Here is a 55,979-nt window from a genome sequence, read left to right on the forward strand (position 1 = left end):
CCCCCGCCGGTCCGCCCGACCGCGGGGGGCGTTTCTGCGTTGTAGGCCTTCCTCGTCCACTTATCCCGCCAGCCGGTAATGCTTGGCAGTTAGAAGTGCAGCGCTCCTTTTTAAGGATGCAAGGTATAGCGACGTAAGTTGCTCAACCGAAAGGCCGCTGGTGCACAACCAGCGGCCTTTCGGTTATTTAGCTGGTGGATACCTACTTGGCTTTGCGGAACATGTATCGAGTCATGAAGATGCCCTGACCGGTAGTGCCGCCGCTGGTCAGGGTTTGCGTCAGCGGGATTACCTGAAACATCTCCCAGCCCTCGGCCGTGATTTCGCCCAAGTAGCGCAAAATGGTTTCTTCGTTGGCCTGTACATTCTTGATGTTGATGCCCGTGAGACTGAACAGGTTTTCCATCTGAGCTTCCTTAGTGCCCTTGAACTCGGGGGTAAAGATTACCCGGGAGCGGCCCAAGCCGCCGGCGACAATGGACTCAATAGTGGTCATTTGCAGGTACTGATAACTCTTGCCATTCTGCGCTACCGCAGAGTGTGGCAGGAGCGGTAAAGACAATAGCAGGCACAGCAGAAGCAAACGGAGACAACGTGGAAGCAGCATAGGGGAATGAAGTGAAGTGAGCAGGCAAAATAGGTGAAACCACCATTCTCTGCTAATTCAGTCCCAAGCCCATAGAAAAGCCCGCCCGTACTACATGCACGGACGGGCTTCAATTCTTTATACAGGATGGGTTTTACTCCCGCTTCGACTTAAGCAGCTGGCGCAGCGAGGCCAGCTCGTCACGGAACTTGGCGGCTTGCAGGAAGTCCAGCTCCTTGGCGGCGGCTTCCATCTGTTTCTCGGTTTGCTTGATGAGCTTTTCCAGGTCGGCGCGGTTCATCATGGCTACCACCGGTTCGGCGGCAATGGCCAGGCCGATGCCGTTCTCATCGGGGCCCGCGTAGGCCTGCGGCTCCGGAATGCGGTAGTCGGAGAGGGAAGTCTGGTCCATGATTTCGGCGTGGCTCTTGCGCACCGTGCGGGGCGTGATACCGTGCTCGTCGTTGTAGGCCTTCTGGGTGGCGCGGCGGCGGTTGGTTTCATCCATGGCGCGCTGCATCGAGCCGGTGATGCGGTCGGCGTACATGATGACTTTGCCGCGGTCGTTACGGGCAGCGCGGCCCATGGTCTGAATCAGGCTGCGCTGGTCGCGCAGGAAGCCTTCTTTGTCGGCGTCGAGGATAGCCACCAAACTCACTTCCGGCAAATCCAGGCCCTCGCGCAGCAAGTTTACGCCGATGAGCACGTCGATTTCGCCCAGGCGTAGCTGGCGCAGAATTTCCACCCGATCCAGGGTCTTTACGTCGCTGTGCACGTAGCTTACCTTGATGTTGAGGCGCTCCATGTACTTGGTCAGCTCTTCGGCCATGCGCTTGGTGAGCGTGGTCACCAGCACCCGGTCGCCCATCTTCACGCGGTTGTCCACCTCGTCGAGCAAATCGTCGATCTGGTTGGCGCTGGGGCGAATTTCGATTTCCGGGTCGAGCAGGCCGGTGGGGCGAATGATCTGCTCCACCACTACCCCGCCCGAGCGCTCCAACTCGTAGTCGGCCGGGGTGGCCGACACGAAGATGGCCTGCTGGTACATGCTCTCGAACTCGTTGAAGGTGAGCGGGCGGTTGTCCATGGCCGAGGGCAGGCGGAAGCCGTACTCCACCAGCGCAGTCTTGCGGCTCCGGTCACCACCCCACATGGCCCTGATCTGGGGCATGGTGGCGTGGCTTTCGTCGACCACCAGCAGGTAGTCCTTGGGAAAGTAGTCGAGCAGGCAGAAGGGCCGGGCGCCGGGCGTGCGGCGGTCGAAGTAGCGCGAGTAGTTCTCGATGCCCGAGCAGTAGCCCAGCTCCCGGATCATTTCCAGGTCGAACTCGGTACGCTCCACGATGCGCTTGGCTTCGGAGTCGCGGCCTTCCTTCTCGAAGTAGGCGTGCTGCTGCACCATGTCGTACTGAATTTCCTTGATGGCCTGGTGCAGCGTGTCCTTGCCGGTTACGAACAGGTTGGCCGGAAACAGTGACACTTCCTTTTCCTCCATGATCTTCTTGCCGGTGTCGGGCTCGATGCGGTGGATGGCCTCGATTTCGTCGCCGAAAAAGAAGAGCCGGTAGGCGTAGTCCAGGTAGGCCGGGAAGATGTCCACCGTGTCGCCCTTCACGCGGAAGGTGCCGCGGGTGAATTCCTGCTCGGTGCGGGCGTACAGGATCTGCACAAACTGGTAGAGCAGGGCATTGCGCGAGAAGCGCAGGCCGGGCTTCAGGAAGATCAGGTTCTTGCCGAACTCCTCGGGGTTGCCGATGCCGTAGATGCACGACACCGAAGCCACCACAATCACGTCGCGGCGCCCGCTCAGCAGGGAAGATGTAGCGTGCAGGCGCAGCTTCTCGATTTCCTGGTTGATGGCCAGGTCCTTCTCGATGAAGACGTCGGTGCTGGCAATGTAGGCCTCGGGCTGGTAGTAGTCGTAGTAGCTGATGTAGTACTCGACGGCGTTGTTGGGGAAGAAGGCCTTGAACTCGCCGTAAAGCTGGGCCGCCAGCGTTTTGTTGTGGGCCAGCACCAGGGCGGGTCGCCCGGTCTGGGCAATGACGTTGGCAATGGTGAAGGTTTTGCCGGTGCCCGTGGCGCCCAGCAGTACCTGCGCCGGCTCGCCCGATTCGACGCCCGCTGCGAGCTGGGCAATGGCCCGGGGCTGGTCGCCGGTGGGCTTGAATTCGGAGGTCAGTTGAAACTCCATGCAGGCTAGGAAAGTGAGCGGGAAAGATAACCCTTCTTAACCCCGGCCGGCGGCCTGGGGTTTCCCCGTAAACGAGAAAAACCCGCGGCTGGCGGGCAGACGCGGGTTTTGCAGAAGATGCTCGGCTGGGCTTCCCAAAGGAAACCGCCGCCGAGCGGAAAGTAGTCCGTAGGGGAATCGAACCCCTGTTGGCAGAATGAAAATCTGCAGTCCTAACCCCTAGACGAACGGACCAGATACTGGTGAACGGGGCCTGCGCCGGCTGCGACAGGTGAGAAAGTGATTCCGCTGGGATTCGAACCCAGGACCCGTACATTAAAAGTGTACTGCTCTACCAGCTGAGCTACAGAATCAGGCTCCAAATCAGCCGCCGAGGTGAGGCTGAACCGGGCGGCAAAAGTAGCAAGGGAATGGGTACAGTGCAACTATTCGAGCCGCATTCCCGCAGAAAAAAAGCTCATTCTGTCGGATTTGTTTGTATTGCCCTGATTGTCAGGGTCTGCGGCCAAGGTAGTTTTGGGCAGCCTGCGAACCGGTGAGCAAGCGTCAGGCCGTTGCCGGACCCAAAGTTCGGCTTTGGCATTCCCGGCGGGTTGAGGGCGGGCCGGCGACGCGTGGCGGAAGCCGGGCCGCGGGGAAATGCTACTCCAGGCGGGTGAGGCGCAGGCAGTCGAGCAGGGCGTGGTTTACGGGGCCGTTCATGTTGGCGTTGGTGGGTTCCAGCGCCAGAGTGAGCGAATGGCGCCCTCGCGGCAGTCGCACCAGGACCGGGTTGGAGTAGCCCCAGTTCGACCACTCGTTTACCCCGCGTTGCGGCAGCACTATCGTCCCGAGCACTTGCCGACCCAGCCGCAGCGTTCGGATAGCGCACTTGTTGTCGGTATTTACCGGCCCGTTGCCGTTGGCGTAGCGGAAGTCCACGGCGTAGAGGCCGGCCGCGGGCACCGTTACCGGCACCGTCAAGCGGGCGTTTTTAGTCTGAGAGGTTTCCACGAAACCTGCGCCGGTGAAGCCCGGGTAGGGCAGGCGGGCCTTGGGTGCGGCTGCTTCCAGCTGGTACACCTGGCTGGCGGACTCGCGGCCCACTTCCAGCGGCTCACTGGCAAACGACTCCCAGCCCTGCCGGTCGTTGGCTACCACCTGCCAGCTGGCGTAATCTGCCGGTACGGGAAACGACGGCTCGGTGGTGCGGCCGGCAAACCGGCCGTTGCGCAGCACCTGGTAAGCCGTAGCGCCCGCCACCGCCGGCCAGCTTACCCGCCCCGCGGCGTAGCTGACGGCCGGCGTCTCGGGCGAGAACAGGTTTTCCACCCGGTTTACTGCCATTGCTGCCGGCGCTTGGTTGCTAAGCTCAATGCGCAGGGCGTGGCGCCCGGTAAGCGTGGCGGGAATAACCGCCTCGGCCAGCGGCTGCCCATCGAGCGTCACCCGATCGATCTGGTTACCGAAGCCGCTCAGCTCCACGTCGAGCACGGCGCCGCGGTAGCGCAGACCGGTAAGGCTACGCGCGCCCTGGAAGGCCCGGGGTACGAAGGGGCGCAGCACCAGCCGGTCGGGCTCGAACTGCAGCCCGAACAGCACCTTGTACACCAGGGCCAGGCTGCCCGAGAGGCTCCAGAGCATGTTGCTGGAATTGACCTGCGTGCCGGCAAAGTCGCCGTTCTGGGCCACGAAGTTTTCCTTGTTGGTCAGAAACAGCGCCGCCGGACGGTAAATAGCCGCCATACTTTCGGTGAGCGAGGCCTCGTTGCCGGCCTGAGCGGCAGCCAGGGCCCAGAAGCCCTGCACGAAGGGCCACACGGCGTTGTTGTGGTAGGGCGGCAGGCCGGGAATCTGCGGGTAGATGCAGCTGATGCCGTAGGCCGTGGTAGGCGTGCGGCTGACTACCTGTTGGGCCCGCTCGCCCGCGGCCACGCCGTAGAGCACGCTCAGGGCTTCGCCCAGGGCCTCGGCGCGGGGCGAAAGCAGCAGGTGCGGGCGTCCGTAAAGGTATTGCCCGTAGTAGCCTCGCTCGGGCTGCCACAAATGCTGGTTGATGCCCTGCCCGATGCGGGCCGCCAATTGCGCGTGGTGCTCGGCCACGGCCGCGTCGCCCAGCAGCCGGGCCATTTCAGCCAGCACCCGGTTGGCCTGGTAGTGCACGGCGTTGGTGCCCAGGTTCTGGCTTTGGTAGATGTCGGCCGGCTGCATCCAGCGGGGGTAGGTTTGCTCGCGCCAGTCCAGAAACGACGATTCGCCCCGCACCAGCCCGGTCCCGGTGTCGTAGGCGTTGTGTTCGTCGTCCTTGATGGACTGCTTGATGATGGGGTACACCCGGCGCAGCCAGGCTTGGTCGCCGGTAACCAGGTAGATTTCCCAGGCGGCCACGGCCCAGATCAGGCGGTCGGTGGAAACGGGGTAGGCGCCACCGGTACCCGTGTCCTGCACGATGCGGCCCTCGGGCGTGACCTTGCGCAGCAAGCTGTTCATGGCTACGCGGGGCTGCAGCAGGGCCTGGCTCAGAATGATGGAGTAGCTGATGTCGCGCGTCCACACCCCGGCCCACTCCTGGCCGGTACGGAAGGTGCTGTCGGGCTCCACGGCGCGGCGGGCTTCCTCCAGGGCCAGGTTGTAGAGCGCATCGGTAAGCGGGTACTCCGAGCGATACTGCGGCAGGTCGGCGGTGTTGAGGCTTTGCTGCCAGCGGCTGGCCGTAGTCTTGGCCGTCTGCGGCGCGTTGAGCAGCAGCTCTACCTCGTAGATTCCGTCGCCGTCGTCATCCTTCAGCTCCAGCCCGGGCTTGTTCACCAGGTTGTCGAAGTCCCAGCTCAGCGGCGCCGTGCCGCCGGCCACGAACACCTGCCGGAAATCCTGCTGGTAGAGCTTGTCGCCCTTGGAGGTGGTGAAGTAGCCCTGCCGCTGGAAGGCCGCCAGCACCGGCCGCAGATCTAGGCGGATGCGCACGCGGGTGTTGGGCTGCAGAAAAGCGTTGGCCGGCACCGCGCGCGGGTCGACGTAGCGCTGCCCGAACACAATGGGCGGCGTTTCCACCACCCCGCCTGCCGTTGCGGGCAGGGCCAGCAGAAGGTGGTCCTGGCCCGGGGCCATTTCGTTGTCCTTGCCGTTGAGGCTGAACTTAAAGCTCACCTGCGGGCTCAGAAAGGTGTTGGCCGGACTCTGGTAGTTCGAGCTCAGCTCGGTGCGCGAAAGGGCGCGGGCCACATGGCGGCCCTGCACCAGCGAGTCGCGGTAGAGCGAGTAGGCGGCCGACTCCCAAACCGGTGCCGCGGCCGGCTGCGCAGTTACCGGGGCTGGGTGCGAAGAGGAAGGCTTGGGCATACGGCAGAAACTCAGCAGGGCGCCCGTCAGCAGCAGGCCCACCCGGGCATAAACGCTTTTCATGGGACCAAAAGAAGGCAATTGAGGGCGCTTGTGCGCAACACCGTTGGGGCGGGGGCACCTTGCTGCGCGTTTGAGCAATGATTTCACCTCCCGGCAGGCCGTTTTGCTTTCTGCCGCACGGACTGATTCTGCTGGTGCCGCTAGCCCGAATACCCCATAAGGGCCTTTGCGAAGCAAGGGCAAAGCAATTGGGCCGCCGGTGTTTGCAGGCAGCGGCTGATTGGCCATGAGCGAGCCGCTGGTACGCTTGCACACCCAACTTGATATGGGCATTTTGCCGCGGACGAATCACAAACAGCACCTTCCGTTGCAACATCCTGCCGGCTGGCCGGTCACATGCCTCGATGAGCAACCTGCCCACCTCCCCCGTAACCGACCAGCAGCTTGTAGCGCAGGTGCTCGGGGGAAACACCGCGGCTTTTGGGCAAATCGTGCAACGCACGGAAGGGCTGGTTGCGCAACTAGTGTTCAAGATGGTTCGGCACCCCGCCGACCGCCCCGATATCGCGCAGGACGTGTACCTGAAGGTGTTCAAGAACCTGGGCGGGTTTAAGTTTCAGGCCAAGCTTTCCACGTGGGTCGGCCAAATTGCCTACAACACCTGTCTGCACTACCTGGAAAAGAAGCAGTTGGTGCTGGTGGACCCCTCGGAGTCCGCGCCGGATAAGGAAGCGGAGGAAGGCCGCCGGGCCCCGCCGCCCCTGGTCGCCGGTACCGACTACGACCCCGAAACGGCCCTGTTCGGCCACGACTTGGCCGGCATTCTAAGCACGGCCATCGAGCAACTGCCCCCGCTTTACCGCACCCTAATTTCTTTGTACCACCAGCAGGAAGTGAGTTACGAGGAAATTTCCCAGATCACCTCCTTGCCGGAAGGGACTGTGAAAAACTACCTCTTCCGGGCTCGGAAAAAGTTAAAGCAACATCTACTGGCCACTTACCAACGGGACGACCTATGAACGCGCCACACCTTTCCGAACGTGAATTGCAGGCAGCTGCGGAACCCTCCGCTCGGCTGTCGGCTGCTGAGGCCGCCCACCTGCGCGCCTGCCCGCTGTGCCAAAGCCAGGTTGCGGCCTACCAGCAACTGTTTACCGCCCTGGCCCAGCAACCCCAGCCGGCTTTTGCTTGGAACTTCTCAGCGCAGGTAGTGGCGCAGTTGCCCGCTGCCCGGCCGGCTTTTCCCTGGGTGCTCAGCGGCGTGGTCGTTCTGGTGCTCGGTATGGTTGGCGCGTTTCTGGCGCTCATGGGCCCCGCGCTGGTACCGGTATTCCAGAGCCTGGCCACCGGGCTGGGGCCCGGCTTGGTGGTCCTTGCGGCGTTCTTTGTGGCCGGGCAAGGCCTGGAACTGCTGGCCCGACACCGTCGGCAAATGCGCCTGCTAGCCTTTTCATAAATTTTTGCAACCCGAATGGTTTTGGCCGGTCTCATCCGGTATTACCCCCTGCCCGACTTATGAAAGGTTTTCTGCTGCTTCTGTTTTGCTGCCTGGCCACCGCGGGCGCTTCGGCCCAAAGTGCCCTGGCACCGGTTCTGGATGACAGCGCCCTGGAACTCGCGCGGCGGGTGCTGATGCCGGTAGTCGGACTTTACCTGCTGTGCCAGTTCGTGTTGGCCGCGGTCAAGCTGGTTTTGAACTTCCTGCTGAAAAAGCAGATCGTGACGGCCGCTACGTCGGAAAGTGTGGTGGCGCGCCTGTTGCCTGGCCCGCAGGACGAACAAAACAAGGTGATGAAGTGGGTCGCGCTACTACTCAGCAGCGGCGCCGGGCTCACCGTGTGCCTGTGGTTTCCGCCTTTGGGACTGCACTCGCTCATCATCTTGCTGTTCAGCACGGCCCTGGGCTTCCTGGCCTATTACCTGTTCCTGCGTCGGCAAGCTAAGTAGAGCCGCGCGACACCTTCTGCTTGATCTTTTAGGGTGCTCCCAGCTGCCAGTGTAGCGGCTAGGCCGAAAGCACCTACCCTTCAGTTGCGTCTCAACCCTTCCTCCTTTTAATCCCGATTCCCATGAACCAGCGGGCCTCCTGCGCTTCGTATACCGTGTATTACCCGGTAGCTTGCATTAAAAAACAAATTGGCGAACAAACAGTTAGCCAAAATGATAAGAAAGCCCCGTATCGGTGGTGGCCCCGAACTTCGGCCGTCGCCCGCTGTTGGGGCTGGCTCGCGCTGCTGGCTGCGGGGCTGCTGCCTGGCTCGCTTTCCGCCCAAACTTTGGGGCAAGTAGCGGGTACGCTACTGGAGCAAGGCACGCGCCAACCGCTGCCTTTCGCCAACGTGGTGCTGCTGCGGCTGCCCGATTCGACCTTGGTGGGCCACGCCCAAAGTGCTGACAACGGTACCTTCGCGCTGTCCAACGTGGCGCCCGGCCGTTACCTGCTGCGGGCCGAGGCCCTGGGCTACCGCACCGCCCGCCGACCGGTTAGCCTGGAGGCTGCTGCCCCGCTCGTTCGCCTTGGCGAGTGGCTGATAGCGCCCGCGCCCGTTCAACTGCGCAATGTGGTGGTGGAGGGCGAAAAAGCGGCGGTCGTTCATGAGTTGGGCAAAACCGTTCTGAACGTCGAAAAAGACCTCAACAGCGCCGGCGGCACGGCAGCGGATGTACTGCAGAAAGTACCCGCCATTGCAGTGGACGACAACGGGCGCGTAAGCCTGCGCGGCAATGCAAGCGTCACGCTCTACCTCGACGGCAAACCCGCACCCAGCAGCCTGCGCCTGGACCAGCTGCCCGCCAGCCGGCTCGAAACCATTGAAGTCATCACCAATCCCGGCGCCCAGTATTCGGCCCAGGGCACGGGCGGCATCATCAACCTGGTACAGAAAAAACAAACCCGGCCGGGCTGGAACGGCGTTGCGATGGTCAGCACCGGCACCCGCGACAAGTACAGCGCTTATCTGAACCTGAACCGGCGGGTGGGGGCCTTCAACTTTTTTGGCAACGCTGGCGGGTTGAACAACCGGTTCCGCGGCAGCTCGGCCCTGCAGCAGCTCGCCACGGTGGAGGGCCGCACCGCCGGCACCCAGCAAACCGGCTACAACGCGCGTCGCCAAGCCAACGAGGACTTGCGCTTGGGTGTGGAATATGCCCCCAGCGAGCAGCAGCGCGTCAGCTTGACTGCGGAGTTCTACAAGAACGACCTACATCATACCAGTAACTTCGCCACCCGACTTACTCGCGGCGCCGAGCCAGCCGTGGCCCTGCAAAACCAGAACCGGGAAGTGGACGACCTGTACAACGCCCGGATTTCAAGCCAGTACCGGCGCACCTGGGCCACTCACCCCGGCCGCGAACTGTCGGCCAGTGCCGGCTACATCTTGGACGGGGGGACGGTGACCACCGAGCAGCGCGTGCTGGATGGACCGTCCCGCGAAACGGGCCCGGCCCGGCAGCAGCGGCTCGACGTGACCATTCACCTGCCTTCTGCGCAGGTAGATTACGTGCACCCGTTGGATGAGCGCCGCCGTTGGTCTGCTGGTTTGAAAGCCGACCTCATGGTGACGCCCGGCACAGCCGATTACGCAGTCAAACCGGCGGGCGAGGCCGCCTTCGTCCGGCAAGCCGCCGGCTCCTACCGCTACCACTACCAACAGTTCATTCCGCAAGCCTACGGCTCCTACCGGCACCAAGCCGGGGCGTGGGAGTACCAGGCCGGGCTGCGGGCCGAGTTCACGGGGCTGCAGGCCCGAGTGCTGCCGGCTGGCTCGGCTACCCAACGCATCTTCAGCCTGTTTCCCTCGGCCACCGTGGGGCGCACGCTGCCCGGCGACCAGCGCCTGCAGCTTAGCTACGCGCGTCGGTTGAACCGGCCCAACTTTCTGCAGATCGTGGCCCTGCCGATCTATTCCGATGCCCGCAACTACGTGGTAGGCCGCCCCGACCTGCGCCCTGAGTACGTGCAGGTAGCGGAGCTGGGCCACCAGGTAGCGTGGCAGGGTACAACGCTGAGCACAACTTTATTCGGCCGTTTCGCCAACGATGCCATCCAGAGCTTGCGCAGCATCGACACGCTGGCAACCCGCCTCAGTGGCCAGCCCGATTTTATTGCCCGCACCAGTTACGCAAACCTGGGCCGCACGGCCAGCTACGGGCTGGAAGTGTCGCTGACGCAGCCCGTGACGACGTGGTGGAAACTCACGGCCAACGGGTCTTTCTACCGCAACCAAGTAACTCACTACACCGGCCGCGGCACACGGGCCAACGTTACCGGCTCGGCGTACCTGTTGAGCACCTTCAAGCCCACCGAAACGCTGGCGGCGCAGTTGAGTGGGAACTACCGCGCGCCGCTGCTGGTGCCCCAGGGACGTTTGCGGGCCGTTTACGGCGTCGATATAGCCCTGCGTCAGCGCCTGCTTCACGACCGGGCTGCGCTTACGCTGCGGGTGAGCGACGTGTTCAACACGCGGCGGCAACACTCTCAGTTGCGGGCCGACGGGCTGAACTCGGACATCCGAACTAAATACGAAACGCTGGTAGGCTACCTGGGATTTACTTGGTTTTTGGGCGCCAACAAGCCCGCCAGCACTATCGAAAGCCAGCCGAAAGGGGATACGGGTGGATTTGGGGGCTAGCTTGGGGAGTCTGCGCGCAGTATGGAAATTACAGGGGTATGTCAAGCTGAGTCACTAGGTAAGCACCATAAGTCAACACCATAAGATAGATTATGCCGCCAGTACAGCCGTTGAGTTAAGTAGGCCGCATACCGGCACCGTCATTCAGGTTAGCCCAACGGCGCGGCAGAGCTTCTCTGCCGCGCCGTTGGGCTAACCTGTGGTTTGTTCAAGTGCAGAACGAAGCCAAAAGCAAATCAGCCACCCAGACGCTCGTCTAAGTGGCTGATTCTAAGTGAGCGGGAAACGAGGCTCGAACTCGCGACCCTCAGCTTGGGAAGCTGATGCTCTACCAACTGAGCTACTCCCGCGGGGTTGGATTGGGCAAAAATACGTGGTAAATCGGGATTCACAACTTCCCGAAACCGCGTATAAGCGCTAAACCAACCTGCCCGTCACCATGCCCACTACCCAACTCAAACCCGGAGCCCGCCGCCTGGTGGGCTTGCTGCTGATTGTTTCCGGTGGCTTGCTGGTAGCCGCGCAGCTGCTGCGGTTTGGGGTGCTGGGCGCGGGCTGGCAGCAGGCCGGCTGGGCCGGGGTCGACTCCACGTACCTGACGCTGACGGTGCTCATGCTGCTGGTGGGCGTGTTGCTGGTGCGCTACGGCTGGCGCATGCGCCGCGACGGCCACGTATCCGACGAGCCGGGTGACCACTCGATAACCTGAGGGCCGCACGCACGAGCCGCCGGGCTTGCGTAAGTTTGCCGACCATGTCGTCTCCGCTCCGCATCGTTTTGGCCAAGCGCACTGCCGCCGTAGCCGCCCAGTTGGCCGAATTTGGCCGTCAGACCTTCGCCGATACCTACGCGGCCCAGAACAAGGCCGCGGATATGGCGCTGTACCTGGCCGAGCACTTCGGGCCCGAGCAGCAGCTGGCCGAGCTGCAGGATCCCAATACCTTTTTCTTGCTGGCGTTGCTCAACCAGGAAATGGTGGGCTACGTCAAGCTGCACTTGGGCTCGGCGCTTGGGGCCGAGCCGGGCGCCGACCTGAGCCAGCGCGCCGAGCTGCAGCGCCTGTACGTGCGGGAAGACTGGCAGGGCACCGGCCTGGGCGCCTCGCTGCTGCGCCGCTGCCTTGACGAAGCCCGCCAGCGCGGCTGCCGCGCCCTGGTGCTGAGCGTGTGGGAGAAAAACGAAAAGGCCCGGGAGTTCTACCGCCGCAAGGGCTTCAAGCAAATCGGCGAGACGGAATACCGCGTGGGCCACGACGTGCAGAACGACTTCATCCTGCGCAAGGGCCTATGAGCGGCCACTGGCAGGCCTGGGGGAAGTGGGGGCTGCTGGCGCTGAGCAGCTGGCTGGCGGCCTGCGCGCCTACCGCCGAAACCGATGCCTCGCGGCCCGCGCCCACCGGGCGCTACGAGGGCAAGCTCACCTACCGCGGCAGCGCCCTGCCGGTGGTTATCAACCTCTACCAGGACTCGGCCAGCCAGGCAGTGCAGCTGCAGTTGCGCGTGCCGCAGCTGCCGGTGTTTGCGCGCTGGTTCGACAGCGTGAGCTACCAGGCGCCGGCGCTGAACGCCCGCCTGGTGGGCGGCCGCCTGGCTTTGCGCGAGGAAACCAACTTTCTGACCGGTAGCATCTGGCTGCACGACACGCTGCGGGCCGAACTGGTGGCCGTGCGCCGCGGCACCGCCGAGCTGCCCACGTATCGGGTGCTGCACCGACCCGCGGCGGCGGGCCTGCCCCCGCACCGCTACTACCTGCCGGTGCCCGACTCGGGCCGGCAACGGCCGGTGGTGTTGCTGTTGCCCGCCGCAACGGCCGCACCCGCGGCCCAGGGCTGGGCCGACTGGCTGGCCGCGCAGGGCGTGGCCGTGGCCGTGCTGCCCCTGGGTGCAACCGCCCCCGACTCCGTGGCAGCCCGGCAGCTGAGGGGGGCACTTCGGCAGCTGAAAACCGACGCCGTGGTGCGGGCCGACTCCAGCCGAATCGGAGTCTGGAGCCTGGGACCAAGTGGCCGGGCCGTGGTGCAGGTGGCCGCCGACGCCGGCGCCGTGCCCGCTTTTCTGCTGCTACAGGGGGGGGGATTTACGACTGCCGACCGCGCGCTGCTGCGGCAACTGGCCCGGCGGCGCCGGCCGGTGCTGGCCCTCTACGGCGGGGCCGATACCACCGTGAATGGGCGCGAAAGCTCCCGGCAGCTGCGGCAGGCGCTGGGCGGGCGGCGCGGCGCGCCGGTGCGCGTGTATGCTGATGCCAACGCCCAACTGCTGCGCCCAACGCCAGCAACCGATTCGGTGCGCAGTGCCTGGCCCCAGCTGCCGCCGGAGTTGTTGCCCGGGCTGCAGCAGTGGCTGCAGGGCGTGCTAGCGCCACGGCGCTAAGCCTGTAATCAGCCGCTAGACCAGCAGCAGGCCTTTTTCGCGCAGCAGCAGCCACGGGGGCGAAATCAGCAGGGCCTCGAACGAAAGGCCGGTTTCGGCGGCGGGGAACGTGCGGGCGGCGTCCTTCAGCAGCAGCTTGGTGTCGTAGTCGGCCGCGAGGGTGGTGAGCAGCGCGTGCAGCCACTGGCCCAGGGCGGGCGGGGCTTTCAGCTCGAAGTCTTCGGCCTGCTCGTAGAAGGTAAGCACGGCCTGCTCGGTGGCGCGGCCTTTCCGCTGCTTGATTTCCAGGCGCAGCTCGGGGGCGTTGCCCAGCCAGAACAAACGCAGGTTTTGCCGGGCCGCGTCGGGTTTGCCGGGCTCCTGCAGGGCCGAGGCGATGAGCTGGCGCGGCACCGTGGGGCGGGGCACTTTGAAGTCAAACCAGAACTGCAGCGGCTCGTCAAGGGCCACGGCGTGCATGTAGTTGTAGAGGGCCTTGGCCAGGCCGGGGCCGAACTGCTCGTGGTCGGCTCCGGTGGGGTCGTCGTGCCAGAGGTCGTTCCAGGCAAAGTTGCCGGGGTCGGGGCCGATTTGGCGGACCTGGTATTTGGCCGGGTTCTGGCCCACGGGCGAGTGGGCCGTCATGGCGAAGCGGTGCCAGTAGCCGCTCTGCACAATGCCGGCCTGAAACAGCTGGCGCACCACTTCCAGCGAATCGATGGTTTCCTGGGCGGTTTCGGTGGGGAAGCCGTACATCAAATAGGCGTGCACCATGATGCCGGCCTGGGTAAAGCCCTCGGTTACGCGGGCCACCTGGGCAATGGTGACGCCCTTTTCCATGAGGGTGAGCAGGCGGTCGGAGGCCACCTCCAGCCCGCCCGACACGGCAATGCAGCCCGCGGCGGCCAGCAGGCGGCAGAGGTCGGGCGTGAAGGTTTTCTCGAAGCGGATGTTGCCCCACCAGGTAATGCTCACGCGCCGCTTGAGCAGCTCGATGGCCAAATCGCGCAACGCCAGGGGCGGGGCGGCCTCGTCCACGAAGTGAAAGCCGGTTTGGCCGGTCTGGCGCACAATCTGCTCGATGCGGTCGACCAGCAGGGTGCTGGGGGCGGTTTCGTAGCGGCGGATGTAGTCCAGGGTCACGTCGCAGAACGAGCAGCGCTTCCAGTAGCAGCCGTGGGCCACGGTGAGCTTGTTCCAGCGCCCGTCGCTCCAGAGCCGGTGCATGGGGTTGAGCACCTCAATCACCGAGAGGTACTCGCTCAGCGGCAGCCCGTCGTAGTCGGGCGTGCCCACCTCGGCGTGCGGAATGTCGGCCGCGGTGGCTTCGTTGCGGTACTCGACCTGGCCGGTAGCCGGGTTGCGCAGAAAGGTGCGCTGAAAAGTAGTTATCAGGGGTGAGTTGTCAGTTGCCAGTTGTCGGTTGGTAGTTGCCGGGGCAGACGGGGCGAAAGCCGTGTCCTGATTGTCTGGGGCCGGGTGGCCATCAGCCGAAAACAGAGAACTGGCAACTGGCAACTCACCCCTGGCAACTGACTCCTGACAACTATCAACGGGCAACTCACAACTGAACATCTCCAGCAGCTTCAGCCAGGGACCTTCGCCGTCGTCGAGAGTGAGGTAGTCGATGTAGTCGAAAAAGCGGGGCTCCCGAATCTGGCGCAGCTCGGTGTTGGGGTAGCCGCCCCCCATCAGCGTGCGGATGGTGGGATTCTGCTGCTTGGCGTACTGGGCCAGGCGCAGGGCGCCGTAGAGGTTGCCGGGGAAGGGCACCGTAAAGCCGATGACTTCGGGCTGCTCGCGCCCGAGCACCTCGGCAAAGGCTTCCAGCATGATTTCGTCGACCAGGTTGGGAGCGGCTTGCAGGGCCTGGTGCAGCTCGTCGAAGGAGGTGGCGGTGAGGCCCAGGTGCTCGGCGTAGCGCGAAAAGCCGAACTGCGGCCCCACGGTTTCCTTGATCAAATCGGCCAGGTCTTCGAGGTAGAGCGTGGCCAGGTGGCGGGCCTGGTCGGTGAGGCCCATGGTGCCGAAGGCAGCTTCCAGGTCGGCCACCTGGTCGAAGCGCGAAGCCTCGGGCAGAAAACGGCTGTGGCAGATGCGCGCAGCCAGGGTGAGGTCCTTGTTCTGCAGAAAGCGCATCACCGGCCCGATGGTAGCCAGGTAGCTGCGCTGCAGCCGCCGCATGCGCCGGGCGTTGTCGCTGAGCGCGAAGTTGCCGGCCTCAATGGCCGCGAATACCCGGCGCAGCCCCGCCTCGGAAAACAGCCGGCCCACCAGCTCGATGCCCAGATCGGCCTGCGCTACCGCGTAGCCGCGCCCCCGCAGAAAGCCGGTGAGGTAGGCCGTGGCCGGGTAGGGGGTATTGAGCTGCGTGAGCGGCGGAGTAACGAGCAGGATGCGGGGCGAAGTCGACAACACGGGGCAGCAACAGCAGGAAAGACGCTTAGGTGCCCGCAAAGGTAGACCACGGATTCGGGGCGGGTGCTTGGCCGATTCCTCGGACTAGGTAGAAGGCGCCCGGGCGCCCTTGGTAGTAAGCGGAAACCGCCTGGTAGAAGCCGCCGCGCTGTTGAATGAACTACTGGGCGCGCGAAACGGACTACTAGGCTTGCAGAGCCGACTACTAGCCGTGCGAAATGGACTACTAGTCAGGTTAGGCGAACTACTAAGCGTGCAGAACCTTCTACTAGGCAGACGGAATGGACAACTAGTCAGCTAAAACAAACTACTAGGCGACCAAGACTGACTACTATGTAGCAAAACCGACTACTAGGCATGTAGAATGGACTACTAGACATGCCGGGCGGGCTGCTATGCACTAAATGCGCGCGACCGGGCCAGCGCTGCCCTCTGCTGCATTGCCCGGCTGCTTTTCGTTTGCCTACTTCCTGCAAGGGCTGCAGCTCACCTACCGCGTGTTCGAGAGCCAGCTAGACTTTGATTGTGGGGGCCACGGCCAGCCCGGCTTTCCGGTGCAGCTGCGCCGCAACGTTTTCCACGGCTTCGTCAACTTCTTTGACTGTTGGTTTGAATCAGCCGTGCAGGTAGAGGGCAACGACTTTCGGCAGGGAACCAACCTGCTCGGGACCATCGATCCGCCCGCGTGCGGGGTGCGGTTCGACGTGGCGCCGGTGGTCCTCGACAACAAAGGGAATTTGCACCGAACCGACGAAGGGGAGTAATACCCGTACCCTGTTAAAAGGCCGGGTTTATACCAGCCCGTCAAGCGGGGTGCGGTCGGGGTGGGTTTTGTACTCAGTCACGGTCTGGCCCGTTACCTGGCGAAACTGGTTGGAGAGGTGCTGCGAGCTGCTGTAGCGCAGCTCCTCAGCAATGTCGGTCAGGCTGAGCTGCCCGTAGCTGAGCAGCTCCTTCACCCGCTCGATCTTGAGGCGAATGAGGTATTTCTCGAGCGTGAGGCCCACGGTGCGCGAAAACAGCTTGCTCAGGTGGGCGTAGCTGGTACCGAAGCGCTCGGCCAGATAGGCCGAGGTAGTGAGCGGCACCCGGGCCGTGCGCAGGTGCTCGAGGTAGTCGGCCAGGGCGGTTTTGAGCTGGGCCACCAGCTGCTCGTCGCGGCTTTGCAGCAGCTCAAAGCCCTCGGCTTCCAGCAGCGGGGCAATCTGCGCGGGGTCGAGGGGCGTGGGCACTACGGCGTGGCCCAGCGTTACCTCGGTGGGCGGGAAGCCGGCCTCGCTCAGCACCCGCTGCACGGTGCTGATGCAGCGCGGGCAAACCATGTTTTTGATGTGCAGCTCGGTGGTCATGGCGCTTACTTGTTTTCGGTCGGACGCACCGCGTACCGCGTGGGCTTGGGCGTGTTGGTAGCCCGGGGCCGGCGGGCTGGCTGGGGCGTGGGGGCCTCGGCCCAGCTGCGCCCAAACCAGTGCTCGGCGGCCCAGTTTACAAACGGTACCACCAGCAAAAACGTCACCGCCAGCAAGGTAAACCACACGAAGGTGCAGCCCGCCAGGCGCCCAAAAAACCCGTCGCTGAAGCCAAACAGGTAGGCCATCAGCACAAACGACAAGGCGAAGCTGACGGCCAGCAATACGCCGGCCCGGCGCAGCAGGGGGCGGTAGTTGAAGGCCGCGGGGGCCGGGCGACGACGGGAAGCAGCAGGCATGTGGGCAAAGATACCAGCCCCGCCAGTAGCGCGGGCGCCGCACATAACCAAAACGGCGGGCTGGCGTTTGTGCAGGGCAGGGGTAGCATCGTTGGCCGCGGCTGCGTATGTTGCCCCCGTTCCATCTTCCACAACCTCCTCTCTCCGCATGAACACCTCTTCCTCCCTGCTGCGCCCGTTTCGGCTCTGGGGCGCGGCCCTGCTGCTCGCTGCCGCTCTGCCCGCCTGCAACACCGGTACCGAAAGCGGCGCCACCAACGTCGAGCGCGGCCCCGATAAAAACACCGACCCGGGCGCCCGCACGGCCGCCGGCGGCGTCGACAGCGCCCGCGTGCGCCGCGACACCGCTACCAGCCAGCAGGTGCGCCAGTACGAGCAGGCCAGCGAAAGCAAGGACCGCAACAACGACGGCATTGCCGACTAACGCAGTCGGACGGATAAACGCCAACGGCCCCGCCAGCACAGTGCTGGCGGGGCCGTTGGCGTTCCGGCGCGGGTTGCGGGCCTAGTAGAACACGAAGCTGTTGGGGGCAATGGCCACGTTGAACGAGTCGAGGGCGGTGCCGGTGAGCGAGTAGCGCACCACGCGGCCGTCGGAGGTGAAGTTGCCCGCGTCGCCGCCGTAGATGACGTCCTCTTTCGGGTCGATGCCCAGGCCGTAGAAGTCGCGGGCGATGAGCGGCCGCGCCGGCAGGGTGGTGGCGTTCAGGTCGAGGGCGTACACCTGGCTGCCCAGCGAGGCGTACATCTTGTTGCCCTTGCCAATGAGGTTGCCGTTGCCGTAGGTGAAGGGCAGCGGAATGATGGTTTCGGTGAGGCTGGGCTGGGCCGGGTTGAAGCGGAACAGCGTGTGCGTGGCGCCGCCAAACATGCTGCAAAGCGCCCACATGTTGCCGTTGGCATCCAAGGCTAGGTGCTTAGGACCCATCGGGGCGTTGATGATGCCGGTAACCGCTCCGGCAGCGGGGTCAATCACGGAGATGGTGGTGCCGTAGCTGTTGGCTACGTACACCTTGCCGTTGGCTGCCAGAATGTGCTCGGGGTTGATGCCGATGCCGGTGTTGATGGTGCGCTCTACCGAGTTGGTGGCCAGGTTGATGACCGATACCCGGCCGGTGGTGTAGTTGGGCCAGGTGCCCTGCCACTCGGTTACGTAGCCCTTGCCGTTGAGCACGGCCATAAAGCGCGGCTGCGAGAGGTTCTTGATTTCGGCCACCTGCTTGAAGTCGGGCACGTTCACCACCTGAATGGTGCCGTCGCCGTTGACCACCACGTAGGCCTGCTCGCCCACCACCGTCATCGACTGCACGAACTTGCCCAGCTCCCGCGCATTCACCGACTTGAAGATGTCGCGCTGCACCGAGCGCGAGGCTTTGTCGAACAAGCTCACGGCACCTTTGGTGGTGCCCTCGTTCACCACCAGCACCGATTGGCCGGCTACTACCAGGGGCTGAGGTTTGGGTTTTTCGTCGTCGTTGCCGCAGCCGGTCAGCACGGCCAGCAGCGACAAGCCCAGCGCGGCGCGGCGCAGCAACGGGGAGGTACGGGTAAAAAGCATGGGTTGGAAAAGAAGTGAAAAGTGAGAAATCAGCTTATAGCCAGGCCACGCGCAAACTCAGCACGCCCGAGCGGGGCGGCATGGCGCGGTAGGCGTAGTTCTGGTAGGTAGTGTTGGTGAGGTTAAAGCCCTGCGCCAGCACCGTGAGTTGGAAGCGGCCCAGCGCAAAGCGGTGCCCCAGGCTGCCCTGCGCCAGGAAGTAGGCCGGTAGCTCGTCGTTGGCCGAGGCTGTGAGGTAGCGCGCCCCCGTGTAGCTGCCCCCGACCGACAGCAGCCAGCGCCGCCAGCTGTGGTCGGTGTTAAGCGAGACTGTGTGCCGGGGCACGTAGGGCAGCTGCAAGCCCACCGGGTCGGGGTCGGCGGCGTGGCCCCGGGTTTTCTGGGCGTGGGTGAAAGCGTAGCCCGCCGCGGCTTTCAGCTGGTAGCGGCCCTGCTGCCAGCCCAGCTGCCCGGTGGCTTCGAGGCCTTGGGTGCGCACCTGGCGCAGGTTGCGCGGCACCCAGCCGCCGCCGTTGGGCGAAGGCGCCCACTGCACCCAGTTGTCGACCAGCAGGCGGTAGCCGGTCAGCTCGGTTTGCAGCTGCCAAGGGCCGCGCCGGTACTCGTAGCGCAGGCCGCCGTCGTAGCCCAGGCCGTTTTCGGGTTGCAGGTCGAGGTTGGGCCGGCCGCCGCGGCTCCAGTACCGCTCGTTCAGGGTGGGGGCGCGGTAGCTGCGGGCGGCGCTGGCCTTCAGCCACAGCTGCTGCTGGGCGCTGGCCCACAGCTGCCACTCGGCGCCGGCGGTAGGGCACAGCGGCGCGGCGCGGCCAGGCAGCACGGGCTGGCGGGCGTTGAGCGTCAGGCGCAGGCGGGGGCTGGGGTCGTAGCGCAGCAGGGCAAAGCCGGCGTAGCGGGCTTCGCGCACCGGCCGGGGCGTGAGCAGGGTGTCGTAGCCATCGACGCGGGCTACGAACTGCTGGGCCTCGACGCCCAGACGAAGGCTCAGGTTGGCCTGCCACTGCAGGGTGTGCTCGGCCTGGGCCTGGCGCACCGAGCTGCGCGAGTGGCTGGTGCTGAGCTGGTCGTTGCGGTAGTCAATCAGGTCGCCGAACCAGGCGGCGCGCACCAGGGTTTCGCCGCGGTGGCCGCGGTGGCGGTAACCCAGCACCACCCGTCCGCTTTGGTCGCGCTCCTGGGCGTGGTCGTTGGTCGAGCCCATCAGCGGCTGAATCTGGCGGTTGGCATCGGTAAACCACGCCGCCGCCGTTACCTCGCCGCGTTGGCCCACCTGCACGCTCACGTCCTGCTGAAACGAGCTTTGCTGCTGGGCCGCGTTTTCCTGGCGCTGGCGCACCCAGCCGCTGAACTCGCGCACCGAGTAGGGAAAGTCGTTGCGGGCGCGGCGGGTCAGAAAGCTGGTGCGCACGCTCACCCGCCCGTCGCGCTGGCTGCCGCTCAGGCTGAAGGCCTGGCTGCCGAAGCTGCCGGCCTCGGCCAGAGCGCGGAGCTGGGTGCCCGCCGGCACCGCCGACTGGCCCAACACCACCGCCCCGCCCACCGCGCCGCTGCCGTAGAGCGCCGCGGCCGGGCCATGCTGTACGTCGACCCGCGCCAGGCCGGCGGCGGGCAGCAAAGCCAGATCGGCCTCGCCCAGGGTGGCAAAGTTCAGCGAGAAGCCGTGCCAGAGCACGGTGCTGTGCCGGGCCGAGGTACCGCGGATGGAAAGCGAAGCCAGCTGCCCCGGGCCGTAGGTTTTCAGGTACAGCGGGGTGCGGGCCGAAAGGGCCTCGGCCACCGTGCCGCCCTGGTAGGCGGCCAGCACCGTCGAGTCGAGGGAAGTGAAGTGGCTGCCGGCGGCGTAGCGGGCCGGGCGGGCGGCCTGCACCTGCACCGTGGGCAGCACGTGGCGCGCCGTATCGCGCACTGACTGCGCCTGGGCTGCAGCCGCGGACAGCAGGCCCGGGGCCGCGAAAATGAGCAGATACAACCGCCGCAGCGGGAAAAAGGGTAACGCGTAATGCATCCGAACCAGATTTTTCGGGGGCCGAAAAATTCGGTTCAGAACCTTGCGGCCGCCGGGCAGGCTGGCCTCAAAGCCGAGTCAGAATCAGGTAAAGCAAGCCGGCCCGCCAAGCGAATCGGCTCAATGATTCATTCTCCGCCCGTCCTCCGCAGGCGCCGAACACTGATGTCGGCATAGGCAGGTCTCCTGGCTTGCTTCGCGGCGGGCGGCCTTCCCATCCCTCGCGCGGCGCAGCGGCAGCGGTCGGCAGGACAGTGGCGGGGCGGGCCCGACGGGGGTAGAGTGAAGCTTACAGTTGCGGGGACAGCGGCCGATTCGCACGGCCTTCCCTTTTCAGCCGCGCCCCCCAATCGGGGTCTGGCCACCTATACTGGGGGCAAAGATAGCCACGGATTTTTCGGATGCGCGCAATTCCCAGGTTTCAACCCTACTGAGAAAGCCCCCGCTGAGTGGCCCGGACGCCACACGGAAATCGACGTACACGGCAGCCATGAAGCTGGATCAAGCCTTTTACCGCCGCCCCGACGTGGTAGCCCTGGCCCGCGAACTGCTGGGCAAGTACCTGTTCACTTGCATCGACGGCGTGCTCACCGGCGGGCGCATCGTCGAAACCGAAGCCTACGCACATGTCAACGACCAAGCCTGCCACTCGCACCTGGGCCGGTTTACCAAGCGTACCCGGGTGATGTACGAGGCCGGCGGCGTGGCCTACGTGTATTTGATTTACGGCCGCTACGCCCTGTTCAACGTCATCACCAACGAAGCCGGCAAAGCCGACGCGGTGCTTATCCGCGGGCTGGAGCCCACCGAAGGCCTGGTCGAAATGCAACTGCGTCGCGGGCTGAGCCAGGTGTCGCCCAAGCTGACGGCCGGCCCCGGCCTGCTCACCCAGGCCCTGGGCATCGGCACCGCACACTACGGCACCGACCTCACCGGCAAGCTGATCTGGCTGGAAGACCGCGGCGAAACCGTGCCCGACGAGCAGGTGCGCGTCAGTCCCCGCGTGGGAATTGATTATGCCGGCACCGATGCGGCCCTGCCCTGGCGCTTCCGCATCAAGGACAGCCCCTGGACCAGCCCGGCGAAGTAGGGAGCGAATGAGGCTGCAACGACAATCACCCATCCGCTCATTCACTGCTCCGTCACGGAGCCAGCCGTTCGCAGACCAGCACCATGAGGCGGCCGCGCAGGTCGGTAGTGGCCAGTAGGTAGAGAGTGCCGCCCTCGCGGATGCCGGTTTTGTAGCGGAAGTCGGCCACCGAGTCGGGAAAGTTGCGGGTGATGACGTGGGCGCGCTGTTCGGGGCCCAGGTGCGCCAGCAGTTCCTTCTTGTCGTAGCGGCAGGCGGCTAGGCAGCGGAACACGCGGCCGGGAAAGTCGGCGCGCAGCGTGTCGGAGGTGTAGAGGTGGCTGTGCTGGTGCAGCTTCAGCAGGTTGTAGCTGATGCCGATGCTCTTGAAGCCGCCGGCCTTGAGCACAGCCACGTTGGGTTCGTAGAGGTACTGCTGCGGCTCGGCGTAGCGCGACACAGCCCGGGTTTCGCGGGTTTTGTTGAGGCGGAAGGCCTGCTCGCGCCCGTCGCGCAGCAGGTTCACCGTCAGCCGCTCGGGGTCGACGGCCGGCTCGGGCCCCAGCTTATAAAGGACTTCCTTGCACTCGTTGTCGACGGCTACCACCCACAGCCGGCGCACGTGGCCCAGCTCCTGCACGGCCTGCTCGATGTCGAGCATGGGCGAGGTTTTGAGCAGCACCCGGCGGGCTTTGCGCAGTAGCAGCGGCAGCAAACCCAGAATGTCGGGTTCACAGTCGCTGAGGCGGAAGATTTTCTTGTCGGCCTTGTCGCGGCGGGCGGGGTCGAGGTAAATGTAGTCGAAGTGCCCGTCGGGCTGGCTGCGCAGCCACTGGGCCGCGTCGGCGGCGTGGCAGTGCACGTTGCGCAAGCCCAGCACGCCCAGGTTGTGCTCGACCACGGCCGCCAGCTGGGCACTGCGCTCCACGTAGTGCACTTCCTCAAAAGAGCCGGCGAAGTGGGCCGCGTCCACGCCGAAGCCGCCGGTAAGGTCGGCCAGGCGGGTGCCGCCGATGAGGGCGGCCTTAAAGGCGGCGGTGCGGGCCGACGAGGCCTGCTCGACCGACAGCGCGGGCGGAAACACCAGCTCGGCGTTGTCGGCCCAGGCGGGCAGCTTGGCCTTGGCCTTCTGGCGGGCCTGAATCTGGCGTACCAACTCGGGCACGGGCAGATTGGGATAACGGCGGGCCTGCAGGGCCAGCGTAGCAGGGTCGTCGTGCAGGTGCTCGGCTACGTATTGCCGGGCCGCCGCCGACAGCGAAACGTCCATCACAAGCAAAAAAACGCGAAACGTCGCGAAGGTAAGAAGCCCGGGTTAGCGCAGCGTCCAGCCCACCAGCAGCTGCGGCCGGCCCGTGGGGGCCGTTACGCCCAGCAGGTTGGGCATGGCGCGTTCCAGTCCCATACGGCGGGCGGCCGGTAAGGTGGCGTTGTGGGCTTCCACCGAGCGAATCAGGTGCTGGTTGGTGCGGCGCGTAATGAGGGCGTTGGCCAGCAGGCTGCCCACGGCCACGCCGATGGCCACTTTCTGCGTGGGGTTGAAGTACTGCTGCCGGTCGCCCGACAACACCTGCTGGGCGTAAACGCCGCCGGCCGTCAGAAACACCAGCCGCTCGCCCAGGTACAACCACTTCTGCCGGCGGTAGCGGTTCAGGCTGGCCACGGCTTCGGCATCGTCGGCCACGTGCGGGCGCAGCTTCTGGCCAAAGAAGCCGGCGCTGCGGTACTCGGGTTCGTTGCCGAGGGCAAACCAGAAGTTCTTCTGGACGCCGTTGTCGCCGCGCTCGGTGTCTTCGGGGCTGAGCCGGACCACCGGGTGGGGATTAAGCGCCGGCTGCTGGGCCAGCGCCGGCGCGCCCAAACCCAAACTCAGCAGAAACGACAAGGCAAGACGACGCCCGCGCGGCGCGGCGGACAGGGTGGAAACGGTCATTCGACAAAGATAACGGACAAGAACTCAGGTGAAACAGGGCGCTGCGGCTTCGGGGCAACCAACAAAAGCCAAGCGCGTTACGTTCTCTGCCCGTTGCAAATGCGGCATTCACCTTACTTCCCTTCGCTCATGAACCACTTCCTGAACCGCTTTGGCCGCCTGTTCTTGTTGGCCGCCCTGCCCGCGGCGGTACTCACGGCCTGCGGCGACGACGACCCCGAACCCACCACGCCGGCGCCCGACCAGGGCCGGGTGCTGGCCGTGCACGCCGCGGCCAACGCCAACGTGCCGGTGAAATTCCTCATCGACGACGCCGACAAGGGCCAGATCAGCTACGGCCAGAATACCAGCTACCAGGCCCTGAACACTGGCAGCCGCACCCTGAAAGTGAACGTGGCCAGCGACAACCGCAACGCCATTACCCAGGCCCTAGCGGTGGAGAAAGACAAGAGCTACTCGCTGTTTGCCTACCCCGGCAGTACCGCCCAGCAGGTACTGCCGCTGCTGGTGAGCGACGACCTGACGGCCCCGGCTGCGGGCAAGGCCAAAGTGCGCCTGGTACACCTGGGGCAGGGTGTAGCCAGTCCGGTAAGCCTGACTCAGCGCCAGGCCGTGGGCTCCACCGACCTGATCGGCAACGTGGCGTTTGCGTCGGCCTCGAACTTCCTGGAAATCAACACCGGCACCTACAACCTCGACATTGCCGCCGGTACCCCCAGCCTCACCATCCTGTCGGTGGGTGACGGAACCGGTACGGGCAACGGCAGCAAGAACTACGAGGCGGGCAAGATCTACACCATTCTGGTGCGGGGCATCGTGGGCAGCTTCGACACGGCCCTGCAGCCCAAGGCCGTTATCATCCAGCACAACTAGCCCGCTTGGGGTAGCCACGGCAAGCGGCTCGACGCCGTTTCAGCCCGGGCCGGTAGGTCCGGGCTTTTTTTGGCCGTGTTTGCGCTCAACAAATTGGTTACCTTTGCAGTTGAATTGTGAAAATTCCGACTACAATGGTGGAAACGACCTACGTACCCTACAAGGTAAAAGACATTTCGCTGGCCGAGTGGGGCCGCAAGGAAATCCAACTGGCTGAAGCTGAGATGCCGGGCCTGATGGCCCTGCGCGCCCAGTACGGCGCCAGCAAGCCGCTGCAGGGCGCCCGCATTGCCGGCTGCCTGCACATGACGATTCAAACCGCGGTGCTCATCGAGACGCTCATCGAGCTGGGCGCCGACGTCACCTGGTCGTCGTGCAACATCTTCTCGACCCAGGACCACGCCGCTGCGGCCATTGCCGCCGCCGGCATCCCCGTTTACGCCTGGAAGGGCATGAACGAGGAAGAGTTTAACTGGTGCATCGAGCAGACGCTGTACTTCGGCGAGGAGCGTCAGCCGCTGAACATGATTCTCGACGACGGCGGCGACCTGACCAACATGGTCCTGAACCAGTTCCCGGAGCTGGCCGCCGGCATCAAGGGCATTTCGGAGGAAACCACCACCGGCGTGCTGCGCCTGCTCGACCGCGTGAAGGCCGGCACCCTGCCCATGCCCGCGTTCAACATCAACGACTCGGTTACCAAGTCGAAGTTCGACAACAAGTACGGCTGCAAAGAGTCGTGCGTGGACGCCATCCGCCGGGCCACCGACGTGATGATGGCCGGTAAGGTGGCCGTGGTGGCCGGCTACGGCGACGTAGGAAAAGGCACCGCGGCCTCGCTGCGCGGCGCCGGCGCCCGCGTTATCGTCACCGAAATCGACCCGATTTGCGCCCTGCAGGCCGCCATGGACGGCTACGAGGTGAAGAAGATGGCCGACGCCGTGAAGCGCGCCGACATCGTGGTTACCGCTACCGGCAACTGCGACATCATCACCGAGCAGCACTTCCGCAGCATGAAGGACAAAACCATCGTCTGCAACATCGGTCACTTCGACGATGAAATCGACATGGCTTGGCTGAACAAGAACTACGGCAGCACCAAGAACACCATCAAGCCGCAGGTTGACCTGTACACCATCGACGGCAAGGACGTCATCGTGCTGGCCGAAGGCCGCCTGGTGAACCTGGGTTGCGCCACCGGCCACCCCTCGTTCGTGATGTCCAACTCGTTCACGAACCAGACGCTGGCCCAGCTGGAGCTGTGGCAGAACGCCGACCAGTACGAGAACAAGGTGTACACCCTGCCCAAGCACCTCGACGAGATGGTGGCCCGCCTGCACCTCGAGAAAATCGGCGTGGAGCTGGACGAGCTGAACGAGAAGCAAGCCGGCTACATCGGCGTTTCGCCCGAAGGCCCGTTCAAGTCGGACCTGTACCGCTACTAGGCCGCTTTAAGTGCCAACAAAAGCCCCGCCGGACGAATCTGGCGGGGCTTTTTGTTGGGCCTCATTCAGCTACCGTGTACCAGGGAATACCCAGGCGTCCGGGTCTCAACAGCATGGTAGCCGTGGCGCCAATGGAACTCTGGGCATAGTAGTTCTTGGTAACCGCCACGTCCTCCGGCTGCCGAAACGGCCCCCAGGGGCTGACCTTCAGGTAATAGGTAGTGGTATTGCCCGAGCTCGTGTGCTTGTCGAGCACCTTCACCGGGTACGCGGCGGCTGGGGCCTCGTCGAAGGTGGAATTGTAGGTGCTGACTGCCCCGAAGCTGTAGGCAAAGGCGCACAAAGCAATGGCAAAAGCCTGACTAAGCCGGGAGCCTGGCCGCTGCAGAAACGAGCGGGTGCCCAGGGCCAGCAGGGCAGCGAAGAAAACCGTGGCAGCCCCGACCCAGCGCCAGAGCGGGCCGTAGCTGACCAGCTCTGTATCCAGCAGAGCGCGAAGGGCCAGCAGCAGGCTGGGCAAGAGCAGGGCAATGCCAATAGAGGGGTAGGCGCTGCCTTTTTTCTCGTCGATGTTCAGCAGGCCGGGGTGCAGCCACAGCGCCCCCATGGCGGCCAGCGGCACCAGCAACCCGGCCGTTATGGCCCATTGGTAGGGCTGGGGCTGCCACCATAACCACGCCGCCGTGGCCCCGCCGGCAATGGTAAGCACGCGGGCGGTTTGGCGGGCGGCCTCCAGCTGCCGGGCGCGCTGCTCTTCGTTGAATCCCAGGGTAGGGTCACCGAGAATTTCCCGTTCTTCGGCCTGCTGACTTTCAACGTCGAGGTCGGGAAAGCGGTCGGCCAGCCACTGTTGCAGCTGCCCGTACGATTCGGTGGTGTAGCCGAACTTGACCGTGGTTTTGCTAGGTGCCTGCGCCACGACTACCGTAATCTGCTCGTTTATATGAAAACCGGCTACATCCTCGAAGCGGATTTCCTTGCTGCGAAAGGGAAAAATGTTCTGCTCGATGATGCGGTCGGCCGTTACGACCACCCGCCACTTGGCTACTACTACCAGGCTGTAGGCAAAGAAGCCCGCGAAGCCCACCATCAAAGCCGATAGGCCGATGGAAAGCGCAAGGGACGAATCGGCCTTGTTGGACCAGATTGCGAAAGCGCCATACAGAAACAACGCAATCAGCGCCGGGCCAGCTCCGTACAGGAAAATCCGCCAGCCCTTGGCCGTTCCATATTCCCGAACCGCGTCGTCGCGGAGGGTTATAGTCATAATCGAGCGGGAATAAGCGCCAGGGTGAAACAAGCCGGACGAGTCGCCAGCTGGCTCAGCGGCTCCCAACCGCAGATGCGGTTTACCTACGGCATCTTGGTGGCCGTGCCACGGACCGTGCCGCTGCCCCCGCCGTCGGCGAAGCTGTAGGAGTAGCGCAGCCGGGCACCCTGGCCCTGCACCGCGCCGAGGAAGCTGCTCAACGAACGGCAGCTGCTCGACGCAGTAACCACGAAGGACGTCTGACTGACGCTGGCGGGTTGACTAGTCGCGCACTCGTCAAAATTCGCGATGTTGACGGTGGTAGCGCCGGTTTTAGTGACCACAAACGAGCCCTGCAGGTACTGGGTCTGCGGGCCGCCTCCGGTCCAGGCCGTAAACACCATGGTGTCGCGAAACTGATAAAGGCCCGCAACCAGGTCGGCCGGGTAGCGGCAGGAGCCATTGTCGGTAGTAGCCTGGGCATTGTAATTCACCGAAGCAGGGTCGCGGCAGCCGGCTACCGGCGGCGAGGCCGATTCTTTTTGGCAGGCAACAAGGCCCAGCAACGCCAGTGCGGTAAGAAGACGAGCAAGCATGAATAGGAACGAGCTGAAGAATGAATGGGCACCCAAGATAAGCGTTCTGATGCCCGGCTGAAAGCCAGCCCGTATTTTTGCTCAATGCCCGCCGTTCCCCTTTCCGTCGTCCTCATCACCTTCAACGAAGAAGCCAACATCGGCCGCTGCCTGGCCGCGCTGGGCGAGTTGGCCGACGAGGTGGTGGTGGTGGACTCGGGTTCGACGGACCGCACCGTGGCCATTTGCCGGCAGTACGGCGCCCGCGTGGTCGAGCACCCGTTTGCGGGCTACGTCGCGCAGAAGAACTTCGCCACCGCCCAGGCTCGCTACGACCACGTCCTGCAGCTCGACGCCGACGAGGTACTGACGGATGCTTTGCGCCGGGAAATCGAACAGATTAAGGCCCGCTGGCAGCACGCCGGCTACACCCTGCCGCGCCTCACCAACTACTGCGGGCAGTGGGTGCGCCACGGCGGCTGGTACCCCGACCGCAAGCTGCGCCTCTACGACCGGCGCTGCGGGGCCTGGCAGGGTCAGCTGCTGCACGAGCGGTACGAAGTGCAGCCCGGCCAGACCGTCGGCCAGCTCAGGGCCGACCTGCTGCACTACTCGTACCCGACCATCGAAAGCCACGTGCAGCAGCTCAACCGCTTCACTTCCATTGGCGCGCAGGAGCTGGCGGCCCGCGGCAAAAAAGCCAGCTGGCTGCAGCTGCTGCTGAAACCGAGCGGGAAATTTTGGCACCTGTACCTGCTGCGCGGCGGCCTGCTCGACGGCTTTGCGGGGCTGAGCATTGCGGCGCTGTCGGCCTGGGGCGTGTTTCTGAAGTACGCCAAGCTGCGCGTCATTCACCGCTCTGCAACCCGCGCCGGCCAATGAAAACCTTCCTGGTAAGCCGCACCGACGCCATCGGCGACCTGGTACTAACGCTGCCTTTGTGCGGCTGGCTGAAGCAGCAGTTTCCCGGCTGCCGCGTGGTGCTGCTGGGCCGCGACTACACCCGCGCCGTAGCGGCGGCTTGCCCGGCCATCGACGCCTTTCTCAGCGACGACGAGCTGCGGAAACAGTCTGAAGCACAGCAGGTAGCCACGCTCCGGGACCTGCGGGCCGATGTGTGCCTGCACGTTTTCCCGAGCCGCCGCCTCGCCGCGTTGGCGCAACGGGCGGACATTCCCCTGCGCATTGGCACGCGCAGCCGCTGGTTTCACTGGCTGAGCTGCAACCGCCTCGTAGCCCTGAGCCGCCGCCATTCGCCCCTGCACGAGGCCCAGCTGAACCTGCTGCTGCTGCGCCCCCTGGGCCTGAGCAGTGTGCCCACCCTGCCGGAACTGGTACTGCTGGGCGGGCTGGTGCCGACCGAGACGCTGCGCGCGGAAACGGCGGCGCTGCTGCGGCGCGAATGGCCCGGGCAGCTCAACATCATTCTGCACCCCCGCTCCCGCGGCCACGGCCGCGAGTGGGGCCTGGCGCACTTTGGTGACCTGGCCCGGGCCCTACACGCGCGGGGCCACCGCGTGCTGGTAACCGGCACCCAGGCCGAGGGCGACTCCCTGCGCGAGTGGCTCACCGAGCACGCCGCGGTGCTCACCGATATGACCGGTCGCCTCGATTTACCGCAGTTCCTGGCCTTCATTGGCGCGGCTGATGGGCTGGTGGCCTCCGGTACCGGGCCGCTGCACCTGGCGGCGGCGCTGGGCCGCCACGCCCTGGGCCTGTTTCCGCCCATGCGGCCCATTCACCCCGGCCGCTGGGCCCCGCTGGGCCCCCGCGCCGAGTTTCTGGTTATTGACCAACCCAACTGCCAGGAGTGCCGAACCGATGCGGCGGCCTGCCGGTGCATCAAGGCCCTGGAGCCGGCGCTGGTGCTGGCCCGCGTGCTGGCTTGGCAGCCGCTGCCGCCCGCTTACCTTTAGCGCTGGTGTTTTTTCCCCGATAGCGTGAATGCTTTGCCTGAACTGACGCGCCGCTGGTACGCGCAGGGGCGTTGGTCGCAATACCTGCTGCTGCTGGCCTGCCTGGCTGGTATGGGCGGGCTGCTGTTTACGGCCCGGGCTCTGGTGGCCCTGGCCCCGGTAGCGGCCGTGGTGGCGGCCCTGCTCAACCCCCGGCTGCGCGCTGACCTGCCCCACTGGTACCGCAGCCGCGGCGCGTGGCGCTTGCTGCTGCTGTACCTGTTGCTGCCCCTGAGTTGGTGGTACACCCAGGACTGGGCCGAATGGCGGCACGAGCTCTACCGCCAGCTGCCCCTCATCGGTGTGCCCCTGGCTTTCACCCTGGCCGTACCGCTCACGGCCCGGCAGCGCCTGGCAGTGGGGGCAGGGTTTGTGCTGGGCAATGCCGGCCTGGGATTGGCCACGCTGGCCCGCTACCTGCTCGACCCGCAGCGCGCCCACGAGCTGATCAACGTGGGACAGAACGTGGGCTCGGTCACCGGCAACTTCCACATTCACTTTGGGCTGATGCTGGCCCTGGCGAGCTTCTTTGGCTTCTCCCTGGCTCGCGAAGCCCGGCTGGCCCGCAGCCTGCGCTACGGACTGCTGCTGGCCGCGGGCCTGGCGGCGCTGAGTTTGCACGTACTGGCTTACCGCACCGGCTTGCTGGCGTTTTACCTGGGACTGGCTGCCACGGCGCTGTTGCTGCTGCGCCGGCGACCGGGCTGGGCCCTGGGGCTGCTGCTGGGAGCCGGGCTGCTGGCAGGAGCGGCCTACTTCGCGCTCGAACCGATGCGGCAGCGCGTGCGCAGCACGCTATACGACCTAGAGCAGTTCGAGCTGCGGCGCGACATCAATGACTTCTCGCTCTCCAAGCGGCTGGCGGCCTGGCAGACGGCCGGTGTGCTGGTGCAGCGGCAACCCTGGCTGGGCGTGGCCCCGGCCGACGTGCGCCAGGCCATGCTCGACCAGTATGCCTGGCGGGACTTCGGCCTGCGGCCCGAGAACCGGGTGATGATTCACAATCAGTACCTGCACTACCTCGTGGGCGCCGGCGTGCTGGGCCTGGGAATCTGGCTGGCGGTGCTGTCCGGGCCTTTTTTGCAACCCGGGCCGCGCCGAAATCCGTACGTGAGACATTTCCTGCTCATATTCGGCGCGGCGGCGCTGGCCGATTCGCTGTTGCAACTGCAAATCGGTTTCAACCTCTTCGTCTTTCTCTACGGCTTTCTGGTGGTGGCCGCCGAACGACGCGGGGCCGCTGCCGTAACCCAATGAGCAGTTCGTTTCGTTACATTTGCTCGTAAGGCATCCTGCCCTGCATGGCCCGAATCCGCCCTTTTTATGAGTGACACTCCCGAACGGGTACCCAAACTAAGCAAAGAGGAAAAAGACCGCCGCTTCCAGGCCGAGCTGCTGCCCGTGCTGGACTCGCTCTACAACTTTGCTTTCCGCCTGACCCTCGACGAGGACGACGCCAACGACCTGGTGCAGGAAACCTACCTGAAGGCCTACCGCTTTTTCGAGTACTTCGAGCCGGGAACCAACGCCAAAGCCTGGCTGTTTCGCATCCTGAAAAATTCGTTCATCAACGATTTTCGTAAGAAAAGCAAGCAGCCCGCCAAGGTCGACTACAGCGAAATCGAGGGCTACTACAACACCGAGGACGTGGATGCCGAAGGTGACGCAGGCTCGACCTCGCCCGACCTGCGCCAGCAGTCGACCCGCGACCTGATCGGCGACGAAGTGGCCAGCGCGCTGAACTCGCTGCCGGTGGATTTCCGCACCGTCATTATCCTCTGCGACCTGGAAGGTTTCACCTATGAGGAAATGGCCAAGGTGCTCGATATTCCCATCGGCACGGTTCGTTCGCGCCTGCACCGGGCCCGCAACTTTCTGAAAGAGAAGCTCGAGCGATACGCGAAAAAAATGGGCTACGGCAACGATTCCGACGATGACGGTGTTGCCGTGGCAGATGAAGACGACGACGTCTAGGCCTTAAACTCCTCTTTCCTTCCTTTTCTCCCCCAGATTATGGCAGCAAAATCTACTCCCAACCAACTTGGCGCCCCGGCCACTACTGCCCAAGGCGCCGACTGTGAGCGTGTGAATACCATTCTAGACCAAATCATCGTGGGCCAGGAGCCCAGCGTGGAGGACGAGGACTACTTTGTCAGCCATGCCGAAGACTGCTCGCCGTGCTTCGACAGCCTTGACAAGCAGCGCGTCTTCATCGACTTCGTGAACCAGTACGTGGGCCGCAAAGGCGTGCCTTCGGGCCTGTCGTCCAAAATAATGGCGCGGCTGCACACCGAAAAGGTCTAATTTTGCCCCATGCAGGGGAAAATCATTGCCTTTTCGGCGCCCTCGGGCGCCGGTAAAACCACCATTGTCCACCGGCTCATGGATCGTATTCCGGAGCTGAGCTTTTCGATTTCGGCTTGCACCCGCGACCGTCGCGGCCGGGCCGAAGTGAATGGCAAGGACTACTACTTCATTACCGTTCAGGAGTTTCAGGAGAAAATCCGCCACGACGAATTCGTGGAGTGGGAGGAAGTCTACGAAGGCTCCTACTACGGCACCCTGAAATCGGAAATCGAGCGCATCTGGGAAAGCGGCAAGCACGCCATCCTCGACATCGACGTGAAGGGTGGGCTCAGCATCAAAGAGTTTTACAAAGATCGGGCCCTGTGCGTGTTCGTAAAGCCGCCGTCGATGGAAGTGCTCGAGCAACGCCTCAAGGCCCGGGCTACCGACTCGGCTTCGAGCATTTCGGCCCGGCTGTATAAGGCCAACTTCGAGCTGACGTTCGAGGACCGCTTTGATTCGGTTATCGTCAACGACGACCTCGACGTGGCTTCCGATCAGGCTGAGAAACTGGTGCGCGACTTTATTTCGGCCGAGCCGGCCATTGTCTGATGCCCGGCCCGCGGCGCGTGGGCCTGCTGTTCGGCTCGTTCAACCCCATCCATACCGGCCACCTGATTCTGGCCAATCACCTGGCCACCCGCACCGACCTGGACGCGGTGTGGCTGGTGGTGTCGCCCCAGAGTCCCTTTAAGGTGGGCGAGGAGCTGCTGCCCGAGGCCGCACGGCTGGAGCTGGTGGAGCTGGCCATTGCCGGCAACGAGCGGCTGCGGGTGCTGGACGTAGAGTTTACGCTGCCGCGTCCCAGCTACACCATTGCCACCCTCGACGAGCTGCGCCGCCAGCATCCTGCAACCGAGTTCGTGCTTCTGACCGGCGGCGACAATCTGCCCGGACTGCCGCGCTGGCGGGAAGCCGAGCGGCTGCAGCGAGAGCTGGACATTTACGTGTATCCCCGGCCGGGCTACCCGGTAGAAGTACTGCCCGACTGGCCGCGCGTGCGGGTACTCGAAGCGCCGCTGCTCGACCTCTCGGCCACTTTCATCCGCCGCAGCGTCGAGGCCGGCCAATCCATCCGTTACCTCGTGCCTGAGAGCGTGGAGCAGGTAATTCGGGAGCGGGGCTACTGGCGTCGCTGAACCCGGCCCACAGAGCAGGGAGTAAAATACAACCAAAAAGCCCCGCTGGCAGCTGCCAGCGGGGCTTTTTGGTTGGGGTCAGTTCAATCAGATGGTCATGATTTCCGACTCCTTCTTGCTCATCGCCTCGTCAATCTTGACGATGTAGCTGTCGGTGAACTTCTGCACCTTGGCTTCGGCGTCTTTCACGGCGTCTTCCGAGGCGCCTTCCTTCAGCAGCTTGCGCAGCGAGTCGTTCACATCCTTGCGAATGCCGCGAATGCGCACCTTGCCGCTTTCCGACTCGTTTTTCACCTGCTTCACCAGGTCGCGCCGCCGCTCTTCGGTCATCGGCGGCAGGTTCAGGCGAATGGAATCGGCGTCCATGATGGGGTTCAGGCCCAGGTCGCTGTTCTTGATGGCCTTGGAAATTTCGCCCAGGATGTTCTTTTCCCAGGGCTTAATCACCAGGGAGCGGGCATCGGGTGCCCCAACATTGGCCACCTGGCTGATGGGTGTGGGCGTGCCGTAGTAGTCGACGCGCAGCGAATCGAGCATAGCGGGCGAGGCCTTGCCGGCGCGAATGCGGCTGAGCTCGGTGTTGGTGTGCTGCAGCGCCTTGGCCATCGATTCTTCGGCGTCGCTCAGGTACAGCTGAATTTCTTCGTCCACTTCGAAAAAGTTAAATGTTGAAAAGTAAAGCTTAGCTAGCCCCGACGACAAGCGTTGGCGGCCCAATATCAGGGGCAATCCGCAAAGCGCAAGCCCAACCAGACTAGGCCTGCTCGGCCGGCGTGGCCGAGCCGCGCTTCAGGTCCGGCTGCAGGGCGCTGTGGCTGGGATCGAGGCGGTGAGTGTCGTCGCCGTTCATCGTCACCAGGGTACCCACGGTTTCGCCCGCTACCAACCGCTGCAGGTTGCCCTCCTTGTTCATGTCGAACACGATGATGGGCAAGTTATTTTCCTTGCAGAGCGTGAAGGCCGTCATGTCCATCACGTTCAGGTTTTTCTCCATCACCTCGTCGAAGGTAATCTGCGGGTAGCGCGTGGCCGTGGGGTCTTTTTCCGGGTCGGCGGTGTAGATGCCGTCGACGCGGGTTCCCTTCAGCACCACGTCGGCCTCCACCTCAATGGCGCGCAGCGAGGCGGCCGAGTCGGTGGTGAAGTAGGGCGAGCCGATGCCGGCGCCGAAGATGACGACGCGGTTTTTCTCGAGGTGGCGCAGGGCACGGCGCCGGATGTACGGCTCGCACACGCGCTGAATGGTGACGCCCGAGAGCAGGCGGGTGGGCACGCCCAGCTTTTCGAGGGCGCTCTGCAGGGCCATCGAGTTGATGACGGTAGCCAGCATGCCCATGTAGTCGCCCTGCACGCGGTCGAGTCCGAAGGCTTCGGCCTGCACGCCGCGGAAGATGTTGCCGCCGCCGATGACGATGGCCACCTGCACGCCCGTTTGGGCCACGGCGCGGATTTCCTCGGCGTACTGCATCAGGCGCTCAGCATCGATGCCGTACTGCTGCTTGCCCATCAGGGCCTCGCCGCTCAGCTTTAGCAGGATTCGGTTGTATTTCAACGGTCTGGTTTTGAGTGATGACTTGGCAATGCGGCCCGACGGTGCGGGCAGGCGGCTAGGCGAACTGCACCAGCACCTGGCCCTTGTTCACGTTGTCGCGCAACGCCACCTTTACGGCGCTGACCGTGCCGTCGCCGGGCGACTTGATGATGTTTTCCATTTTCATGGCCTCGAGCACCAGCAGCGCGTCGCCTTTCTGCACCGTTTGGCCGGGCACCACCCGAATGTCCACGATCAGGCCGGGCATAGGCGCCTTCACCTCGTTGATCTTGTGGCTGGCGGCTTGGCTCATGCCCAGCTTGTCGAGCAGCAGGTCGAAACGGTCCTTGGCCTGCACCTCGAAGCGGCGGCCGGCGAGCTTCAGCTGCACGGTTTTGGCGGCGCCATCCACGCCGACCACTTCCACGGGGTAGGAGCGGTTCTGCCACAGCAGGTGGTAGCGGCCGTTGCCCAGTTCCACCAGGTCCCAGCCGAAGGGCTGGCCGTTAACGGTAATCTGGTCGGGGCGGTAGTCGACGTCCCAAACGGAATCGGGGCCGGTGCGGACCTGGAGCATGCGGGCAGGAAATAGGGGTGAGGCGAGGGCGGAAAAGGGCTTAAAGATAGGCGTAATCTGAAATTATTCCCGAACTTCAAGCCCAGATTACCCCAATTCTACCCCAATGAGATACGCGGCCCTTGGCGCCTTCTTTTTGGCCATTGCCTTGCCCTTTAGCTCACTAGGGCAATCTTCCAAGCCGGCTCCTAAAAAAAGCAGTGCCCGCAAGGCACCCGCAGCTCAGGCGGCGCCGGCCGCGCAGATTTCGTCGCAATCGGCTTTGGTGGTGCCCAACTGGCTGCCACCCGTCAACCCCGTGCAGCCCGCGGCCACCATCCTGCACAACGTACTCGACACCAAGCTCGACGTGCGCTTCGACTGGGCCAAGCAGTGGCTGCTGGGTACGGCCACCCTCACCGTGCGGCCGCACTTCTACCCCCAAACCCAGCTGGTGCTCGATGCCAAGGGCTTCGATGTGAAAAGCGTGAAGCTGCTGGCGGGCGCCAAGGAGAAAAACCTCAACTACCAGTACGATAAGCGGCGCCTGACCATCACCCTGGACAAGGCCTACACCCGCACCGAGCCTTACCAGGTGCGCATTCAGTACGTGGCCAAGCCCAACGAGCTGGCCGTGGGCGGCAGCGCGGCCATTACGGCCGACAAGGGGCTGTACTTTATCAACCCGCTGGGGACCGATAAGAACAAGCCTCGTCAGATCTGGACCCAGGGCGAGACCGAAGCCAGCTCGTGCTGGTTTCCGACCATCGACCGGCCCAACCAGCGCATGACCCAGGAAATCAGCCTGACGGTGGAGCAGCAGTTCAAGACGCTGTCCAACGGCCTGCTGGTGGCTTCGAAGCGCAACGCCGACGGCACCCGCACCGACACCTGGAAGCTGAGCCAGCCCCACGCGCCCTACCTGGCCATGCTGGCCGTGGGCGACTACGCCGTCATCAACGACACCTGGCGCGGCAAGCCCGTGGACTACTACGTGGAGCCCAAGTACGCCGCTTCGGCCAAGGCCATCTTCGGCAACACCCCGCAGATGATGGACTTCTTCTCCAAGAAGCTGGGCGTGGATTACCCCTGGGAAAAATACGCCCAGGTGGCAGTGCGCGACTACGTGTCGGGGGCTATGGAAAACACCACGGCCACCGTGCACGGTGAGAACGTGCAGCTTACCAAGCGCGAGCTGCTCGACGAAAACCGCGACGACGTCATTGCCCACGAGCTGTTTCACCAGTGGTTCGGCGACTACGTAACCACCGAGTCGTGGGCCAACCTGCCGCTTAACGAGTCGTTTGCCGACTACTCCGAATACCTCTGGGCCGAGTACAAGTACGGCCGCGAGGAAGCCGAGCTGCAAAACCAGAAGAAGCTGGAGTACTACTTTGAGGAAGCCCAGAGCAAACGCGAGCCGCTGATTCGCTACCGCTACGCCAGCCAGGAAGACATGTTTGACCGCCACTCCTACGAGAAGGGCGGCCGCGTGCTGCACATGCTGCGCCACTACGTGGGCGACGACGCGTTTTTCACCACCCTCAACCGCTACCTGACCCAGAACAAGCACTCGGCGGTGGAAATCGACGAGCTGCGCATGGCCTTCGAGGACGTGACCGGAGAAGACCTGATGTGGTTTTTCGATCAGTGGTTTCTGCAGCGCGGACACCCGGAGCTGGCCGTGTCGCACAGCTACGCCGATGGCAAAGTGAGTTTGCGGGTGGTGCAGAAGCAGGATACCACCTACCAGCCGGTGTACCGCCTGCCCGTGACGGTGACCACCTGGAACAACAACCAGCCCACCGACCACCGCATTGTGGTGACGCGGGCCGATCAGACGTTTCAGCTGCCGGTAAACCAGCGACCCAGCCTGGTACACTTCGATTCGGACAAGATGCTGCTGGCCAACCTGGAGGAAAGCAAGACCCAGGACGAGCTGCTTTACCAGTACCACCACGCCCGTAACTTCCTCTCGAAGCTTCAGGCCATCCAGGAGCTGCGCCCCAAAGTAGGCGACCTGGCCGTGAGCGGCATGCTGCGCAATGGCCTCAATGACAAGTTCTGGGGCACCCGCCACGCCGCTGTGGAAGCCCTGCGCCGCTACAAAGGTCCGGAGGGCGGAGCCATCCGCAAGGATCTGCAGCGCGTAGCCGCCACCGACAAGAACAGCAAAGTGCGCAGCGCGGCCGTGCTGGCCCTGGCCACTTTCCCGAACGAGGACTTCAGCGAGGTCTACGCCAAGGCGCTGACCGATAGCTCCTACTTGGTAATGGGCGCCGCCGTCAGCGCCCTCACCAAGGCCCCGACAGCAAACACGCGCGAGGCCATTCATGCGCTGCAGAACGAAACCAACCCGGCGCTGGTCACTGCGCTTTCGGGCTACTACGCCCTCAACGGCAACGCCGATCAGTACCCCTGGTACCTGCGGCGCCTCGACGACAGCAACCCCGTGGAGCTGTATCAGGTGGCGCAGGACTTTGGCACCTTTATGCTGCGCATGCCCGCCGTGGAGCGCGATAAGGGAGTGAAAAAGCTCGAGACGATGGCCCGCACCCATCCGGAGTATTACGTGCGCTTAGGGGCCTTTCACGGCCTGCGGACTTTGTCAGGCAACATGCCGGCGCTGAAAACCACGCTGGCGGATATTCGCACCAAGGAAAAAGATGAGCGGTTGGTGGGTATCTATAACCTGCTGCAATAAAGGTCGATGCCGCTTTTTTTAGCCCCGGCCGGCCGGGCAAAGCAAAAAAATAAATGCAGGTTTTTGCTTCATGGCTTGACTTGCATCAGAAAGCACCTAATTTTGCGTCTCCATTCAGCAACGGGGCAAACAAAACCCCGCTAATTGAACGGGAAAAGGCTTCGGCAACCGGCCGGGGCGCGCAAATCGGGGGGATTCCAGAGTGGCCAAATGGATCAGACTGTAAATCTGCTGTCTTCGGACTTCGGAGGTTCGAATCCTCCTCCCCCCACACCCTTTTTCTTGTCAGTGCCCTTTACGCGGGAGTAGCTCAGTTGGTAGAGCGGCAGCCTTCCAAGCTGCAGGTCGCGGGTTCGAACCTCGTCTCCCGCTCACTTTCGCCAGCAAGGCCCTGACAAGAAGTAAAGCAACCAGCCGTTGTAGCTCAGGGGTAGAGCACTTCCTTGGTAAGGAAGAGGTCCGGGGTTCAAATCCCCGCAACGGCTCAGAGTGAACCCAACGGGGCAGCGCGCCTGTCGCCGTCTGGCCTGCAAGAAGCGACGTGCAGTTTTTTCCTAGGAGAAGTCTGCGTATCGCTTTCGTGCAGTATAACCACAGCGCGTTTCTCTTTTTCCTCAAAATTTCTTCCCAATCTCTTTACAATGGCTAAAGAAACTTTTGACCGTTCCAAGCCGCACGTAAACATCGGCACGATCGGTCACGTGGACCACGGCAAAACGACCCTGACCGCTGCCATCACCACGGTGCTGGCCAACAAAGGTCTGGCCGCCAAGCGTGACTTCTCCTCGATCGACAACGCGCCCGAGGAAAAAGAGCGTGGTATCACCATCAACACCGCTCACGTCGAGTACTCCACCGAAAACCGTCACTACGCTCACGTTGACTGCCCTGGTCACGCTGACTACGTGAAGAACATGGTAACGGGTGCTGCCCAGATGGACGGCGCTATCCTCGTGGTAGCTGCTACCGACGGCCCGATGCCCCAGACCCGTGAGCACATCCTGCTGGCTCGCCAGGTAGGTGTACCGCAGCTGGTAGTGTTCATGAACAAAGTGGACATGGTGGATGACCCCGAGCTGCTTGAGCTGGTGGAAATGGAAATCCGCGAACTGCTCTCGTTCTACGACTTCGACGGCGACAACATTCCGGTTATCCAAGGCTCGGCCCTGGGCGGCCTGAACGGCGACGCTACCTGGGTTCCCAAAATCGAGGAGCTGATGGCCGCGGTTGACTCGTTCATTCCGATTCCTCCCCGTCTGACCGACCAGCCCTTCCTGATGCCGGTAGAAGACGTGTTCTCGATTACGGGTCGTGGCACGGTTGCCACCGGTCGTATCGAGCGCGGCGTAATCAACTCGGGTGAAGCCGTTGAAATCCTGGGCATGGGTGCTGAAAACCTCAAGTCGGTAGTAACCGGCGTTGAGATGTTCCGCAAAATCCTGGACCGTGGCGAAGCTGGCGACAACGTAGGTCTGCTGCTCCGTGGCATTGAAAAAGAAGCCATCCGTCGCGGCATGGTTATCTGCAAGCCCGGCTCGGTAACCCCCCACAAAAAATTCAAGGCTGAGGTTTACGTGCTGTCGAAAGAGGAAGGTGGCCGTCACACGCCCTTCTTCAACAACTACCGTCCGCAGTTCTACTTCCGCACCACCGACGTAACCGGCATCATCTCGCTGGCCGAAGGCGTGGAAATGGTAATGCCCGGCGACAACGTGACCATCTCGGTAGAGCTGATCAACGCCGTGGCCATGGAAAAAGGTCTGCGCTTCGCTATCCGCGAAGGTGGCCGTACGGTAGGTGCCGGTCAGGTGACCGAAATCCTCGACTAATTTCCGCTGAATCAAGACAATCCGCCTCCGATTTTTCGGGGGCGGATTTGTTTTGTATAAACAGTTTCCTACATTTGCAGTCCCATTCGGAATCCTCTGAAATGGGAAACGCTTACACGGGCGTAGTTCAAGGGTAGAATAGAGGTCTCCAAAACCTTTGATGGGAGTTCGAATCTCTCCGCCCGTGCTGATTCCAAATGGCCGGCCGCTGGTGCAGCGGCCGCTTTTGCCTTACCGTCAACCGGCACATCAATCATGGACAAGCTGACGAAATACTTCCGCGACACCGTCGAGGAGATGCGCTACAAGACTACGTGGCCGACCTTCGCCGAGCTGCAGAAGAGCGCCGGCATGGTGCTCATCGGCTCCATCGCGTTTGCCATCGTGGTCGGTCTGATGGATGTGTCGTTTGAGTCGCTGTTGAAGGCGTTCTACAACTCGTTCCGCTAGCCCAGACTTAAGCTAATCCGATGGGAGAATTGAAGTGGTACGTGGTTCGCTCGGTGAGCGGACAAGAAAAGAAAGCCAAGCAGTACCTCGAAACCGAGATTCACCGCCACGGCCTCGATGAGTTGGTACCGCAGGTGCTGATTCCGGCCGAGAAGGTGTACGAGATGCGCAACGGCAAGAAGCGGGTGCGCGAGCGGAGCTTCTTTCCCGGCTACATCCTGATTCATGCCGACCTGACCCACGGCGAGGTAGACCACATCATCACCAGCACGCCTGGGGTGCTGGGCTTCCTCAGCGACAAGGAAGGCAAAACCGCCAACACCAAGCCCGTGCCGCTGCGCATGAGCGAAGTAAACCGCATCCTCGGCATCGTGGATGAAACGGAAGAGCAGACCGCCACGCTGGAGGTGCCTTTCGTGGTGAACGAAACGGTGAAGGTTATCGACGGACCGTTCAACGGTTTCTCGGGCACAGTCAACGAGGTGTTCGAGGAGCGCAAGAAGCTGAACGTGATTGTCAAGATTTTCGGCCGTGCCCAGCCCGTAGAGCTGAGCTACACGCAGGTCGAGAAAGAAGTATAGACTGTTACAAGTACGGCCCCGGGTCAGCTGCTCCAGACCCGAGGTTGCTTCCATAGGAGCATTTTTGAACCGATGTTGGGCGCCACCCAACGTCGACCTTTAACCAACCCAAATGGCCAAGGAAATCAGAGGTTACCTGAAGCTTCAGGTAAAGGGAGGCGCGGCAAACCCTGCCCCGCCGATTGGACCTGCGCTTGGTTCGAAAGGCTTGAACATCATGGAATTCTGCAAGCAGTTCAACGCTCGCACCCAGGATAAAGCCGGCCAAGTGTTACCTGTTCTCATCACCATGTACACTGACAAGTCGTTTGACTTTGTCATCAAGACGCCGCCTGCGCCGATCCTGCTCATGGAAGCAGCGAAGATTCAGAGCGGGTCGAAAGAGCCGAACCGTAACAAGGTTGGCTCGGTGACCTGGGACCAAGTCCGCCAAATTGCCGAAACGAAAATGCCCGACTTGAACGCCTTCAAGATCGAGTCGGCCATGAAGCTCGTGGCTGGCACCGCTCGCAGCATGGGCCTCACCATTACGGGCGAAAGCCCCCTCACCAAGTAATCGGCTACGACCATGGCAAAAGTGAGCAAAAAGCGCAAGGAAGCCCTTGCCAAATTTGACCTGACGGAAGTACGCTCGCTGCAGGATGCGGCCAAAGTGGTAAAGGAAATCACCTTCACCAAGTTTGACGCCTCGGTAGACATCGACGTACGCCTGGGTGTTGACCCCCGCAAAGCCGACCAGATGGTACGTGGCGTAGCCACGCTGCCCCACGGTACCGGCAAAACGGTTCGCGTGCTGGCGCTGGTGACTCCGGACAAGGAAGCCGAAGCTACCGCTGCTGGTGCTGACTTCGTTGGTCTGGACGACTACATCGCCAAGATCGAGAAGGGCTGGACCGACATCGACGTAATCATCACGATGCCGGCCGTAATGGCCAAAGTAGGCCGTCTGGGCCGCGTATTGGGTCCGCGTGGCCTGATGCCGAACCCCAAGTCGGGCACCGTAACCACGGACGTAGCCAAGGCCGTGCAGGAAGTGAAGGCTGGTAAGATCGACTTCAAAGTTGACAAGACCGGCATCATTCACACCTCGGTTGGCAAAGTGTCGTTCACCGAGGACAAACTCGCGGAAAACGCACTGGAGCTGATCCAGACCCTGCAGCGTCTGAAGCCTTCGTCGGCCAAGGGCACCTACATCAAGAGCATCACGCTCTCGAGCACGATGAGCCCGGGCGTACCGGTTGACACGCAGGTTAATTCCGCCAAATAAGCAACGCGCCTGATCATGACGAAGGAAGAAAAATACGCCCTCGTAGATGAGCTGGCCGAGAAGTTCGGCGAATACAGCTTCTTCTACCTCACGGATGCCTCGGGCATGACCGTGGCGAAGATCAACGAATTCCGTCGCCTGTGCTACACGCGCGGCATGGAGTACAAGGTCTACAAGAACACCCTGATCCGCAAAGCGCTGGACCGCCTCTCGGGCGACACCGCCGAGCTGGATGCAGCCCTGAAAGGCCAGTCGGGCATCCTGTTCTCGAAAGAGTCGGGCTCGGCCCCTGCCAAGCTGCTGAAGGACTTTTACAAGTCGCAGAACTACGGCAAGAACGTAGTGCCGAAGCCGGTGCTGAAAGGCGCTTACCTCGACAGCGACCTGTTCGTGGGTGCCAACCAGCTCGAAACGCTGGCCACCATCAAAGGCAAGCAGGAACTCATCGGTGAAATCATCGGTCTGCTCCAGTCGCCCGCCAAAAACGTTATCGGCGCTCTGCAGAGCGGCGGCAACAAGCTGGCTGGCATCCTCAAAACCCTCTCGGAAAAAGAAGAGGCCGCAGGCTAACCGCTGCTCTCTTTCATTCAATTCAATCGTTTTCAACAACACCCCCAAATTTTTTGCAAAATGGCAGATCTGAAAGCATTTGCAGAGCAGCTCGTTAGCCTGACCGTTAAAGAAGTTAACGAACTGGCAACCATCCTGAAGGACGAGTACGGCATCGAGCCGGCAGCTGCTGCTCCGGTAATGATGGCTGGCGGTGGCGCTGGCGCTGCTGCTGAGGCTCCCGAAGAGAAGACTTCGTTCGACGTAATCCTGAAGTCAGCTGGCGCTCAGAAACTGGCTGTAGTGAAGCTGGTGAAAGACCTGACCGGCCTGGGCCTGAAGGAAGCCAAAGAACTGGTTGACGGCGCTCCGAAGCCCCTGAAAGAAGGTGTTGCCAAAGACGAGGCTGAAGGCCTGAAGAAGCAGCTGGAAGAAGCTGGTGCTGAAGTAGAGGTTAAGTAATTACCCTCCGACCCCACCTGCTTCATCGGACGGACCCCGCGGTTACCGGTGACCATTCAGTCAGCCGTTTCCGTTTCGACCCGCCCAACAAGCATGGAGAAGGCCTGGCAACTAAGTCAGGTCTTTTCCTGTTTGTAGCCTACAAACTTTGCCAAACGCGGTTTCCACGCCCCCAGGGGCGTTTTCGCGCGTCTACGTGGGGAATCTACGCAAAGTTTGACGTTTCACCCCCAGACATTTTAACCCCCTTACACGTTGGCTACACGCAAGAAAACGGCTTCGGCCGAGGAGCGGATCAACTTCGCCAAGATTAAGAAGGTTATTGAGTATCCGGATTTCCTGGACGTGCAGTTGCAGTCGTTCCAGGATTTCTTTCAGCTCGAGACGGCCGCCGAGAATCGTACGGATGAAGGTTTGTTCAAGGTGTTTGCCGAGAACTTCCCGATTTCGGACTCGCGCGAGAATTTCGTGCTGCAGTTTATGGATTACCACGTCGATCCGCCCAAGTACTCGGTCGACGAGTGCATCGACCGCGGCCTGACGTACTCGGTACCCCTGAAGGCCAAGCTGCGCCTGCTGTGCAACGACGCCGACAACGAGGACTTCGAAACCATCGAGCAGGAAGTGTTCCTCGGGAACATTCCCTACATGACGGAAAAGGGCTCCTTCGTCATTAACGGGGCCGAGCGGGTTATCGTATCGCAGCTGCACCGCTCGCCGGGCGTGTTCTTCGCCCAGAGCAAGCACACCAACGGTACCAAGCTGTACTCGGCGCGCATCATTCCGTTCAAGGGCTCGTGGATTGAGTTTGCCACGGACGTGAACAACGTGATGTACGCCTACATCGACCGCAAGAAGAAATTCCCGGTTACCACGCTGCTGCGCGCCATCGGCTACGGCACCGACAAAGACATCCTCGACCTGTTCGGGCTGTCGGAAGAGGTGAAGGCCGACAAGAAAACCCTCAAGAAAGTAGTTGGCCGCAAGCTGGCCGCCCGCGTGCTGCGCACCTGGACGGAAGACTTCGTGGATGAGGACACCGGCGAGGTAGTTTCCATCGACCGCAACGAGGTGCTGCTGGAGCGCGACTCGACCGTGGAGGACGAGGACATCGACACCATCGTGAACTCGGGGGTGAAGTCCATCATCCTGCACCGCGAAAATGTCAACATCGCCGACTTCGCCATCATCTACAACACCCTGCAGAAAGACAACTCCAACTCGGAGAAGGAAGCTGTAGAGCAGATTTACCGTCAGCTGCGCAACACCGAAGCACCCGACGAAGAAACTGCCCGTGACATCATCCAGAAGCTGTTCTTCTCGGATAAGCGTTATGACTTGGGGGATGTGGGCCGCTACCGCATCAACAAGAAGCTGGGCCTCGACAAGAACTGGGAAGCCCGTGTACTGACCAACGAGGACATCGTCCTGATCGTGAAGTACCTGATCGGCCTGATCAACTCGAAGGCCGTAGTCGACGACATTGACCACTTGTCGAACCGCCGCGTGCGCACCGTGGGCGAGCAGCTTTACGCCCAGTTCGGCGTGGGCCTGGCCCGCATGGCGCGTACCATCAAGGAGCGCATGAACGTGCGCGACAACGAGGACTTCAAGCCCGTTGACCTGATCAACGCCCGCACGCTGTCGTCGGTTATCAACTCGTTCTTCGGCACCAACCAGTTGTCGCAGTTCATGGACCAAACCAACCCGCTGGCCGAAGTGACGCACAAGCGTCGCGTATCGGCACTCGGGCCGGGCGGTCTGTCGCGCGAACGGGCAGGTTTCGAAGTACGTGACGTACACTACACGCACTACGGCCGCCTCTGCACCATCGAAACGCCGGAAGGACCGAACATCGGTCTGATTTCGTCGCTGTGCGTGCACGCCCGCGTGAACTCAATGGGCTTCATCGAAACGCCCTACCGCACCGTGCAGAACGGCATGGTAGACATGAGCGAGAACGTGAAGTACCTGACGGCCGAAGAGGAAGACACCCACCACATCGCGCAGGCCAACGCCCGCCTCGATGACAACGGCAACTTCCTGTCGGACCGCGTGAAGGGCCGCTTCGAGGGTGACTTCCCGGTGGTAGAGCCGGCCGAGTACACCTACATGGACATTGCCCCGAACCAGATTGTATCGGTGGCCGCGTCGATGATTCCGTTCCTGGAGCACGACGACGCCAATCGTGCGCTGATGGGCTCGAACATGCAGCGCCAGGCCGTGCCGTTGCTGCGGCCGCAGGCGCCCATCGTGGGTACCGGTCTCGAAGGCCGCGTAGCCATCGACTCGCGCGCCCTGGTCGTGGCCGAAGGCCCCGGCACCATCGACTACGTGGATGCCAACAAGATCATCGTCAAGTACGACCTCTCGGCCGAAGACATCCTCGTGAGCTTCGACGCCGAGCGCGTAACCTACGATCTGATCAAGTTCCGTCGCACCAACCAGGATACCTGCATCAACCTGACCCCGATCGTGAAGCGCGGGGAGCGGGTCGAGAAAGGTCAGCCCCTGTGCGAAGGCTACGCAACCGAAGGCGGCGAGCTGGCCCTGGGTCGTAACATGCAGGTGGCATTTATGCCCTGGCAGGGTTACAACTTCGAGGATGCCATCGTGATTTCGGAGAAGGTAGTCCGCGACGACATCTTCACCTCGATTCACATCGAAGAGTTCGAGCTGGAAGTCCGCGAAACCAAGCGCGGCGAAGAAGAGCTGACCTCGGAAATTCCGAACGTGAGCGAGGAAGCCGTGCGCAACCTCGACGAGAACGGCATTATCCGCATCGGCGCGGAAGTGCGCGAAGGCGACATCCTGATCGGCAAGATTACGCCCAAGGGCGAAACCGACCCGACCCCGGAAGAGAAGCTGCTGCGCGCCATCTTCGGCGACAAAGCCGGCGACGTGAAGGACGCCTCCCTCAAGGCGCCGCCCTCCCTGCAGGGCGTGGTTATCGAAACCAAGCTGTTCTCGCGCCCCAAGAAAGACAAAAACCTGCGGGCCAAGTCCAAGCGCGAAGTGGAGGAGCTTAAGGAGCGCTACGCCGCCGAGCTGCGCGGGGTGCGGGCTGTGATGATCGACAAGCTGGTGCAGTTGCTCGAGGGCAAAACCTCGCAGGGCATCAAGCACCGCTTCGGCGATGAAATCCTGTCGAAGGGCGTGAAATTCGGGAAGAAGAACATCTCGGAAGCACTGTTCCCCGACAAGAACCCCTACAAGGACGAGAGCAACTACGCCGTGCCCGAGGAGGTGAACATGTTCAAGGACCTGATCCTGGAGAACTGGACCGCCGACGAGAAGGTGAACCGCATGCTGGTGGAGCTGGTGAAAAACTACACCAAGCGCCGCAACATCGTAACGGCCCGCTTCAAGCGCGACCGGTTTACGCTGGAAGTAGGCGACGAGCTGCCCGCCGGCATCGTGCAGCTGGCCAAGGTGTACATCGCCAAGAAGCGCAAGCTGAAGGTGGGTGACAAGATGGCCGGCCGCCACGGTAACAAGGGCGTAGTAGCCCGTATCGTGCGCGACGAGGACATGCCCTTCCTGCCCGACGGCACCCCGATGGACATCGTGCTCAACCCGCTGGGGGTACCGAGCCGCATGAACATCGGCCAGATCTACGAAACGGTACTGGGCTGGGCCGGCCTCAAGCTGGGCCGCAAGTACTCGACGCCCATCTTCGACGGGGGTACCGAAGAAGAGGTGGCCAAGGAGCTGACCGACGCCGGCCTGCCGGATTGGGGCCGGGCCTACCTGCACGACGGCCTCTCGGGCGACCGTTTCGACCAGCCGGTAACCGTGGGCGTGATTTACATGCTCAAGCTCGGTCACTTGGTCGACGACAAGATGCACGCCCGTTCCATCGGTCCGTACTCGCTCATCACGCAGCAGCCGCTGGGTGGTAAGGCGCAGTTCGGTGGCCAGCGCTTCGGCGAAATGGAAGTGTGGGCCCTGGAAGCCTTCGGCGCCTCGAACATCCTGCAGGAAATCCTGACGGTGAAATCGGACGACGTGATTGGCCGCGCCAAAGCCTACGAAGCCATTGTGAAGGGCGACGTGCTGCCCAAGCCGAATATCCCGGAGTCGTTCAACGTACTCATTCACGAGCTGCGTGGTCTGGCCCTGGAAATCACGCTGGACTAGTTAATAGCTGCGAACAGAATGGTTGTCGGCGCCTGCGGGGGCCGGCAACCATTTCGCGCGTAGTACGAGCGGCTGCAAGACATGCTTTCCGGGTGCTGTTCCGAGATATGGTCAGGACAGCTCAATCCACCCGAAAAGTCATCAACCGGCCGGTCGAAGGAAGCCACAACCTGGCTTCACCCTCAGACCTGATAAAACCTACTGCGCGGCGTACCTATCCGACCCGCAGAGCACTTTTACCTGAGTCGAACTGTTACCCGATTCTGCGGTCTGGCTTCGGCCAGGTACAGGAACGGAAACAGTGAACAGCAACAAGCTAACAGCTTAACAAACAAGCAACATGGCGTTTGCAAAAACGAAAAAGCTGGTGCAGGACTTCTCGAAAGTCACCATCTCGCTCGCCTCTCCCGAAGCCATTCTGGAGCGCTCGAACGGGGAAGTAGTGAAGCCCGAGACGATCAACTACCGCACGTACAAGCCCGAAATGGGCGGTCTGTTCTGCGAGCGGATCTTCGGGCCGGTGAAGGACTGGGAGTGCCACTGCGGCAAATACAAGCGCATTCGCTACAAGGGCATCATCTGCGACCGTTGCGGCGTGGAGGTGACCGAGAAGAAAGTGCGCCGCGAGCGGATGGGCCACATCGAACTGGTGGTGCCCGTCGCGCACATCTGGTACTTCAAGTCGCTGCCCAATAAAATCGGCTACCTGCTGGGCCTGCCCACCAAGAAGCTCGACCAGATCATCTACTACGAGCGTTACGTGGTAGTGCAGCCGGGCGTGCTCGAGGCCGAAGGCGTGCAGCAGTACGACTTCCTGACGGAAGACGAATACCTGGACATCATCGACAAGCTCCCCCGCGAGAACCAGATGCTGCCCAACGAGGACCCGCAGAAGTTCATCGCCCGCATGGGTGCCGACGCGCTGTACATGCTGCTCGAGCGCCTGAACCTGGACGAGCTGAGCTACTCGCTGCGCGACTCCGCCGCCCACGAAACCTCGCAGCAGCGCAAGGCCGAAGCCCTGAAGCGCCTGCGCGTGGTGGAAGCCTTCCGCGAAGCCAACACCCGCGTGGAAAACCGTCCCGAGTGGATGGTGATTCGCATGGTGCCGGTAATTCCGCCGGAGCTGCGCCCCCTGGTGCCCCTGGACGGTGGCCGCTTTGCTACCTCCGACCTGAACGACCTGTACCGTCGCGTTATCATCCGCAACAACCGCCTCAAGCGCCTGATCGAAATCAAGGCGCCGGAGGTGATTCTGCGCAACGAGAAGCGCATGCTGCAGGAAGCCGTGGACTCGCTGTTCGACAACTCGCGCAAGGTGAATGCCGTGCGCGCCGAAGGCAACCGCGCCCTGAAGTCGCTGTCCGACATGCTGAAAGGCAAGCAGGGCCGCTTCCGTCAGAACCTGCTCGGTAAGCGCGTCGACTACTCGGGCCGTTCGGTTATCGTGGTGGGCCCCGAGCTGAAGCTGCACGAGTGCGGTCTGCCCAAGAACATGGCGGCCGAGCTGTTCAAACCGTTCATCATCCGCAAGCTCATCGAGCGCGGCATCGTGAAGACGGTGAAGTCGGCCAAGAAAATCGTGGACCGCAAGGACGCCGTGGTATGGGACATCCTGGAGAACGTGCTGAAAGGCCACCCGGTGCTCCTGAACCGTGCTCCTACGCTGCACCGTCTGGGTATCCAGGCGTTCCAGCCGCGCCTGATCGAGGGCAAGGCCATCCAGCTGCACCCGCTGGTGTGTACCGCCTTCAACGCTGACTTTGACGGTGACCAGATGGCCGTGCACGTGCCCCTCGGGCCGGCCGCCGTGCTGGAAGCCTCCATGCTCATGCTGGCCTCGCACAACATCCTGAACCCGGCCAACGGCGCGCCCATCGCGGTACCGTCGCAGGACATGGTTCTGGGCTTGTACTACGTGACCAAAGGCAAGCGCAGCACCGAAACCGAGAAGATTCAGGGCGAAGGCATGACCTTCTACTCCTCGGAGGAAGTGGTTATTGCTATCAACGAAAAGCAACTCTCGAAGCAGGCCTACATCAAGGTGCGCACGAAGGTGCGCGACGAGAACGACCAGCTCGTGACCAAGGTCATCGAGACGGTGGCCGGCCGCGTGCTCTTCAACCTGCACGTGCCCGAGGAGGTAGGCTTCGTGGACGAGCTGCTCACCAAGAAGAAGCTCCAGCAGATCATCTCGCTGGTGTTCAAGCGCACGGGCATGGCCCGTACCGCTCAGTTCCTCGACGACATCAAGACCCTCGGCTTCCAGTCGGCCTTCAAAGGCGGTCTGAGCATGGGTCTGGGTGACATTCAGATTCCGAAGGAGAAGGACGCCCTCATCGCGCAGGCCAAGGCCGACGTGGATGCGGTAACCCAGAACTACCAGATGGGTCTGATTACCGACAACGAGCGTTACAACCAGGTTATCGACATCTGGACGCGCATCAACAACCAGATTACGGAGACGCTCATGCGTCGTCTCGAAACGGACGACCAGGGTTTCAACTCGATCTACATGATGATGCACTCCGGTGCCCGCGGCTCGCGCGAGCAGATTCGTCAGCTCGGCGGGATGCGTGGTCTGATGGCCAAGCCGCAGAAGTCGTTGCAGGGTTCGGTCGGTGAAATCATCGAAAACCCGATCCTGTCCAACTTCAAAGAAGGCCTGGACGTAATCGAGTACTTCATTTCGACCCACGGTGCCCGTAAGGGTCTGGCCGACACCGCTCTGAAGACGGCTGACGCCGGCTACCTGACGCGTCGTCTGGTAGACGTGTCGCAGGACGTGATTGTAAACGACGTGGACTGCGGTACGCTGCGCGGCATCGAGACCTTCGCCCTGAAGGACAACGAAGACGTGGTAGAGCCGCTGGCCGAGCGTATCCTGGGCCGCGTGGCGGTGCACGATATCATCGACCCGCTCACCGACGAGATTATCCTGCCGGCTGGCGAGGAAATCACCGAGGAAATCACCCGTCGCATCGACAACACCAGCATTGAATCGGTGGAAATCCGCTCGGTGCTGACCTGCGAAGCCAAGCGTGGGATCTGCGGCAAGTGCTACGGTCGTAACCTGTCGTCGGGCCGCATGGTCCAGAAAGGCGAAGCGGTCGGCGTAATTGCGGCCCAGTCCATCGGCGAACCGGGTACCCAGCTCACGCTGCGTACCTTCCACGTGGGTGGTACGGCCTCCAACATCGCCGTTGAAGCCAGCATCCGCGCCAAGTTCGCCGGCGTCATCGAGTTCGAGGATATCCGCACCGTGGATACCGTGACCGAGGACGGCGTGAAGGGCAAAGTGGTGATGGGCCGCTCGGGTGAAGTGCGCATCGTGGAGAAAGGCACCGGCAAGGTGTTTATCTCGAACCACGTGCCCTACGGCTCGTTCCTGCTGGTGGAAGAAGGCCAGGAGGTGGAGAAGGGCGACGAACTCAACAACTGGGACCCGTACAACGCGGTTATCCTGGCCGAGTTCGACGGCACCATCAACTACGACGGCATCAAGGAGGGCATCACCTACCGCGAGGAGTCGGACGAACAGACCGGTCACCGCGAGAAGGTCATCATCGAGTCGAAAGACAAGACGATGGCTCCCGCCATCATCGTGAAAGCCGGCAAGAAGGGCGGCGACGAAGCGCAGAAAGCCTACAACATCCCAGTTGGTTCGCACATCAACGTGGAGAACGGCGAGAAAATCAAGGCCGGTCACATCCTAGCCAAGATTCCCCGCGCCGTGGGCAAGACCCGCGACATCACCGGTGGTCTGCCCCGCGTAACCGAGCTGTTCGAGGCCCGCAACCCGTCGAACCCGGCCGTTGTGGCCGAAATCGACGGCGTGGTAACCTACGGCACGGTGAAGCGCGGCAACCGCGAAATCTTCGTCGAGTCGAAGGACGGCGTCAAGAAGAAGTACATGGTGCCGCTGTCCAAGCACATTCTGGTGCAGGACAACGACTTCATCCGCGCCGGCGCGCCGCTGTCGGATGGGGCCATTACCCCGATTGACATCCTGAATATTCAGGGCCCCGGCGCCGTGCAGGAGTACCTCGTGAACGAGATTCAGGAAGTGTACCGCTTGCAGGGGGTGAAAATCAACGACAAGCACATCGAGGTGGTCGTGCGCCAGATGATGCAGAAAGTCGTGATTATCGACCCGGGCGACACCTCGTTCCTCGAGCACCAGGTTATCGACAAGGTGACCTTCATGGAAGAAAACGACTCCATCATCGACATGAAAGTGGTGACGGACGAGGGCGATTCCACGGAGCTCAAGCGTGGTCAGATCGTGACGGCCCGCAAGCTGCGCGACGAAAACTCCTCGCTGCGCCGCCGCGACCTGAAGCTGGTAGAAGTGCGCGACGCTTCGCCGGCCGTATCGCGCCCCACGCTGCAGGGTATCACCCAGGCTTCGCTGGGCACGCAGTCGTTCATCTCGGCGGCTTCGTTCCAGGAGACGACCAAGGTGCTGTCGGAGGCTGCCATCCGTGGCAAGGCCGACGAGCTGCTGGGCCTGAAGGAGAACGTGATTGTTGGTCACCTCATCCCGGCCGGTACCGGCCTGCGGGAGTACCAGCGCATCATCGTGGGCTCGACCGAAGACCCCGAGCCGGTGGCCGCTGCCCCGGCCGCGGCCGAGGCCCGGCCCCGCGCCAGCCGCAGCAAGCGCGAAGTATCGGCCGAGTAATCGACTGATCGAGTAAGGAAGCCCGCCGGAAGCAATTCTGGCGGGCTTTTCTTGTGTTGGGGCCTACCGCCGCGGCCCTTGGGGCGAGTATCAGTACCCTTGCTCGGAACTGTCGGCACGTTTGTCTGGAAGCGACAGTACGTTTCCGCCAACTCGTCCTATCGTCTTGGGCAAAAGACTGCAGTCTTTTGGGTGAAAGACCGCAGTCTTTTTGGCAAGTCGTAATAACGTGTTGGGCAGAAACTGCTGACGAGCGGTGCCGGACGTGCTGTTGCGGGCTTCAACCCTTAACGGAAGTCTGCGGCAGAAGCAATTCCGGCGGGCTTGCCTTTTCGGGTTATCTTGGACAACGTATCCCGATGTGCCGGAAGCTATGCCAGATTGCTTACTCCGCCAGCTGAACACGACCCCGGAAAGTCACGTGAAGGCCTCCCAAAAGAATGTGCGCCCCGAGGATTTCATAGCTCTGATACGTTACAACACCGCTGAGGAGGGCGGGCGCCGCACACCAGTGCGTTCTGGCTACCGAGCGCAGGTAAGGTTTCCCTTCGATGAAATGCAGACGTCGGGTTTGCAGGTATTTATCAATCAAGATGAGTGCTGGCCCGGGGAAGAAGTTGAAGCCAAGGTATACCTCGTATCAGCCTGCCTGTTCGAGCGTAAACTATTGGTGGGCGAGGTATTTGAAATCCGGGAAGGGGCGCGTGTAGTGGGGATAGGCGTAATCAAGCAGTTCACCAACGAGAAGCTCCGCCGGGCTGCGGATGCGTACAGTGGCTAGTAAAGCAACTTTTAAAAATTACCTTCATCCAAGCTAAGGCTGTACGTAGCTTGGGCCTACCGATTCTTCGTCACTTCCCGCAACCTAATATGACCCAACAACCGCCCACTCCTGGCCCCGAAGAACAGCAGATCAACATCGAACTCTCGGAAGACATTGCCGAAGGCGAGTACGCCAACCTGGCCATGATTGCCCACAGCAGCAGCGAGTTCGTTATCGACTTCATCCGGCTGATGCCAGGCCTGCCCAAAGCCAAGGTGAAGGCTCGCGTGGTCATCACTCCCGAGCACGCCAAGCGCCTGCTCGCGGCCCTGGCTGACAACATCGAACGCTACGAGCGCAGCTTCGGCCCGGTGAAAGCCCAGGGCGAGATGCCCAGCTTCCCGATGAACTTCAGCGGGACGATGGGGGAGGCCTAGGCCCTTCTCCCGCGCGTTTCAACAGGGCCAGGGCGGCAACGCGGCTGGCCCTTATCATTGCCCATTATGCCGCCCCTCGACCGTTTCTCCGGCCACGCCGCCCAGTACGCACAGTTCCGCATCGGCTACCCGCCGGCGCTCTACGACTTTCTGCTTTCCCTCACGCCCGGCCGGGCGGCGGCCTGGGACTGCGGCACCGGCAACGGCCAGGTAGCCGCCGATCTAGCGCCGCACTTCACCCGCGTAGAAGCTACCGACATCAGCCCGGAGCAGCTGGCGCAGGTCGTGCCGCAGCCGAATGTTCACTACCGCGTCAGCCCCGCCGAACGCACGCCCTTTGCCGCCGGCAGCTTCGACCTGATAACCGTGGCGCAGGCCCTGCACTGGTTCGACGCCGAGGCGTTTCACCGCGAGGCGCGGCGCGTGGCCCGGCCCGGGGCCGTGGTGGCCGAGTGGGGCTACGGCCTGGTGAAGGTCAACGAGCAGATCGACCCGCTGATTCAGCACTTCTACACCCGCATCGTCGGGCCGTACTGGGACGCGAACCGCCGCCACATCGACGACGAGTTTGCTTGCCTTCCGTTTCCGTTTTCCCAGATGCAGCAGTGCAGATTTGCGGAGCGCCAAAGCTGGGATGCCGAGCGGTTTCTGCGTTATTTGCAGACCTGGAGCAGCGTGCAGCGCTACCGCCGGGCAGTAGGGGAGGAGCCGCTGGGGCAAATTGAGCCACAGCTGCGGGCACTGTGGGGCGAAGAAAAGCGCGAGGTGTGCTTCCCGATCTTTCTGCGCGCCGGGTCCATTACCGAGCAGTAAGTAAACCAATATATCATTCTGGTTTATTGGTAACTAAGTTTACCGAAAGCAGCAATGTGTTTAGTGGAAATGGGCTACGAGTACCGCATTATCTGCGTGCTGACGACTGAGCAGGCCGCCGCCATTCTTGGCACAGCCCCGCACTTGGATTACCGCGACGAGCTGGGCCGGCATGAATACCGCGGCTCGGGCAGCTTAACCGGAATGCCAGACGCCGAGCTGCAGCGCGCCGAGTACGGCCTCTACTTCTGCGACTACGGCCGCAGCCACACGAGTCTGACGGTGCTGGGCTACGTGCTCAGCCGCTGCGCCGACCTGGGCCCGGTGACCTTGCAGGCGCTGGAATAGCCCCGCCGGGGGCTGAGCCAGTGCCCTCTCTCCTTGTATAAGGTCGCCTGCAGGGCCGTAGAGCGGGTGAAGGGGCAAAACCGGGCGGAGCAACGCACTGAGTTTGAGCAGTACAAGCCTTTCGCGGTTAGTTAGAATCCTCGTTTGCTATTGTAAATCAGACTGTCTACCTTTGCAAGCCTAATTTTTTGGGAGAAGACCCTCCCGGCACAAACCCCATTTAGATGCCAACCATCAACCAATTAGTGCGCAAAGGCCGCGAGAAGCTGACGACGAAATCCAAGTCGCCGGCTCTTGATTCGTGCCCCCAGCGCCGTGGCGTGTGCACCCGCGTGTACACCACCACGCCCAAGAAGCCGAACTCGGCCATGCGTAAAGTAGCTCGCGTGCGCCTGACCAACGGCAAGGAAGTTAACGCCTACATCCCGGGCGAAGGCCACAACCTGCAGGAGCACAGCATCGTGCTGATCCGCGGTGGCCGCGTAAAAGACCTGCCGGGCGTGCGTTACCACATCATCCGTGGTGCCCTCGACACCGCCGGCGTAAACGGCCGTCTGCAGCGTCGCTCGAAGTACGGTGCCAAGCGTCCGAAGCCCGGCCAACCGGCCGCAGCAGCTGGCAAAGGCGGCAAACCCGCAGGTAAGAAAAAGTAATAAGGTCACTCTGACGGCTGTCAGTGCCTGAATCAGGGGTCTGAGTAATACGCCTCGCGGCGTGTGAAGCCTGATTCCACTCTAAGCACAGTCGCCAAGCCCTTTCGAAATCATGAGAAAAGCAAAACCGAAGAAGCGCATTCTGCTGCCGGACCCCAAGTTCGGCGAGACGCTGGTTACCCGTTTCGTTAACTACCTGATGTACGACGGCAAGAAGAGCCTCTCGTATGGCATCTTCTACGACGCCTTGGAGCAGGTAGAAGCCCGCACCAAGGAAAACGGCCTGGAGCAGTGGCGCAAAGCCCTGAACAACGTGATGCCGACCGTGGAAGTAAAGAGCCGCCGCGTAGGCGGTGCTACCTTCCAGGTGCCCACCGAAGTTCGCCCCGACCGTCGTATCGCCGTGGGTTCGAAATGGCTCATTCAATACTCGCGTCGTCGCGGTGAGAAGACCATGAAGGACAAGCTGGCCGGCGAAATCATTGCTGCCGCCAAAGGCGAAGGTGCCGCCGTCAAGAAGAAGGACGACACCCACCGCATGGCGGAAGCCAACAAGGCCTTCTCGCACTTCCGATTCTAAAGAGTTTTTAGGGACTTAGGAATTAGGACCTGGTGGTTTTGGTTAGCCCTCCACTAAGTTCTAAGCCCTAAGTCCCTAAGCCCTACTACGACAATGGCCGTAAATAAAGACCTTCAGTACCTCCGCAACATTGGGATTATGGCGCACATCGACGCCGGTAAGACCACCACGTCGGAGCGTATCCTCTACTACACCGGTAAAACCCACAAAATCGGGGAAGTGCACGAAGGTGCCGCCACGATGGACTGGATGGAGCAGGAGCAGGAGCGTGGTATCACC

51 protein-coding genes, 7 tRNA genes and 1 riboswitch (1 of these 59 running past the window's edge) are annotated in these 55,979 nt (G+C 62.5%); of the genes, 40 read left to right on the forward strand and 18 right to left on the reverse strand.

Features of this window, described 5'->3' with window-relative positions; genetic code table 11:
* Positions 1-202: 202 nt before the first annotated feature.
* The 5 genes from ACE191_RS16855 to ACE191_RS16875 all read right to left on the reverse strand — a co-directional run bounded on the left by ACE191_RS16855 (position 203) and on the right by ACE191_RS16875 (position 6,161).
* Complete coding sequence (locus ACE191_RS16855; protein ID WP_400193423.1) at positions 203-496, reverse strand: hypothetical protein; 294 nt, start codon at positions 494-496, stop codon at positions 203-205.
* Between the two features lie 244 nt (positions 497-740).
* Complete coding sequence (gene uvrB / locus ACE191_RS16860; RefSeq protein WP_400193424.1) at positions 741-2,780, reverse strand: excinuclease ABC subunit UvrB; 2,040 nt, start codon at positions 2,778-2,780, stop codon at positions 741-743.
* 162 nt (positions 2,781-2,942) lie between these two features.
* A tRNA-Glu gene (locus ACE191_RS16865) sits at positions 2,943-3,014 on the reverse strand.
* Positions 3,015-3,060: 46 nt separating this feature from the next.
* Positions 3,061-3,133, reverse strand: a tRNA-Lys gene (locus tag ACE191_RS16870).
* Positions 3,134-3,422: 289 nt separating this feature from the next.
* Positions 3,423-6,161 (reverse strand): MGH1-like glycoside hydrolase domain-containing protein, encoded by a 2,739-nt coding sequence (locus tag ACE191_RS16875; RefSeq protein WP_400193425.1) that lies wholly within the window; start codon positions 6,159-6,161, stop codon positions 3,423-3,425.
* 344 nt (positions 6,162-6,505) lie between these two features.
* Here ACE191_RS16875 and ACE191_RS16880 point away from each other — a divergent pair, with 344 nt between their 5' ends.
* From ACE191_RS16880 to ACE191_RS16895, 4 genes are all read left to right on the forward strand, one after another.
* Complete coding sequence (locus ACE191_RS16880; protein ID WP_400193426.1) at positions 6,506-7,120, forward strand: RNA polymerase sigma factor; 615 nt, start codon at positions 6,506-6,508, stop codon at positions 7,118-7,120.
* Positions 7,117-7,557 carry a hypothetical protein gene (locus ACE191_RS16885; RefSeq protein ID WP_400193427.1) on the forward strand — a complete coding sequence of 147 codons (441 nt, stop codon included), beginning with the start codon at positions 7,117-7,119 and terminating at the stop codon, positions 7,555-7,557. Before ACE191_RS16880 ends, ACE191_RS16885 begins: the two co-directional genes overlap by 4 nt.
* Before the next feature lie 59 nt (positions 7,558-7,616).
* Complete coding sequence (locus ACE191_RS16890; protein ID WP_400193428.1) at positions 7,617-8,048, forward strand: hypothetical protein; 432 nt, start codon at positions 7,617-7,619, stop codon at positions 8,046-8,048.
* Between the two features lie 329 nt (positions 8,049-8,377).
* A complete protein-coding gene (locus ACE191_RS16895) occupies positions 8,378-10,732 on the forward strand; it encodes an outer membrane beta-barrel protein (RefSeq protein ID WP_400193429.1) in 2,355 nt (784 codons plus the stop codon).
* Between the two features lie 277 nt (positions 10,733-11,009).
* On the opposite strand, the gene ACE191_RS16900 is transcribed toward ACE191_RS16895, so the two are convergent.
* Positions 11,010-11,082 (reverse strand) — tRNA-Gly (locus ACE191_RS16900).
* 89 nt (positions 11,083-11,171) lie between these two features.
* On the opposite strand from ACE191_RS16900, the gene ACE191_RS16905 reads away from it, so the two are divergent.
* From ACE191_RS16905 to ACE191_RS16915, 3 genes are read left to right on the forward strand one after another with little or no spacing between them, the layout of a single operon-like run.
* A complete protein-coding gene (locus ACE191_RS16905) occupies positions 11,172-11,441 on the forward strand; it encodes a hypothetical protein (protein ID WP_400193430.1) in 270 nt (89 codons plus the stop codon).
* Positions 11,442-11,485: 44 nt separating this feature from the next.
* Entirely contained in the window at positions 11,486-12,022 is a 537-nt protein-coding gene (locus ACE191_RS16910; protein WP_400193431.1) for a GNAT family N-acetyltransferase, read from the forward strand.
* Positions 12,019-13,104: a hypothetical protein gene (locus tag ACE191_RS16915; protein WP_400193432.1), complete on the forward strand. Its 1,086-nt coding sequence runs from the start codon at positions 12,019-12,021 to the stop codon at positions 13,102-13,104. Before ACE191_RS16910 ends, ACE191_RS16915 begins: the two co-directional genes overlap by 4 nt.
* 15 nt (positions 13,105-13,119) lie before the next feature.
* On the opposite strand, the gene ACE191_RS16920 is transcribed toward ACE191_RS16915, so the two are convergent.
* Entirely contained in the window at positions 13,120-15,501 is a 2,382-nt protein-coding gene (locus ACE191_RS16920) for a B12-binding domain-containing radical SAM protein (protein WP_400193433.1), read from the reverse strand.
* A gap of 440 nt (positions 15,502-15,941) precedes the next feature.
* On the opposite strand from ACE191_RS16920, the gene ACE191_RS16925 reads away from it, so the two are divergent.
* Positions 15,942-16,265, forward strand: coding sequence for a hypothetical protein (locus tag ACE191_RS16925; RefSeq protein ID WP_400193434.1), 324 nt, complete (start codon positions 15,942-15,944; stop codon positions 16,263-16,265).
* Positions 16,266-16,292: 27 nt separating this feature from the next.
* On the opposite strand, the gene ACE191_RS16930 is transcribed toward ACE191_RS16925, so the two are convergent.
* On the reverse strand, positions 16,293-16,850 hold the full coding sequence (locus ACE191_RS16930; RefSeq protein ID WP_400193435.1) for a helix-turn-helix domain-containing protein: 558 nt from the start codon (positions 16,848-16,850) through the stop codon (positions 16,293-16,295).
* A 5-nt stretch (positions 16,851-16,855) separates the two neighbouring features.
* Positions 16,856-17,209, reverse strand: a complete 354-nt coding sequence (locus ACE191_RS16935; RefSeq protein WP_400193436.1) for a hypothetical protein — start codon at positions 17,207-17,209, stop codon at positions 16,856-16,858.
* 148 nt (positions 17,210-17,357) lie between these two features.
* On the opposite strand from ACE191_RS16935, the gene ACE191_RS16940 reads away from it, so the two are divergent.
* Positions 17,358-17,633, forward strand: coding sequence for a hypothetical protein (locus ACE191_RS16940; protein WP_400193437.1), 276 nt, complete (start codon positions 17,358-17,360; stop codon positions 17,631-17,633).
* Between the two features lie 81 nt (positions 17,634-17,714).
* On the opposite strand, the gene ACE191_RS16945 is transcribed toward ACE191_RS16940, so the two are convergent.
* Complete coding sequence (locus ACE191_RS16945; protein ID WP_400193438.1) at positions 17,715-18,767, reverse strand: DUF5074 domain-containing protein; 1,053 nt, start codon at positions 18,765-18,767, stop codon at positions 17,715-17,717.
* Positions 18,768-18,801: 34 nt separating this feature from the next.
* Positions 18,802-20,733, reverse strand: a complete 1,932-nt coding sequence (locus tag ACE191_RS16950) for a TonB-dependent receptor (protein ID WP_400193439.1) — start codon at positions 20,731-20,733, stop codon at positions 18,802-18,804.
* A 194-nt stretch (positions 20,734-20,927) separates the two neighbouring features.
* Positions 20,928-21,153, reverse strand: a riboswitch (cobalamin riboswitch).
* Between the two features lie 106 nt (positions 21,154-21,259).
* Between ACE191_RS16950 and ACE191_RS16955 the strand changes: the two genes are divergently transcribed.
* On the forward strand, positions 21,260-21,859 hold the full coding sequence (locus ACE191_RS16955; RefSeq protein ID WP_400193440.1) for a DNA-3-methyladenine glycosylase: 600 nt from the start codon (positions 21,260-21,262) through the stop codon (positions 21,857-21,859).
* 52 nt (positions 21,860-21,911) lie between these two features.
* On the opposite strand, the gene ACE191_RS16960 is transcribed toward ACE191_RS16955, so the two are convergent.
* Positions 21,912-23,108 carry a hypothetical protein gene (locus tag ACE191_RS16960; protein WP_400193441.1) on the reverse strand — a complete coding sequence of 399 codons (1,197 nt, stop codon included), beginning with the start codon at positions 23,106-23,108 and terminating at the stop codon, positions 21,912-21,914.
* Between the two features lie 45 nt (positions 23,109-23,153).
* Positions 23,154-23,771 (reverse strand): hypothetical protein, encoded by a 618-nt coding sequence (locus tag ACE191_RS16965; protein WP_400193442.1) that lies wholly within the window; start codon positions 23,769-23,771, stop codon positions 23,154-23,156.
* A 129-nt stretch (positions 23,772-23,900) separates the two neighbouring features.
* Between ACE191_RS16965 and ACE191_RS16970 the strand changes: the two genes are divergently transcribed.
* Positions 23,901-24,644, forward strand: coding sequence for a DUF4397 domain-containing protein (locus ACE191_RS16970; RefSeq protein WP_400193443.1), 744 nt, complete (start codon positions 23,901-23,903; stop codon positions 24,642-24,644).
* Positions 24,645-24,778: 134 nt separating this feature from the next.
* Positions 24,779-26,089, forward strand: a complete 1,311-nt coding sequence (ahcY, locus tag ACE191_RS16975) for an adenosylhomocysteinase (protein WP_400194114.1) — start codon at positions 24,779-24,781, stop codon at positions 26,087-26,089.
* A gap of 61 nt (positions 26,090-26,150) precedes the next feature.
* On the opposite strand, the gene ACE191_RS16980 is transcribed toward ahcY, so the two are convergent.
* Together ACE191_RS16980 and ACE191_RS16985 are read right to left on the reverse strand one after the other, a co-directional pair.
* Positions 26,151-27,356, reverse strand: a complete 1,206-nt coding sequence (locus ACE191_RS16980) for a hypothetical protein (RefSeq protein ID WP_400193444.1) — start codon at positions 27,354-27,356, stop codon at positions 26,151-26,153.
* Between the two features lie 86 nt (positions 27,357-27,442).
* Complete coding sequence (locus tag ACE191_RS16985; protein ID WP_400193445.1) at positions 27,443-27,934, reverse strand: hypothetical protein; 492 nt, start codon at positions 27,932-27,934, stop codon at positions 27,443-27,445.
* A gap of 84 nt (positions 27,935-28,018) precedes the next feature.
* Here ACE191_RS16985 and ACE191_RS16990 point away from each other — a divergent pair, with 84 nt between their 5' ends.
* From ACE191_RS16990 to nadD, 7 genes are all read left to right on the forward strand, one after another.
* Positions 28,019-28,795 (forward strand): glycosyltransferase family 2 protein, encoded by a 777-nt coding sequence (locus ACE191_RS16990; RefSeq protein ID WP_400193446.1) that lies wholly within the window; start codon positions 28,019-28,021, stop codon positions 28,793-28,795.
* Positions 28,792-29,829, forward strand: coding sequence for a glycosyltransferase family 9 protein (locus ACE191_RS16995; RefSeq protein WP_400193447.1), 1,038 nt, complete (start codon positions 28,792-28,794; stop codon positions 29,827-29,829). Before ACE191_RS16990 ends, ACE191_RS16995 begins: the two co-directional genes overlap by 4 nt.
* Positions 29,830-29,853: 24 nt before the next feature.
* Positions 29,854-31,125 carry an O-antigen ligase family protein gene (locus ACE191_RS17000; RefSeq protein WP_400193448.1) on the forward strand — a complete coding sequence of 424 codons (1,272 nt, stop codon included), beginning with the start codon at positions 29,854-29,856 and terminating at the stop codon, positions 31,123-31,125.
* Between the two features lie 66 nt (positions 31,126-31,191).
* Positions 31,192-31,842, forward strand: a complete 651-nt coding sequence (locus tag ACE191_RS17005; protein ID WP_400193449.1) for a sigma-70 family RNA polymerase sigma factor — start codon at positions 31,192-31,194, stop codon at positions 31,840-31,842.
* Between the two features lie 39 nt (positions 31,843-31,881).
* Positions 31,882-32,172 carry a hypothetical protein gene (locus ACE191_RS17010; RefSeq protein ID WP_400193450.1) on the forward strand — a complete coding sequence of 97 codons (291 nt, stop codon included), beginning with the start codon at positions 31,882-31,884 and terminating at the stop codon, positions 32,170-32,172.
* Between the two features lie 9 nt (positions 32,173-32,181).
* Positions 32,182-32,766: a guanylate kinase gene (gene gmk / locus ACE191_RS17015; RefSeq protein ID WP_400193451.1), complete on the forward strand. Its 585-nt coding sequence runs from the start codon at positions 32,182-32,184 to the stop codon at positions 32,764-32,766.
* Positions 32,766-33,353, forward strand: a complete 588-nt coding sequence (nadD, locus tag ACE191_RS17020) for a nicotinate (nicotinamide) nucleotide adenylyltransferase (protein ID WP_400193452.1) — start codon at positions 32,766-32,768, stop codon at positions 33,351-33,353. The genes gmk and nadD overlap by 1 nt, the downstream gene beginning before the upstream one ends.
* An 87-nt stretch (positions 33,354-33,440) precedes the next feature.
* Here nadD and frr read toward each other — a convergent pair whose 3' ends face one another.
* The 3 genes from frr to ACE191_RS17035 all read right to left on the reverse strand — a co-directional run bounded on the left by frr (position 33,441) and on the right by ACE191_RS17035 (position 35,461).
* Positions 33,441-34,004 carry a ribosome recycling factor gene (gene frr, locus ACE191_RS17025; protein WP_400193453.1) on the reverse strand — a complete coding sequence of 188 codons (564 nt, stop codon included), beginning with the start codon at positions 34,002-34,004 and terminating at the stop codon, positions 33,441-33,443.
* A gap of 103 nt (positions 34,005-34,107) precedes the next feature.
* Positions 34,108-34,905: a UMP kinase gene (gene pyrH, locus ACE191_RS17030; protein ID WP_400193454.1), complete on the reverse strand. Its 798-nt coding sequence runs from the start codon at positions 34,903-34,905 to the stop codon at positions 34,108-34,110.
* 55 nt (positions 34,906-34,960) lie between these two features.
* Complete coding sequence (locus ACE191_RS17035; RefSeq protein ID WP_400193455.1) at positions 34,961-35,461, reverse strand: biotin/lipoyl-containing protein; 501 nt, start codon at positions 35,459-35,461, stop codon at positions 34,961-34,963.
* Between the two features lie 268 nt (positions 35,462-35,729).
* Between ACE191_RS17035 and ACE191_RS17040 the strand changes: the two genes are divergently transcribed.
* The 21 genes from ACE191_RS17040 to fusA all read left to right on the forward strand — a co-directional run.
* Positions 35,730-38,144, forward strand: a complete 2,415-nt coding sequence (locus ACE191_RS17040; protein ID WP_400193456.1) for a M1 family aminopeptidase — start codon at positions 35,730-35,732, stop codon at positions 38,142-38,144.
* Between the two features lie 188 nt (positions 38,145-38,332).
* Positions 38,333-38,415 (forward strand) — tRNA-Tyr (locus ACE191_RS17045).
* 28 nt (positions 38,416-38,443) lie between these two features.
* Positions 38,444-38,516: transfer RNA gene (locus ACE191_RS17050), tRNA-Gly, on the forward strand.
* Between the two features lie 41 nt (positions 38,517-38,557).
* Positions 38,558-38,629 (forward strand) — tRNA-Thr (locus ACE191_RS17055).
* A gap of 156 nt (positions 38,630-38,785) precedes the next feature.
* Positions 38,786-39,973, forward strand: a complete 1,188-nt coding sequence (gene tuf, locus ACE191_RS17060) for an elongation factor Tu (protein ID WP_400193457.1) — start codon at positions 38,786-38,788, stop codon at positions 39,971-39,973.
* Positions 39,974-40,089: 116 nt separating this feature from the next.
* Positions 40,090-40,160: transfer RNA gene (locus tag ACE191_RS17065), tRNA-Trp, on the forward strand.
* A 68-nt stretch (positions 40,161-40,228) separates the two neighbouring features.
* Positions 40,229-40,423 carry a preprotein translocase subunit SecE gene (gene secE / locus ACE191_RS17070; protein ID WP_400193458.1) on the forward strand — a complete coding sequence of 65 codons (195 nt, stop codon included), beginning with the start codon at positions 40,229-40,231 and terminating at the stop codon, positions 40,421-40,423.
* A 20-nt stretch (positions 40,424-40,443) separates the two neighbouring features.
* Positions 40,444-41,004 (forward strand): transcription termination/antitermination protein NusG, encoded by a 561-nt coding sequence (gene nusG, locus ACE191_RS17075; protein WP_151078228.1) that lies wholly within the window; start codon positions 40,444-40,446, stop codon positions 41,002-41,004.
* 112 nt (positions 41,005-41,116) lie between these two features.
* Complete coding sequence (rplK, locus tag ACE191_RS17080; RefSeq protein WP_078013211.1) at positions 41,117-41,560, forward strand: 50S ribosomal protein L11; 444 nt, start codon at positions 41,117-41,119, stop codon at positions 41,558-41,560.
* A 12-nt stretch (positions 41,561-41,572) separates the two neighbouring features.
* On the forward strand, positions 41,573-42,271 hold the full coding sequence (rplA, locus tag ACE191_RS17085) for a 50S ribosomal protein L1 (protein WP_400193459.1): 699 nt from the start codon (positions 41,573-41,575) through the stop codon (positions 42,269-42,271).
* 15 nt (positions 42,272-42,286) lie between these two features.
* Positions 42,287-42,841 carry a 50S ribosomal protein L10 gene (gene rplJ / locus ACE191_RS17090; RefSeq protein ID WP_345222285.1) on the forward strand — a complete coding sequence of 185 codons (555 nt, stop codon included), beginning with the start codon at positions 42,287-42,289 and terminating at the stop codon, positions 42,839-42,841.
* A 60-nt stretch (positions 42,842-42,901) separates the two neighbouring features.
* Complete coding sequence (gene rplL, locus ACE191_RS17095; RefSeq protein WP_227765564.1) at positions 42,902-43,282, forward strand: 50S ribosomal protein L7/L12; 381 nt, start codon at positions 42,902-42,904, stop codon at positions 43,280-43,282.
* 255 nt (positions 43,283-43,537) lie between these two features.
* Positions 43,538-47,422 (forward strand): DNA-directed RNA polymerase subunit beta, encoded by a 3,885-nt coding sequence (rpoB, locus tag ACE191_RS17100; RefSeq protein WP_400193460.1) that lies wholly within the window; start codon positions 43,538-43,540, stop codon positions 47,420-47,422.
* A gap of 340 nt (positions 47,423-47,762) precedes the next feature.
* Complete coding sequence (rpoC, locus tag ACE191_RS17105) at positions 47,763-52,106, forward strand: DNA-directed RNA polymerase subunit beta' (RefSeq protein ID WP_400193461.1); 4,344 nt, start codon at positions 47,763-47,765, stop codon at positions 52,104-52,106.
* A 373-nt stretch (positions 52,107-52,479) separates the two neighbouring features.
* Entirely contained in the window at positions 52,480-52,887 is a 408-nt protein-coding gene (locus ACE191_RS17110) for a hypothetical protein (RefSeq protein ID WP_400193462.1), read from the forward strand.
* Positions 52,888-52,976: 89 nt separating this feature from the next.
* Positions 52,977-53,306 carry a DUF3467 domain-containing protein gene (locus tag ACE191_RS17115; RefSeq protein ID WP_400193463.1) on the forward strand — a complete coding sequence of 110 codons (330 nt, stop codon included), beginning with the start codon at positions 52,977-52,979 and terminating at the stop codon, positions 53,304-53,306.
* Positions 53,307-53,372: 66 nt separating this feature from the next.
* Positions 53,373-54,119, forward strand: a complete 747-nt coding sequence (locus tag ACE191_RS17120) for a class I SAM-dependent methyltransferase (protein WP_400193464.1) — start codon at positions 53,373-53,375, stop codon at positions 54,117-54,119.
* 54 nt (positions 54,120-54,173) lie between these two features.
* The gene (locus ACE191_RS17125) at positions 54,174-54,467 is read left to right on the forward strand and encodes a hypothetical protein (protein WP_400193465.1); all 294 of its coding nucleotides are present in this window, start codon (positions 54,174-54,176) and stop codon (positions 54,465-54,467) included.
* Between the two features lie 224 nt (positions 54,468-54,691).
* On the forward strand, positions 54,692-55,120 hold the full coding sequence (gene rpsL / locus ACE191_RS17130; protein ID WP_078013202.1) for a 30S ribosomal protein S12: 429 nt from the start codon (positions 54,692-54,694) through the stop codon (positions 55,118-55,120).
* A gap of 112 nt (positions 55,121-55,232) precedes the next feature.
* Positions 55,233-55,700 carry a 30S ribosomal protein S7 gene (rpsG, locus tag ACE191_RS17135; protein WP_151078217.1) on the forward strand — a complete coding sequence of 156 codons (468 nt, stop codon included), beginning with the start codon at positions 55,233-55,235 and terminating at the stop codon, positions 55,698-55,700.
* Between the two features lie 93 nt (positions 55,701-55,793).
* Positions 55,794-55,979, forward strand: the 5' portion of a protein-coding gene (gene fusA, locus ACE191_RS17140) for an elongation factor G (protein WP_151078216.1). The gene runs 1,953 nt beyond the window's last position; 186 of the gene's 2,139 nt are visible here — the first part of the coding sequence; it begins with the start codon at positions 55,794-55,796; its stop codon lies off the right edge, out of view.

The organism is Hymenobacter sp. B81 (assembly GCF_044628455.1).
Taxonomy (GTDB): domain Bacteria; phylum Bacteroidota; class Bacteroidia; order Cytophagales; family Hymenobacteraceae; genus Solirubrum.

What these genes read in the sequence shown, in the direction of transcription:
- ACE191_RS16855 (WP_400193423.1), bottom strand. Translation starts at nt 496, where the DNA reads ATGACCACTATTGAGTCCATTGTCGCCGGCGGCTTGGGCCGCTCCCGG.
- uvrB (WP_400193424.1), bottom strand. Translation starts at nt 2,780, where the DNA reads ATGGAGTTTCAACTGACCTCCGAATTCAAGCCCACCGGCGACCAGCCC.
- ACE191_RS16875 (WP_400193425.1), bottom strand. Translation starts at nt 6,161, where the DNA reads ATGAAAAGCGTTTATGCCCGGGTGGGCCTGCTGCTGACGGGCGCCCTG.
- ACE191_RS16880 (WP_400193426.1), top strand. Translation starts at nt 6,506, where the DNA reads ATGAGCAACCTGCCCACCTCCCCCGTAACCGACCAGCAGCTTGTAGCG.
- ACE191_RS16885 (WP_400193427.1), top strand. Translation starts at nt 7,117, where the DNA reads ATGAACGCGCCACACCTTTCCGAACGTGAATTGCAGGCAGCTGCGGAA.
- ACE191_RS16890 (WP_400193428.1), top strand. Translation starts at nt 7,617, where the DNA reads ATGAAAGGTTTTCTGCTGCTTCTGTTTTGCTGCCTGGCCACCGCGGGC.
- ACE191_RS16905 (WP_400193430.1), top strand. Translation starts at nt 11,172, where the DNA reads ATGCCCACTACCCAACTCAAACCCGGAGCCCGCCGCCTGGTGGGCTTG.
- ACE191_RS16910 (WP_400193431.1), top strand. Translation starts at nt 11,486, where the DNA reads ATGTCGTCTCCGCTCCGCATCGTTTTGGCCAAGCGCACTGCCGCCGTA.
- ACE191_RS16915 (WP_400193432.1), top strand. Translation starts at nt 12,019, where the DNA reads ATGAGCGGCCACTGGCAGGCCTGGGGGAAGTGGGGGCTGCTGGCGCTG.
- ACE191_RS16930 (WP_400193435.1), bottom strand. Translation starts at nt 16,850, where the DNA reads ATGACCACCGAGCTGCACATCAAAAACATGGTTTGCCCGCGCTGCATC.
- ACE191_RS16935 (WP_400193436.1), bottom strand. Translation starts at nt 17,209, where the DNA reads ATGCCTGCTGCTTCCCGTCGTCGCCCGGCCCCCGCGGCCTTCAACTAC.
- ACE191_RS16940 (WP_400193437.1), top strand. Translation starts at nt 17,358, where the DNA reads ATGAACACCTCTTCCTCCCTGCTGCGCCCGTTTCGGCTCTGGGGCGCG.
- ACE191_RS16945 (WP_400193438.1), bottom strand. Translation starts at nt 18,767, where the DNA reads ATGCTTTTTACCCGTACCTCCCCGTTGCTGCGCCGCGCCGCGCTGGGC.
- ACE191_RS16955 (WP_400193440.1), top strand. Translation starts at nt 21,260, where the DNA reads ATGAAGCTGGATCAAGCCTTTTACCGCCGCCCCGACGTGGTAGCCCTG.
- ACE191_RS16960 (WP_400193441.1), bottom strand. Translation starts at nt 23,108, where the DNA reads ATGGACGTTTCGCTGTCGGCGGCGGCCCGGCAATACGTAGCCGAGCAC.
- ACE191_RS16965 (WP_400193442.1), bottom strand. Translation starts at nt 23,771, where the DNA reads ATGACCGTTTCCACCCTGTCCGCCGCGCCGCGCGGGCGTCGTCTTGCC.
- ACE191_RS16970 (WP_400193443.1), top strand. Translation starts at nt 23,901, where the DNA reads ATGAACCACTTCCTGAACCGCTTTGGCCGCCTGTTCTTGTTGGCCGCC.
- ahcY (WP_400194114.1), top strand. Translation starts at nt 24,779, where the DNA reads ATGGTGGAAACGACCTACGTACCCTACAAGGTAAAAGACATTTCGCTG.
- ACE191_RS16980 (WP_400193444.1), bottom strand. Translation starts at nt 27,356, where the DNA reads ATGACTATAACCCTCCGCGACGACGCGGTTCGGGAATATGGAACGGCC.
- ACE191_RS16985 (WP_400193445.1), bottom strand. Translation starts at nt 27,934, where the DNA reads ATGCTTGCTCGTCTTCTTACCGCACTGGCGTTGCTGGGCCTTGTTGCC.
- ACE191_RS16990 (WP_400193446.1), top strand. Translation starts at nt 28,019, where the DNA reads ATGCCCGCCGTTCCCCTTTCCGTCGTCCTCATCACCTTCAACGAAGAA.
- ACE191_RS16995 (WP_400193447.1), top strand. Translation starts at nt 28,792, where the DNA reads ATGAAAACCTTCCTGGTAAGCCGCACCGACGCCATCGGCGACCTGGTA.
- ACE191_RS17005 (WP_400193449.1), top strand. Translation starts at nt 31,192, where the DNA reads ATGAGTGACACTCCCGAACGGGTACCCAAACTAAGCAAAGAGGAAAAA.
- ACE191_RS17010 (WP_400193450.1), top strand. Translation starts at nt 31,882, where the DNA reads ATGGCAGCAAAATCTACTCCCAACCAACTTGGCGCCCCGGCCACTACT.
- gmk (WP_400193451.1), top strand. Translation starts at nt 32,182, where the DNA reads ATGCAGGGGAAAATCATTGCCTTTTCGGCGCCCTCGGGCGCCGGTAAA.
- nadD (WP_400193452.1), top strand. Translation starts at nt 32,766, where the DNA reads ATGCCCGGCCCGCGGCGCGTGGGCCTGCTGTTCGGCTCGTTCAACCCC.
- ACE191_RS17035 (WP_400193455.1), bottom strand. Translation starts at nt 35,461, where the DNA reads ATGCTCCAGGTCCGCACCGGCCCCGATTCCGTTTGGGACGTCGACTAC.
- tuf (WP_400193457.1), top strand. Translation starts at nt 38,786, where the DNA reads ATGGCTAAAGAAACTTTTGACCGTTCCAAGCCGCACGTAAACATCGGC.
- secE (WP_400193458.1), top strand. Translation starts at nt 40,229, where the DNA reads ATGGACAAGCTGACGAAATACTTCCGCGACACCGTCGAGGAGATGCGC.
- nusG (WP_151078228.1), top strand. Translation starts at nt 40,444, where the DNA reads ATGGGAGAATTGAAGTGGTACGTGGTTCGCTCGGTGAGCGGACAAGAA.
- rplK (WP_078013211.1), top strand. Translation starts at nt 41,117, where the DNA reads ATGGCCAAGGAAATCAGAGGTTACCTGAAGCTTCAGGTAAAGGGAGGC.
- rplA (WP_400193459.1), top strand. Translation starts at nt 41,573, where the DNA reads ATGGCAAAAGTGAGCAAAAAGCGCAAGGAAGCCCTTGCCAAATTTGAC.
- rplJ (WP_345222285.1), top strand. Translation starts at nt 42,287, where the DNA reads ATGACGAAGGAAGAAAAATACGCCCTCGTAGATGAGCTGGCCGAGAAG.
- rplL (WP_227765564.1), top strand. Translation starts at nt 42,902, where the DNA reads ATGGCAGATCTGAAAGCATTTGCAGAGCAGCTCGTTAGCCTGACCGTT.
- rpoC (WP_400193461.1), top strand. Translation starts at nt 47,763, where the DNA reads ATGGCGTTTGCAAAAACGAAAAAGCTGGTGCAGGACTTCTCGAAAGTC.
- ACE191_RS17110 (WP_400193462.1), top strand. Translation starts at nt 52,480, where the DNA reads ATGCCAGATTGCTTACTCCGCCAGCTGAACACGACCCCGGAAAGTCAC.
- ACE191_RS17115 (WP_400193463.1), top strand. Translation starts at nt 52,977, where the DNA reads ATGACCCAACAACCGCCCACTCCTGGCCCCGAAGAACAGCAGATCAAC.
- ACE191_RS17120 (WP_400193464.1), top strand. Translation starts at nt 53,373, where the DNA reads ATGCCGCCCCTCGACCGTTTCTCCGGCCACGCCGCCCAGTACGCACAG.
- ACE191_RS17125 (WP_400193465.1), top strand. Translation starts at nt 54,174, where the DNA reads ATGTGTTTAGTGGAAATGGGCTACGAGTACCGCATTATCTGCGTGCTG.
- rpsL (WP_078013202.1), top strand. Translation starts at nt 54,692, where the DNA reads ATGCCAACCATCAACCAATTAGTGCGCAAAGGCCGCGAGAAGCTGACG.
- rpsG (WP_151078217.1), top strand. Translation starts at nt 55,233, where the DNA reads ATGAGAAAAGCAAAACCGAAGAAGCGCATTCTGCTGCCGGACCCCAAG.